Raw genomic sequence first — 57671 nt, 5'->3', positions numbered from 1 at the left:
TTATTAAACTTAAAGTCAAGTTTATTCAGGGATTTAATTACCTAATTTACCAAACGATATATTTTATAAATTTTTATAAATTAGAAAAATGGATCAAATTTTCAGACACATGCGTTTAACACATTGTTTTATATATCATTAAATAAAAATTTTTAATATTTTGTTTTTATTTGAAAGACAAATAATCCAACTCAATCATAACTTTATTAATACACATCGAGCCATGATGAATCTAAATTTTGTGCATCATATTAGTTCAGTAAAATTAAATATCTTCGCTAAATGATGTAAAAGTGAACGACTGCGAGACTAAATCTTATAAATTATAAATTTACTGACTGCATTTTGTTTGTTTGTTTTTAAAACAAATCTTATTCATCAAACACAATGATTAAAAAACTTATGAATAACACGTATGAGCTTTTAGATTCAGATCAATATTTCATTTATTAGCGCTCTTCACCTAGAACCATTCATTCACACATTAATTTGATTTAAGTGATCAATATTGCTGATGTATTGAACCCCAAAATTTAACCTGCGCTGATAAAAGAATCTGCTATGATAACTGCCACTTAATCGCTTTGAGTTACTAGACAAGGATGCAGTCAACACTCTGTGATGCATCTTATCAACCTGAATAACAAAGCTAAATTAAGTTAAATTATAAATTTCAAGAGGTTAAGCTTAAAATGCTTCTGATGATCGACAACTATGACTCTTTTACCTACAACATCGTCCAATATTTTGGCGAGTTAAATCAGGAAGTAAAAGTGGTCCGTAATGATGCCGTGACTTTGGAGGATATTGAGCGATGGCAACCAAAATATCTCGTCATTGGACCTGGTCCCTGCTCTCCCTCTGAGGCAGGTATTTCAATCCCAGCGATTCAACACTTTTCAGGCAAGATTCCACTGCTTGGGGTGTGCTTAGGTCACCAAAGTATCGGGCAAGCATTTGGTGGAGATATTGTTCGTGCAAAAAAAGTCATGCACGGGCGTTTATCTGACATGTACCACTCTGATCAAGGGATCTTTAGCAATCTACCCTCTCCATTCTCAGCGACTCGCTATCATTCTTTAGTCATTGATCAAGCGACTTTGCCTGAATGTTTAGAGGTGACGTGTTGGACCAATGAAGAAGATGGTTCTATGGAAGAAATTATGGGTGTGAAACATAAAACCCTTCCCGTTGAAGGTGTTCAGTTCCATCCAGAATCGATACTCAGCCAACATGGCCACAAAATTTTCCAAAACTTCTTAGAAATTTATGCGTAAGAGCAAGACATGAATATTCAACAAGCATTAAACAACATTACGAAAAATATTGGATTAACACAGCCTCAAATGGAAGCTGTTATGCGCACCATTATGGATGGTGAAGCGACTGATGCACAAATCGGTGCATTAATGATGGGGTTGCGTTTAAAAGGCGAAAGTATTGACGAAATTACTGCTGCTGCACGTGTGATGCGTGAATATGCGATCAAGATTGATGTCAGTGATCTTCCATACTTAGTCGATATTGTTGGCACGGGTGGTGATGGACAAAACCTGTTTAATGTATCAACTGCATCAAGTTTTGTGATTGCAGCGGCAGGTGCAACGATTGCCAAACACGGTGGCCGAGGTGTGTCATCAAAATCAGGCTCGTCAGATCTATTAGAGCAAGCTGGTATTAATCTCGACCTAAATATGGCACAGACTGAACGCTGTATCCGCGATTTGGGTGTGGGTTTTCTCTTTGCTCCAAACCATCATAAAGCAATGAAGTATGCAGCAGGTCCTCGTAAAGAATTGGGCTTCAGAAGCATTTTCAACTTACTTGGCCCGCTTACGAATCCGGCTGGTGTAAAGCGCTTTGTAATTGGCGTGTTCTCAACAGAATTATGTCGACCTATTGCTGAAGTTCTTAAGCAACTTGGTGCTGAGCACGTCATGGTTGTTCACTCTAAAGATGGGCTAGATGAAATCAGTCTTGCTTCATCCACCTATGTTGCTGAGTTAAAAAATGGTGAAATTACTGAATGGGAAATCCTCCCTGAGGATGTAGAGATTGAGTCTCAAACATTGACGCATTTATCTGTTGATAGCTCTGCTGAAAGTTTGGCACTGATCAAAGATGCACTAGGTAAGAAAAAATCACCGAAAGGTGAAAAAGCGGCCAGTATGATTGCATTAAATGCTGGTGCTGGTATTTATGTCTCAGGTTTAACTTCGAGTTATAAACAAGGTGTGGCATTAGCACATGACATCATTTATGGTGGTCAGGCACTTGAAAAGATGGATGTGCTTTCTGAATTCACAAAAACAATAAAACATTATGAAGCTTAATTAAGTCAGGACATTCTTATGTTAGATATCGCGAATACTATTCTTGGCAAAATTGTTGACCGTAAACAAGAAGAGTTTGCTGCACGATTAAAACAACGTAGTTATAAGGACGTCGAAGAACTCGCTCAAGCCGCTAGCCCTGTTCGCGGTTTTGCTCAAGCACTACAGCACAAACGTCCTGCTGTCATTGCTGAAATCAAAAAAGCATCTCCATCTAAAGGCATTATTCGAGAAAACTTCAATCCTGCTGAAATAGCTGAACAGTATCAATCAGCAGGTGCGGCATGTTTATCAGTACTTACAGATATTGATTTCTTCCAAGGTGCCGATGAGAACATTCATATTGCTCGTTCTCACTGTGATTTGCCTGCACTAAGAAAAGATTTCTTAATCGATCCTTATGGTGTGATTGAAGCTCGCGCATTGCATGCAGACTGTATCCTTCTCATTGTTGCATGTCTTTCAGATCAACAACTTGAGGAAATGTCGAAAACTGCATTTGAACATCATTTAGATGTACTGGTTGAAGTGCATGATGAATATGAACTAGAACGTGCTCTCAAATTATCAGATCGTTGTTTATTAGGCGTTAATAATCGTAATTTAAAAACTTTCGATGTTGATTTGAACACATCAATTCGTCTAAAAAAACAACTTGCACCATCTCGTTTATTAGTGACGGAAAGCGGCATTGCAACCTCAGCGGATGTCACCATGATGCAAGAAAATGACATTCACACTTTCCTTGTGGGTGAAAGTTTTATGAAACAGCCTCGTCCTGATCATGCCTTTACCGCATTGTTTGGCGAACCTCAGAATATTTGACTCTAATATTCTGCGGTAAATTGTTCGACTAAAAATAATTCAATCTCATAAGAATGGATTTCCGAATCCATTCTTGCCTCCATTAATGCCAACAACAATATCTAGAACAAATTCAAAATAAATTAGATTAATAATCAATCTCTTTTTTTTGCTTTATCCCTTAAGTTATCTCCAATTCATCCAACACCTTAAAATCAACTTAAATACTTCTCACTACAAAGTTGAGGGATTTTCGGATTATAATCTCATTCATTCCTCTTCCACTTTAAAGTCACAAGCACGTTATGAGTAAACATGATTCTTCTTTATCAAAAGATCAATTTAATTTACTGAAACAGTTTAAGAAACAAATCAGTAATCCTGCTCCTCGTGTTGAAGCTCCTAAACCTATTGAAAAGACGGTTGAACAAGAGCATGAGGAAGATTTAGAACTCTTTCGTCAGCAGATGCAAGGCGTTCAAAAAATTGATCATGGCAATATTGCAAAAATTGAGAAACCAGTAAAAAAGAAATTGGATGCTCAAACCTTAGCAAAACGTGCTGCTGCTGAAGGTCCAATGCATACTGATGAAACAGTGATGTCTGATACTCAAGCCATGCTCAATCCAGTTGGCAGTCAGGCTAGTCTGAGTTATCGAATTGCGACCTTACAACATAAAGTATTTGAAGATCTGAAAGCTGGAAATTTACGTTGGTTTGAAGCAGTTGATTTGCATGGCTGTACCGTAGAAGAAGCACGTTCAGCTGTATTGCAAATTATTCAGATGGCGAAAGAGCAAAATCAAAACGTCATTAAAATTGTTCATGGTAAAGGCCCTGAAGCTGTTTTAAAAACCTATGTTAATAGTTGGCTCAGACAACATCGTGATGTTTTAGCTTTTGTCAGTGCGCCTGAAAAACAAGGTGGCACTGGCGCGGTCTTAGTTCTGCTTAAACGTGCAGAAAAGAATCCAAAATTTACTCAATAATCGGAATTTTTTCTGAATATACGGCATTGTAATCGTTTTCTGATACAATGCCGTCCTTGTTCAACATCTGTGTAAGTGAACACGTCTTATGTCTATGCAGCAATCCTACGCCAACATTTTAACTGCCGTTGGCGAAGATCTTACTCGTCCTGGTCTTAAAGATACACCAATGCGTGCTGCTAAAGCTTTTTCGTATTTGACGTCAGGTTATAGCCAAACGCTTGAAGAAGTGACCAACAATGCGGTCTTCCCTTCAGACAACCGTGAAATGGTTTTGGTCAAGAACATCGAATTCTATTCGCTTTGTGAACATCATTTACTGCCATTCTATGGACGTGTGCATATTGCCTACTTACCAGAAGGTCAAGTTTTAGGTTTATCTAAATTTGCACGTATTACTGAAATGTTTGCCCGTCGTCTACAGATTCAAGAAAATCTAACTCAACAGATTGCTGAAGCTGTGGCTCAAGTGACTGGTGCTAGAGGCGTAGCTGTTGTCATTGATTCAGCACATATGTGTATGATGATGCGTGGTGTAGGCAAACAAGAGTCAACCACTCGTACAGTATCATTTGTTGGTGACTTTAAAACTAACAAAGATGAACGTCGCGAGTTTCTGAGCGCTGTTCCAGAAAGTTATTAATTCATAAAACCTCAACCTTGTTGAGGTTTTTTTTAGACCGTATTCCAAGGCTCAATTTCTTAAGGTGAATATATGACATCTCTTCATGTTGCAGGTCAAGGTCAACAACACGCAGAAAAGTCAGTCGACTTCCCGCGTCCTGATCGTCTCGTCCAAGGCAATCCCGAACGTCACACTTACAGTCTTTATGAACACGAGCATATGGAATGTGGGATTTGGGAATGTGAAGTTGGTGCTTGGAATATTCAATTTGCCGACAATAAACAAGAATTCTTTCAAATTATAGAAGGAAAAGTTCGCATCCACACTCAAAGTAAAAATCACTTTATCGAAGTTTCGGCAGGTCAAGCAGGTGTAATACCACCAGGATTCATTGGAACATTCGAAGTCGTTGAGAAAGTGAAAAAGTACTATGTGAATGTAATCGTTTAAAAACAAGCTTCACCTTTCAACACAGTACTTCCTAGTACTGTGTATTTACCAATAGCGTGTAAATCCTAAACTGGTTTGATGCCAATCATGCTGTTCTTGTAATTGATAATTCCAGTGAATAGAGATAGCACTTTGCGAGTTAAGTGCATACTGAACTGAGGATCGTAGTCCGAGCTGCCAAGCCTGCTGATCTTCCCAAAAAGGGATTTCAATTTGCACTAAGCTATTCACTCGATCTGACCATAAACTTTGGCAACCTACAGTTGGCCCTAGCCCCAATCTCCAGCCCTTTTCTAAAATTTTTCCAGCTTGAATATGATTCTGCATCTGCGCATAACACAGGTGTTCACGATCTGCATCTGCCCAACTATATCCAAACTGTGTTGATAGATTCAAAACACCATGTTGCTCGGTATCACTGAAATTTCCAGAATCATCAATTGAGATTTGCTTCCAACCGAATCCAAATCTCCAGCTCAACGGCGTCTTAAAAGGCGTAATTGGATTATAAGAATTCACTTCTAAAAGATCCAAATCAGCCAACTTGAGTTGATCATTCCGAAGCTCAAGACTTCCCTCAAGAAATTTCAACTGTGTTCCAAGTCGGTATCCCCCCTGAGGATCAGATAAATCATGATAAGCTTGTCGATGGTTGATTTGCACAAACGTATCGTCCTGCACTTGTCCAAATTCAATCGATGTTTTTCGAGCATGATGCCCATCCACAGGGTCAATTCGTGGTCTTGCCACTTCAGTACGTTGTTTTTCAACAGGGAGTTGGCTTCTTAAACTCAAAATTTGTCGTATTTTAGGTTGCGCAATACTCGCTTCGATTTTTTGAGAAATAAGCTGTAGATACAAATGATCATATGCCATCTCAAGAATACGCGCCTGATCCTTGGCCGTAAATTGAGCTAAAAATTCACGCATTTGTGCTGGTTGCACCAGCGTTAATTGATGTGCCGAATGTGCTAAGTCATTACCATGTTGTTTGGCTTGATGAAGTAACTGCGTTTCAAGTGCTGGGCGATAAACAGTATCTTTAATGAGGCCTTGCTGCTGCACCGCTTTGATGGTTTCGACTGGAATTGCAGTATGACTAAACTGTACTTGTAGATTGGCATCGGGTTTTACCAAATCAATGAGTCCCAATAAGCGGTAGGCACAATTATCACTTATAAAATAATAGGGAAATTGGACATGCTTTAACTCCCAGATATGTTGTACTAAACGTGTTGTTTCTTCTGGGTTTAATGCTAATTCGTATTCCCACAAATCACGGCTTTCGAAATCACCATACTCTTTTACTTTTCGATAGTAGGGCATTAACGAGTATTCACCTGGATATTGACCCGTTAAACCTTTCCAAGCAAAAGAAAAACTATCACTATTTTCGACCGTCGCGGCGTAGTTGACTGCATAAGAAATAAGATTAAGCTCTTTTTGATCTTTAGGATCAAGACGTAGCAAGGTATGACCAAACATCGAACTTGGATTTCCCATGAAATCTGTCGCATAAATCAACGTTGCTTGATACGGTTTGATCTGTCCAATCCATTCCTCTAGAGCAGGACAATCTGCTTTAGGAAGCTCTTCCTGTTTTATTTTCAGTTGTTCTATTAACCATGCAGAGCGAGCTGGGAAACGACATAAAATGGATTGATCTTGTCCTCGATCTATAAATAATTCACGAATATTTGCATTCAGCTCCTCTTCTAAATTATCTGCACCATTTGCACTAAAAAAAAATCCTGAATAGCTGACTTCACTCTTCGCTTGATGTGCATACATTAATCTTTGCCAAGTTTTATTTTTATCAAGCTGATGGTGTTGTGCTTGAGCAATATATTGTTCAACTGGAGAAGTATATGCATGTGTCAGAAAGCTACTGACAATCAAGGCAGAAAAAAAAGCAAATTTCATAAAATGAACTTAATAATGATGAAACAAAAAAACCCTGCCATAAGACAGGGTTTTCGCAATTAAACGTAAGCTTTTAATACTTCGTCTTGAGACATAACAGTTTGAAGAGATGCAAGGACTTGGAATGCATCTTGATTGTCCGCTGAATAAATTTCAGAGAAATTTTCTTTTGATACTGCAAAGAAACGTGCTTTATCTTCAGATTTAATATTCAGAAGCTCTGCAAGGACGTTAAGACTTTCCCCCTCACCTACCGCCATATCACGTGCAAGAGCTTCGGCATTTTCATTTGTAAATGTTACTGCTTGTGCTGTTACTGTACCTGTACCACTACAGCCTAACGTCCCGAAAGTAATACCGAATAATTGGTTAGCAAATAAACCGTTGGTCGTACCTGCTAAGATTTTTGCAACTTTACCAGACTGACCTGCCCAAACTTGTGAACCGATACCACAACCCACATCACGGTCAGCAAATGCAGCTGTTGATCCTACTGCCAATACCGCAGCTAAAGCTAATTTTTTATACATAACATCACTCCAAACTTGATGTGCTCAAGTGTTCTTTATTGTTCCAATTTTGTTCTTTTACGAACTTCTTTAACATAGCGATATCAAGCCAAGAACGCAAAACAAATCTTACCAATGCCATCAAGTATCGAGTTTTTTTGATGAATTAACTTATTCGCCCTTCAATCGCCACAAACCCTGTGAATTCCGTTCACCTAAGATTTTTAAAACCAATACTAAACTCAGCATTAATAGGAGATACCAAGAACCAAGTTTCCCCCATCCCACCATATGCCACTGTTCCACTTGCGTTGGATACAACCAAATTTGATAAAAAGTACTGATATTTTCAGCAATCCAAATAATAAATGCCAGCAACAATAGTACAGGAAGCATTGGCAAGGTCATTTCATGATATTTAAGCTTGAACGTTATTTTAGTTTTCCAAAATATCAACACGCTCCATGCAAACAGTAAATATCGTATATCTGGGATAAAGAACTTCGTCATAAAGTTTAAATAGGACAAGATCGCTAAACTCAGCATATTAAAAAAAATAGGTAAGTTCTCAATTTCTACACGATAAAACCTGAGTGAACGAGCAAAAAAACTGCCCACGGCAGAATACATAAATCCCGCAAAAAGTGGCACGGTCATAATCTTAAATACCGCAGGTTGCGGATATTGCCATGATGCAATCTGTGGATGTGTCAGGAAAATCTCCATGACCATTGCCACCATATGAAAAATTGCAATAACTTTGGCTTCAGCCCAAGACTCTAACTTTAAAAGCAGTAAACAGACCTGAATAACCACTGCATAAATCAAGAGGTAGTCGTATCGGTACAATCCATAATATTCTTGATACCCCATCGAAGCCGTCAAAGCAAAGGCAAGCAGTAATAAAATACCAAATAAGGCAGCGGATGCTGCCTTATAATGAAACTCAAACAATGATTTTAAAAAGCTCACACATTCATCCTAAATGTTTAGCCTAAATATTTTGCGCTGTACTCATGTACCGTATCAATGAAAACTTTAGGATTCGCAGGATCTACCCATTGGGTGATACCGTGTCCAAGGTTTGCAACATAACCCGTTTTTTCACCAGCAGCATATGCATCATCGAGCATTAGTTTTACTGACTTTTCGATACTCGCAGGAGAGCCATATAATGTTGCAGGGTCTAAATTACCTTGTAGGGCAGCGCGACCAGCAACAGTTTGACGTGCAACATTTAAAGGGGTTGTCCAATCCAGTCCAAACGCATCTGCGCCAGTTGCGATCATAGGTTCTAACCATTGACCACCACCTTTGGTAAATAAAATTACTGGTACTTTGCGGCCTTCATTTTCACGCTTTAAACCCTTCACGATTTTGTGCATATAATTGAGTGAAAATTCTTGATATTCTCGATGTGCAAGTGCACCACCCCAACTGTCAAAAATTTGAATCGCCTGCGCACCTGCCTCAATCTGTGCGTTCAAATAATCTATGACTGAATCAGCCAAATGATCTAACAAGGCATGTAAAACTTCAGGTTGTGCATACATCATTTGCTTGGTGTAACGGAAATCTTTACTCGACCCACCCTCGATCATATAAGTCGCGAGTGTCCATGGACTCCCAGAAAACCCGATTAGCGGTACCTGGCCACCTAATGCTGATCGGATTGTCGACACTGCATTCATGACATAGTCTAAGTCCGATTTAGCATCAATTTTTGGTAATTGGGCTACATCCTGCTCAGTACGGACTGTTTTCTTAAATTTTGGTCCTTCCCCAGCTTCAAAATAAAGTCCTAAGCCCAAAGCATCAGGAACAGTCAAAATATCTGAAAATAAAATGGCTGCATCTAAGTCATAGCGACGAAGCGGCTGTAAAGTCACTTCACAAGCAAAGTCATTATTTTTGCATAAAGAAAGAAAATCTCCCGCAGTTGCGCGTGTCGCACGATATTCAGGTAAATATCGACCAGCCTGACGCATCATCCAAACTGGCGTGCAGTCCACAGGTTCACGTAATAAGGCACGCAGAAAACGATCATTTTTTAAGGTCGTCATTTACTTTCTCGATGCAAAATTGAAATTCCATTCATCATACCAAAAAGCTGCACTTTAAAGTATTTAGTTAGAATGAAAATAAAGATTGAGACTATCGGAATTTATTTGATTTAAACAAAACAAATACTGCATATCCGTGTTTTTTCTGCAATACTTTATCCGTGTTTTTATAAATCAATATGAATAATTCTTAAGGTTGAATTACATGTTCGTTCGCTCAATTCTTGCTTTGAGTTTAAGTTGTATTATGTCTGGAACTGCATTGGCTGCTTCTGGTACTGCTGAACAACCGCTTTCTCCAATTACAAAAACGAGTTTAGATACTATTCAAGATCCAATTGATCCTCTCGCGGTAGAATCTAGCTCTGAAGCCCAAATTAGCCAGCAAGAGCAAAATGATCTAAATCAAGCTGCAGATACGCTTCAAAACCTAGAAAGAACTGAGGATAGCACTGCGGACATTGGCAGTGCACCTGCATCTTCAGCAGTGACAAATTCAGCTCCATCTACATCAGCACCTGCTACAGCAAATTCATGGACGCTAGACAGTCTGAATAATGCTGAATGGTATGAAAATATTGGCAAAGGTCAATTCCCTGTATATGCCCGTGCACATGTAATGTTAAATAATTCACATGCTTCACCAGGTGCTATTGACGGTACAAGTGGAAAAAATACACTTAAAGCAATTGCTTCATTCCAGCAAATGAATGGTTTAAAGGCTACAGGTGTTTTGACGAAAGAAACTTGGGATGCTCTAGTTGCACGCCAAGCTGGTAAACCTGCTTATGTTGAATATACGATTACCGAAGCAGACCTAAAAGGTCCTTATGCAGCCTCAATTCCTCATGACTATGCTTTACAAGCGAAAATGAAAGGTCTGTATTACACTCGTGTAAGTGAAATGCTGGCTGAAAAATTCCATATGGATGAAGAGTTTCTCAAGAAACTAAATCCTAAAGCGACATTTAAGAAAGCGGGTGAAAAGCTTATTGTGACCAACATTCGCAATGAACTTCCAGAAAATATTCATTTAATCGTGGCTCATAAAGGCGCTAAACAACTTTATTTGTTTAACCAACAAAACCAAATGGTTGGCTCATTCCCAGCAACCATCGGTAGTGCTGACACTCCTTCTCCGACTGGAACATACAAAATTACTGGTGTAGCGAAAAACCCTTGGTATAGCTATTCACCAAGTAACTTTGTACAAGGTAAAAATTTGAAGCCACTTTCATTACCACCTGGTCCTAATGGTCCTGTAGGTAATATCTGGATCGGTTTAAGCAAAAAATCGTTCGGTATTCACGGTACACCTAATCCATCAAGCATTTCAAAGACAGCTTCACACGGTTGTATCCGCTTAACAAACTGGGATGCGAATGATCTGGGTAACAAAGTTCGTTCTGGCGTTACAGTAAAATTCTTAGAATAATCTAATTTTAAAAAGCCTGCTTCAAGCAGGCTTTTTTATCCTTTTTATGTTTCAAAATTAGAACGATACGTTGTCCTAACCTACTATCTTATTCATTTTAAACTATTAAAATAACATCATCTTTAAGAATAATGAAAGGAGCATCATCATGAATGCTTATTTACATCGCAGTGAATCACGTGGTCATGTAAAAATGGGTTGGTTAGAATCCAAACACAGCTTCTCATTTGGGAACTGGTATGACCCTAACCACATGGGCATCAGTGCTCTCCGTGTCATTAATGATGATCTCATTGCTGGTCATCAAGGTTTCGGTACACATCCACACGACAATATGGAAATTCTCACCTGTGTATTACAGGGAGCGATTACACATAAAGATAGTATGGGTAACCACGGTGATATCAAAGCTGGTGAATGGCAACTGATGAGTGCAGGTACAGGCATTCAACACAGTGAAATAAACCAAGGTGATGAAACAGTTCATTTACTGCAAATCTGGATTATTCCAAATCAGCGCGATGCAGAGCCGAATTACCAACAAATTCAACTCGATCCTGCTGAACAACCAAACCAATGGCATCTGATTTGTGGACCGACAGAACAAGCACCCATGCATATTCGCCAAAATGCGGAGGTTAAAACAGCTGTTTTGGAGAAAGGTCATTCACTTGAAGTTGTTGCAACACAACATGTCAGCTATCTACATGTGATTAGTGGTTCAATTCAAGTCGCTGAACACATTGTGAATGCTGGAGATGCTATTGCATTTATTGATCCAGCGCAGATTAAAGCATCGGAAGATGCTCGTGTGATTTGGTTCGATCTTCCAGAAAAAGTGGCTTAAACGCTGTAGAAAAACCACCTTAGGGTGGTTTTTTTATAATATGCTCAAAAAATTAAATAAAACAGTAAATATCTGTCTTAGTATCGCACCAACATGAAGAAAATAAAAAAGCCACTAATAATTAGTGGCTTTTTAAAAATTTGGCGGAAGCGGTGAGATTCGAACTCACGGAGGACTCACACCCTCGTCGGTTTTCAAGACCGGTGCATTAAACCGCTCTGCCACGCTTCCAATGGCGGCTATCATATAAATATTTTTTAAAATTGGCAAACACTTTTCTAAGAAATTTTGCTCGCCTGCCTATTTTTAAATCAAAAAGCACTATTTTGCTGAATTTTCGAGCTTTTCATAGCGAATTGAATTAATAAACCATGTTTTTTTCCCCAAGGGGGTATGTACTTCAAATTCATCATCTACTTCCTTACCTAACATTGCACGTGCCATAGGTGAATCTATTGAAATATGTTGAGGATGATGATCATAAATTTCATCTACACCGACAATCCGAATCGTCTTTAATTGTCCTTCCTCGTTCTCGATGTCTACCCAAGCGCCAAAATATACTTTGCCCTCTTGTTCAGGAGAAAAATCGATAATTCGCAACTCTTCAAGTCGTTTACCGAGGTAACGAACACGACGGTCTATTTTTCGTAAAATTTGTTTATTGTATTGATAATCTGCGTTTTCAGAACGATCACCTAAACTGGCAGCCCAATTCACTTTTTTGGTGATTTCAGGTCGTTCCTCATGCCATAAATACTGTAGTTCTGCGACCAATTTGTCATGCCCACTTCGGGTAATTAAATTCGATTTCATAGGCGATAAAATGAGTATTTTGCTTACGTTATAGCGACACATTGCAACATTTTATACCGCATTTCTACATGGAAAAATTTTATAAAGTTTTTTCTTTTTATTTATCAATATCTTAAAACCATGTTTTTTATTTTTTTTTGTACAAAATTTGACATGAGTAAAATTGACCATTAATATGCGCCCATGTTTTATCTTGATTACTTTTTGTACGAAGATCTTTTCTTCAATATTTTATCCACCCACACATGTCATTTTGAATGACGTTCATGACGCCCACCCTAATTGAATTTATCAACTTTAAATAAAAGTTTAAGGCGGTACTGCTTTTGCTTTTTTTGGGCATAAATTACTTGTAGCGGAGACAACATGCGCAGTAGTTCAAACACTGGATCGAGGCTTTGCCTTAATTCACTAACTTCTTCTCTCTCGTTTAAAGCGATGGTCCTCGCTACAGCATTTATCCCATTTCATGCATTAAATGCAACAAAGACCGACAACCAATACAACTCCATTGTAAATTCGAACAAGCTTACAGTGGTGGCCGTGTCAAATCCCACCGTGGTTTTTAAAGACGGTAACTTCAAACATGGCTTTGGCTATGACTTGGTGAGCAGTTACGCTCAAAACTTAAATGTAAAACTCGATTTTAAAACGGTTCAAAGTAATGAAGCCGCTTTGAAAATGGTGCAGCAAGGTAAAGCTCATTTCGCGGTGACCACAGCATCGATCATGACCATTGAGCAAAAGAATCTTTCAGGTTTTTCCGCATCATGTGGTGACCTTGAAAGCTTACGCAAAAATGGGCTTAATCCAGAAATCAATTGGGTTTTTAAAAATGCTGCTGATCCTTTAACAGATACTGCCAGCGGTTTTGTTTGTCAAAGCAAGCAAAATGGTGCTATCCGTCAAATGGCATCTTTCTACAACCGCAACGTGGTTAAACAAGATGATTGGGATACTATTCAGCGCAATCTGAAAACACGTATGCCAATTTATAAAGCTAGCTTTAAAAAGTCAGCCCAAACATACGACTTAGATTGGCACTTCCTCGCTGCGATAGGTTATCAAGAGTCTTTCTTAAAACCGAATTCTGTGTCTCCCACAGGTGTGCGTGGCATCATGATGCTCACCAACAACACAGCAAAAGCAATGGGTGTGTCGAATCGTGTTGATCCTGCTCAAAGTATTGCAGGTGGTGCGAAGTATTTTGATCTGATGATGTCGAAATATGATTATATTCCTAAACATGATCGTTATTGGTATGCCCTCGTGGCTTACAATATGGGGCCAGGTGCCACAGATGCGATTATGAAGCGCCTAAAAGCCCAAGGAAAAAATCCGAATGATTGGATACAGGTATATGATTTTCTTTACCGTAATCAATCGCACAATACACGTTATAAGCAAGCGATCCAATACGTCACTCGTATTCGTGCTTATTTAGAACATATTAAAACGACACCAAGTTTGGTGAGTATTTAACAAAAAAAAGCTTACCTAAAGGTAAGCTTTTTTTTGTTTAAAAAGTCTTAAGTCGTTTGCTCTAAAACTTTTTTGAACAAATCTTTTTGTTCTTGGCTTGGCTTCGCTGTTTGTAAAGCCATCAATTGAGACATATCGCCTTGAACTTTGATTTTACCAGTCATAAATGCTTGCATAGCAGCAGCCATGTCAAACTCTAAGAATACTTTGCGTAAAGTATCCGCATCTAAGTTTAAAGTTGTTTTAGCATTCGCAGAAGCGCCTTTTTGGATCTTACCGCTATCAAGCGCTAATTCAGTCGTTCCTTCGCTACCTGTTACTACAAGATTCAATGCTAGATTTGCTAATGATGGTGGTAAGTTCAAATCACCAGCTTCAGCTGTAAGTTTCTCAACGTTTGCAAACCAATCATCAGTTAAAAATGCAGGCATGTTCTTTCCTCGATGTATTTATTCAATTTATTGCGTTACCTATCCAAGATAACAACATGTAGAAGCTTTACGCTTGAGAGAGTTATAGCATGATATTTTCCAAATGCGATACGTTTTTTTGTACTCTGCGTTCGATTTTTTTTGTAAATAAAACTAATCGTCTAAATATCATCAAATCTTTATTTTTTCACAAGTTTGTCAATGATTTTTTGTATCGGTACTACGACCTAAAGTGACAAAAAACATCATTTTGTAAATCGACTCAACGCCTTCATTAAATTGTAAAAATCTAAGAAATAAAAAAAAGCACTTCGAAAAGTGCTTTTTAAATTAAGACGAATTACTCAGCAGCAAAACCGAGATTGACCATGCTAATACGCTTATTTGGTGTGTCCCCTTCGGCTGTTGAGCAAGTCACATCAAAATCAACTTCACGTTGTCCATCTAAGGCTTCAAAATCGAAAAGATCTCGGTCGGCCAATTGCGATGGCGAGACATTCTGTAACGCGCCAAAAATGCTGTGTAAACGTTTTGGATGAGCTTTATCCCATTCACGCAACATATCATTGATGATTGCACGCTGTAAGTTTTCCTGCGAACCACACAAGTTACATGGAATAATTGGGAATTTGCGCATTTCAGCGTATTTGATGATGTCTTTCTCTTCAACATACGCCAAAGGACGAATCAAAATATTCTTTTTATCCGATGAAAGTAGTTTTGGTGGCATCGCCTTTAAACTACCGCCATGGAATAGGTTCAAGAAGAACGTTGCCATAATATCATCACGATGATGACCTAAAGCAACTTTGGTCGCGCCAATTTCTTGAGCAAAACCATATAAAGAACCACGGCGCAAGCGTGAGCACACTGCACAATAGGTTTTACCTTCAGGTGTAAGCTTTTTGGTAATGCTATATGTATCTTTTTCTAAGATGTAGTACGGAATGTTATTTTCTTCTAAATAACGGGGTAATACATCCTCAGGGAACCCTGGTTGTTTCTGATCAAGATTCACAGCCACAACATCAAAATTGATTGGTGCTATGCGTTTAAACTGCAGGAGAATGTCCAGCATGGTATAGCTATCTTTACCACCTGAAATACATACCATGACCTTATCGCCATCCTCAATCATTTTGTAGTCACGGATTGCATGACCTACTTGACGACGAAGTTTTTTTAATAAACGATAATATGCAGAACTTGTAGGTGGCTCTGGCTTAAAATTAAATCCTTGGTTGGATTCAACTGGCGAGTACATAGACGACATTAACCATAAAAAAAAATACTGCGCAATTTTAGCCGATTCAGTGCTTAATCGCATCTAAAGAATCTGTTTTTTACATCTAATTTTTATTTTTTCATAACACTGTCTTATTCACACATCTAAAATGGACGCTTGGGTTCATTTTTTAGTCGAATTGCTTATCTTTTGGACTTTTCCACAGTTTTCCACAAAACCTGTGGATAAAATTGTGGACTTTTTAGGGGTTGACAAAGTTTTGGCAAGATAAGATGGTGCTTTCCCTTAGATTGATCATTTTTTAACCACTATTCTATATCCTTAAAATTCAATGACTTATATGTGTCAAGCAGTTGTTTATAAATAAAAATAAATAATTTTTTTGGATATTAAGCCAACAATTAAGACTTGATTTTTTTACAACGAATTGTTAAAAAACATTACATAGTTGAGAGACATCTCCATTGCAGAAAATCACCCACATATCATTTAGGGACAAAAATAGTGTTCGAATGATGAAAACTACAAATAAAATAAAAGTCATAGCGTTATTTGGGTGTGTGAATTTTCTAATATTCTCGCCACAGGCTTCTGCAGGTCAAACAATCTATCAGCTGAAAGATTCAAACGGCACTACCGTACTGACCAACCGCAAAAACAAATACAACCATCTTAAAGTTGAAAAGAAAACCTACTATCCAGATAGCAATATTCATAGTTACAGCAATTGGGGAAGCAACGAAGCATCTGTTCTCCCAAGCCATAGTAAAAATCGAAATGCCTTTGATGGCTATATTCGCCAAGCAGCTCAACGACACGGCATTTCTGAAGGACTCATTAAAGCGGTGATGCACACAGAGTCTGGTTTTAATATACATGCACGTTCCCCTGTTGGTGCTCAGGGTCTTATGCAATTGATGCCTGCGACTGCACAACGATTTAATGTCAATAATGCATATGATCCTGAACAAAATATTTTCGCTGGTGCAAAATATTTGGCTTGGTTATTGAAACGCTTTAATGGCAATACGCAATTGGCATTAGCGGGTTATAATGCTGGCGAAGGAAATGTTGCTAAATATGGTGGAATTCCGCCCTTTCGCGAAACTCAAGACTATGTCAGACGTGTACTCAGTCGTTACAATAATTTATACGCCAATGGTGTAGGCTCAAATCCAACCAATAGTTATTCAGCATCGGTATCTTCTAAGTTAAGTTCACCGAGCTATAACAATCAGAATTTATCAGTTCAAGTGACTGCACCAGCTAAACCAAAGTCACCTCCTCGCCAAATTATTGTGGCCGCTGATGGCAGTTTTACTGACGCACCAGCTGGTTCATATTCTACAAATAATGCCACAGCATCAGCGAAAATCTATATTTCGAATTAATATCAATTTTTTCGTTATATTTTTTATTTTTTTCTTGAAATTTTCCCTATTCGAAAGCATATTTGACGTAGGTTTTTTAATTCAAAAAGCTTATTAAATTTTATTTATAAGAGGATTTTCTCGATGATGCGGATTGGTTTGTTTTTGCTGACCAACCTCGCGGTACTGGTGGTAGCTGGCATAATCTTGTCACTCTTCGGTGTCGGTAGTTACCATGGCGCGGGTGGCTTGAATCTTGGCAATTTACTTGTGATCTGTTTTGTCTTTGGTATGGTGGGTTCTTTAATCTCCCTATTCATGTCAAAGTGGATTGCAAAGAAAACCACAGGTACAGAGTTAATTGATCCCAATGCTCCACGCAACCAAGCGGAAGCATGGTTACTCAATGAAGTGGCACAACTTTCTCAACGTGCTGGTATTAAAATGCCAGAAGTTGGTATTTTCCCATCTTATCAATCAAATGCTTTCGCAACTGGTTGGAACAAAAACGATGCTTTAGTCGCTGTTTCAACAGGCTTATTGGAACGCATGAATAAAGATGAATTACGTGCAGTGTTGGCGCATGAAATTGGTCACGTTGCAAATGGTGACATGGTCACCCTTGCTTTAGTGCAAGGTGTAGTCAACGCGTTTGTGATGTTCTTCGCGCGTATCGTCGGCGACTTTGTAGATCGCAACGTATTTGGTCGAGAAGAAGGTGAAGCACCGGGCTGGAGCTATTTCCTCATTACAATCGTGTTAGATATCGTATTCGGTATTCTTGCTTCGGCAATTGTCATGTGGTTCTCTCGCTATCGTGAATATCGTGCTGATGAGGCTGGCGCGCGTTTAGCAGGTAAACAAGCCATGATCAGTGCATTACTTCGCTTGCAAGCAGAAACTGAAATGCCAGATCAAATGCCTAAAGAAATGAAAGCGTTCTCAATTTCATCAGGTCGTGAAGAAGGATTCAGCCTTGCTGCACTCTTCCAAACACACCCAACAATTGAGCAACGTGTAGCAGCATTACAACAACTTGATTGTCCTTAATCGGCATCTAAAAAAAGCCTCCATACGGAGGCTTTTTTAATGGACTCAATCTATAAGACTTTAAATAGATTGAAACCATTGCCATAAGAACGTGACACCAAACCATAAGGCAACACCAAAAATAATTAAAAACAGAAGACCCAGTAAATCAGGAATATGAATCCAAATCCATGCCACGACAGGATTTCGCCAGAAGGCAGAGTTCTGCTGTTTACGCTCTAAGTTTTCATGTAAAAATGGGTGTACCACATGATGGTCTGAATGAATCTGATACTCTTCACGAATATGATCATGAACCACATCTAAAGCCTTGCGACTCGGTCGAATAAACACATCAAAGAGTGTACCTGCAACAGGGATTAAACCTACTACACCATCCATCACAGCAAGTTTAAGCACGCCATTCAATTTAGATTGGGGCACACCGATTTTTCGAGCTTGTAATACTGCATAACACGTAAGTACAAATCCAGCTACGTCACCCGCCACAGGAATCGTACTCAATGCTGCATCAGCCCCTACCCCTTGTTTAGTGAATGGAATTCTTACGACGGAATCCATCATGTTTGCGAACTTGGCAAGATCGCGTTCCATTTTGATGACTTCAGCTTGGGTTAATTTATTTTTATTTGTCATTTAAGCAACATCCTGCAAAGATACTCCATCAGTCATAGCCTTAGAATAAGAGTTGTGAAGCAATAAATAAATAGACCAATACACCAGTTGCATCACATATTGAAGTGACCAAGGGTGCAGATGCGCTTGCGGGATCGAGTCCTAGTTTATTGAGTACAAATGGTAAACTCATCCCGATCAGACAGCCCATCATGACAATACCCATCATACTGATCGCAAGCACTAAAGCGACCATCATATCTCCACGGATATAGCCAAGAATTGAAACAGCTGCAGCCATCGTTGTACCCAAACATAGAGCAACCATCGCTTCACGACCAAGCAACACAAACCAATCCTTGGCTTTTACATCGCCAGTTGCGATTGCTCGAACCATCAAGGTTGCAGATTGGGAGCCTGCGTTACCACCACTCCCAACCAATAGCGGTAAAAAGAAAACCAAAACAATATGCGCAGCAATGATGTCTTCATAATGGGCGATCCCAATACTCGAAAGTAGGCTGCCAAAGACCAGAAACACTAGCCAAAAAACACGTTGTCTAAATAACAATAATATTGGTGCTGAACGAATACTGATATTTTCTTTAAGCTCTACCGCCCCACTTTTCAAAAAGTCCTCGGTAAATTCTTCTTGGAATACATCCATAGCATCATCATAAGTGACGATACCGAGTAGATGATCATCATGATCTAAAATGGGTAAGGCGATAAAATCATAGTGGCTTAATTTTTTTGCCACTGATTCCTGATCCTCATCTACCCGTCCGTAAATGACCTCAGTGGTCATGACTTCTTGGACTGTTTTATCCAAAGGTGCTTGCACAATTTCTCGAAGAGAAATTACACCCTCAAGTTTCTGAAATTGATTGGTAATATAGATCAGATATAAGGTTTCAGTATCTTTGGCGGAATGACGCAAAATCTCTAAAGCTTGTTGCATTGAGATGTCTGATGGCAAAGTGACATAATCAGATGTCATGATCGCACCAGCCGTTTCCTCAGCATACAGTGCCAAAGATTGAACTTGCTGCTTTGTTTCTCGATCTAAATTCGCAAAAACAAATGTTTTTATTTGATCCGGTAAAGCTTTGTACAAATCAGTTCGAGCATCTGAATGCATTGAACGAATTAACTGGACTGTACTTTTACCGTCCATTTTTTTAACCAACTGTACTTGATGATTGAGTGGCAAAAACTCAAATACATATGCTGCGTTTTCTAAATGGTGGATAAGTTGTATTTGTTGATCAATTTCTAATTGCTGTAAATACAAAGCCAAATCTGCAGGATTAATCGTATCCGCAATATGATCAATCTGAGCGACATCAGAATTGATCAATGCTTGTTGTAATGCTTCAATTTTATGATCTTGTTTAATTTGATCCATAATCGCTTCATTTATTATCGTTTAGAATTACGCAAGGCATGCTAACACTAATTGAAAATGTTAGTGCGTATTGATCTTGTCAAAAACTGATATTTAAAAATGGATTAAATCAACCGCAGTACCATACTCTTTATACTGCGGATACCACATTAAGTTTCAGATGCTGATTTTGATTTATATTTAAAAATATTCCGAACGATAACAAACATAAAGGGAATAAAGGCTAGAACTAAAATTGTGCCGAAAATTACCCCACCAAGGACACTGACACCAATTTCTTGACGACTGGCAGCACCCGCACCTGAAGCAAATACCAAAGGTATAACCCCTGCACCAAAAGCAAGCGAGGTCATTAAAATTGGACGTAAGCGCAAACTTGCACCTTGTAAAGCAGCAGCAATCGCGTTAGCTCCACGCTCCTGAGCCATTGCCGCAAATTCAACAATTAAGATGGCATTTTTACATGACAACCCAATCGTCGTAAGTAACGCAATTTGGAAGTAAATATCGTTTGGAAATCCGACCAACCAACTAAAAATAATATTACCGCCAATACCCAATGGAATAGCAGCAATCACAACAGAAGGTATCGACCAACTTTCATATAAGGCAGCTAAACATAGAAAGATAAAGCCAACAGAGATGAGATAAAGCCAAATGGCTTGTGTACTCGATTGTTGCTCTTGAAACGATAATCCACTCCACGCTAGCCCAACCCCGTCCAATTGATCAACCATAGACTTGATATCACGCATTGCAGCACCACTGCTCACATTTTTTGCAGTGTCTGCTTCCATTTGTAGCGCGGAATAACCTTGGAAACGAGTCACCACATCAGGGCCTCCATCCCAATCCACAGTGGCAAAATTACCAAATGAAATCATTTGATTTTGATTATTTCGTACAGACCACAAATTGAGATCTTCAGGCTTTGAACGATACTCGGCATCCCCCTGCATCATGACGCGTTTAATACGTCCGCGATCAATAAAGTCGTTCACATAAGAACCACCCCAAGCTGCAGCCAAAGTGCTATTAATCGCAGATTGTGAAAGACCATTCGCCATCACTAATTTTTGATTGATATTCACTTTCAATTTGGCTTTATCTGGATTAGAGCGTTTGCCCAAATTTTCAAAAGTCGTGAAGTTGATTGCCTGTCGTTCTAGCGCTTGAAATTGATCTTCTAAATACTGTCGTCCTTGTCCATTTAAATCTTGCAGCCAAAACTCGATGCCGTTTGTATCGCCAAGACCACTTACAGAACCTGGCAAACTCACCATAATCCGAGCGCGACTGTCTTTTCTAAAGAACTCCATCGCTCGTTCACGAATGGATTGTGCAGAGTTTGCCTCACCTGGACGATCATCCCAATGATGTAATGCTACAAATCCTGTTCCTAAATTTTGACCCGTTCCTGAAAAATTTCGTCCATAACGAATTTGAACCAACCTAACATTCTGTTTTTCTTGTTCAAGAAAATACTCTCGAATACTTTCACCAACAAGCTGACTTTCTGTCATAGGTGCGCCTTCAGGTAAACTGAATTGGACACTGATAAAACCTTGATCTTCACTTGGAATAAAGCTGGTTGGAAGCGACTTATAAAACAAAGCAAAAATCACAATTAACCCAGAAAAACTGGTTAAAACGATCCATTTTAGTGACAGGCTTTTTTCAATCCACTTTAGATAATGCAATCGTAATGATTCCATTTTTGTATTAAACCATGTCGCCCATTTTGCTTCTTGTTGTTTAGGTTTAAGAATAATCGCACACAATGCTGGTGTGAGAATTAACGCGACCAACAATGACAGTGACATGGCTGCAATCAAGGTAATTGAAAACTGACGGTATATAACTCCTGTCGATCCTGTAAAAAAAGCCATCGGAATAAATACTGCAGTTAGCACCACTGTAATTCCAATTAAAGCCCCCGTCATCTCTTGCATAGATAAGATAGACGCTTGCTTTGCAGATAGCCCCTTTTCATGCATCAAACGTTCGACATTTTCGACCACCACAATTGCATCATCTACAAGTAATCCAATCGCAAGAACTAATGCAAAAAGTGTCAATGTATTGATGGTCATTCCGAGCGCAAATAAGACGGCGAAAGTGCCCAAAATAACAATTGGAACCGTGACCGTTGGAATAAGTGTTGCGCGCCAGCTTTGTAAAAAGATAAACATGACCAACACGACCAAGATAATGGCTTCAACTAAGGTCTTTACAACTTCTTTAATGGACTCTTGAACAAACGGCGTGTTATCTCGTGGGTAGACAATTTGATAGCCTTCAGGAAGTTTTTTCTTAATGTCCTCAAGTACTTCTTTAATTTTAGCTGAGGTTGCAAGAGCATTTGCACCAGATGACATTGAAACAGCCAAGCCTGCTGAAGGTGATCCATTAATGGTATTAAAAGCTTGATAATTTTCAGCACCTAACTCAATGCGTGCTACATCTTTTAAATAAATAAAACTTCCATCAGGGGTCGCTTTGACAATGATATTTTTAAATTCATCGACTGTTCTTAGTCGTGATCCAGCGGTAACTTTTGCATTAAGATACTGGTCTGCTACTGTCGGTAAATCTCCGATTCCACCTGCAGCAACTTGTGTATTTTGTGCTTCAATTGCGGCACGAATATCACTAGGCATCAACTGATATTGTTTCAATAAGTTCGGATCTAGCCAAATACGCATGGCATATTGAGAACCAAAGACATCAACCTCACCAACACCTTCTACACGCGCAATTTCTGGTTCAATGTGATCAGCCAAATAATCTGACAACGCAATATTATTACTTTGGTTCGTAGTGTCATATAACCCCACCACCATAAAGGTGTCACCTAAGGATTTATAGACATTGACCCCTTGACGCTGCACGTCTTCAGGCAAACGATTGATCACCCCATTAATGCTATTTTGAACTTGGACTTGTGCTGTGTCTGGATCAGTTCCGTTTTCAAAACTTAAACTAATTCGACTATTCCCAGATGCATTACTGGTAGAGCTAAAATAAAGTAAGTTATCAATTCCTTTAATTTGTTGTTCTATGACCTGTGTGACACTTTCCTCAACTGTTTCGGCATCAGCTCCTGTGTAAGTTGCTGATACAGTAATTCTTGGCGGAGCAATATCAGGATAGCGTTCTACCGGTAAGCTCATCACCGCAAATATACCAATTGCCATGACAATAATCGCAAGTACGCCAGCAAAAATAGGTCGTTCAATAAAGAACTTAGATAACATAGTCGTTAAGCCGTCAAAAGAATTCTAGAAAGTGTTTTCATTAAAATATATAAAAATTTAATTGATATTCAGTGACTATGAATAAAAAAACAAGAACTAATAACAGAAACGATCAACATTGATCGAATTAAGAAGAAAATATGAAGCCCTCACCTATGAACCGCTTATCTGATCTTTCAAAAAAAAATATGCGCAATTTCTCAAAAGTAAAAAATTTCTAAAATTACGCAGCATTAATGCCATCACCCCCTCCCAATTTGAGGATAGTCATATTCAATTTTTTAAAACTATATTCGAGGTACAAAAATACGAATGATTTGGGGGAAATGATGAAAAAAGCTCTTATAACACTGGCGCTCAGTACCTGTTTAGCAGCTTGTGGTGGTTCGGATAAATCCGCAAAAAATGATGATCAGATTAAAATAGGAATACTGACTGACAGCCCAGTAGCAGGTGCGACATATATCGTGAATGGCAATAATGACAATGCGAAGAAGACCAATGCAAATGGGGAGTTTGAATATCGAGATGGAGATGTCATTACATTTAAAATTGGTGATATCGAAATTGGTACCGTACAAGGTTTAGCTCGTGTGACACCAAATGAACTCGTGAATGAAGATTTAAATGCAGATGAACGTAACAAGAGAATTATCAATCTACTGATTTTTTTACAATCATTGGATATCGATGAGGATAAAGAGACCATACAAATCCCAGATGATGTTTCAAATTTCTCGCCAACATCGATTGATTTCAGCAATGCGACAAGTGATTTTAGAGAGCGACTTCAAGGTCAAATTATCAATATTCCTGAAATTGCCTCCAATATAGTAGTCAGTGAAGAGCAAGCTAAAGAACATTTTAGCAGCTCACTGCTCAAAGATATTCAAGGCGTATGGTATGCAAAAAATGATGAGTCTGAAATTGTGTTATTTATTGGAGAGAATGGCGAATATATGCTCGGTGAACCAATCCCGAACGAGCCTAATAGTTCTTCAAATGGCATGGAATACGCCAAAATAAATCTAGATGCCCTAAGTGGAAGTTTATACGCTTCTTCAATAAATATTACTACGCCTGTGATTGATACCAATGAAGATTGGGGACTTCTCGATCATGGGGAATCGCGTTCAATGAAACTATCTTTTGATGGTTCTATACTTAAGATTTCTGAAGCTGAAAATCCTGATGAAAGTGCAGAGTTTACGCGAGTTCCTCGAAATAATAGTGGAATTGTAGGCGCATGGCAGTCCTCAAGTGGTAAACAAATTTTCGTATTTAATTCTAATAACACTTTTATTATGGTTGATGCTGTTGGCGATGATCAACCAGATCCATATGACGGACCTTGTGGTGGCCCTGGTATTGAGTATGGTCGTTATCAATTACGCGACAACAAGCTCTTTGTTACCACGCCCCTCAGCATTGATACAAATGGTTGTGCTGGATTATCCAATACAGACGCGCATTTAGGCTTACCATTACAAATTTCTACTCAAAGTTTAAGCTTTACCGTAGCAGATGAAGGCACATTTACACTGACCAGAATGAATTAATTTTATCCCCCCTTCAACATCTTCGTTAAAGGGGGATTATTCAATATGCTGAAAAGCATCAATAAATTCGATCAAAATCCGCATCATTTCAGCTTGTGAGGAGCATCCTAACTTCTGATAAATCGTTTTCAGATATGTCCGCAGTGAACTCAGCGTAATCCCACATTTCAAAGCAATATTTTCAAGATGCTGATCGTCCATAAAATGCTGACAAATTTCAATTTCTCGAGCTGTCAGTTGGAATGTTGACTTCAGTAATATTTTAGACAAGCGTTTTCGATCCTGCATTTTTGATAAGAATAATGCAACTTGATTATTGTCTAAGATCATTGAATCTGACAGCACCTTAAGTGGTGAGACTGTGATTAAGTAAGCAGATTGATGTCGATCGCTATATAACTGCATTGCACCCCCAACTTCTTCTTGATCATGCCTCTCTAATGAATAACGCTCATTCTTTTTGAATGTGCTCTGCACCAATTTTTTTAATTGAGCATTATAAGGCTCGATTATTTTTAATCTGTTATGCAAATCTATTTCAATCATACTCGTATCATTCAAACAATCCTTCGCATACTGATTCACAAATCTCACTTCTAGATTAGATTGAACGACGAGCACACCCACATTCAACTTATCTAAAATTTCGGTGTAATTACTTCTATCATTTTGAAGAAGCTTAATTTGTCGATGAATTTGAATCGCTCTTCTAAAGTGTTTTGCGAGTCTTTCTAAACTTTGTAATTCAGCAGTATCATAAGCAGCTTCATCTGATGGTCGATGTACCGCAAGCACGCCCCATTTATATTTTCCATACTCTAACAATACCCCACTGAGATAACAGATGTTTGAAGGAACTAAACAATATTCATAAAAGTTCTTCAAATCCTCATTATCTGTTTCAGCATATGATCGACAATCAATTTGATAGGCATGCTCTAATCCATAGGTATTCATTAACTGACCGTGAATACGCATGTCTACGACATCTAAGTTATACGTTTGATAATTTTGAATTCCATCAATCGGGATATTAATGGTGTAAATAAAATTTTGTTCGGGCCGAAGCTGATCAAAGTAAGTAAAGATCGCCGTTGAACTCTGTGTAAATTCCACGACCTGTTTTAAAACATTTTCCCAGTGATGTGGCTTTAAGGCAGCCTCATAAATTTCTTCTATGATTTGATTTTCTTGAACAGTTAACATCATCACCCCCAATCATGGTGTTAATGTTCCATTAGATTAGCGCTCTACTAGGCTTTTATTCAATATTTACAATAGTATTCAAATATTTATCAGACAGATGACAAAAAAATCCCCGCTTAAAGCGGGGATTTTTTAGGCTGTGGGATGAATTACATCATACCGCCCATACCACCCATACCGCCCATGTCAGGCATAGCTGGTTTATCTTCTGGGATCTCTGTAATCATGCACTCAGTTGTTAACATTAAGCCCGCAACAGACGCAGCATGCTCAAGTGCAGAACGAGTAACTTTCGCTGGATCAAGGATACCCATCTCTAGCATATCGCCGTATTCACCAGTCGCAGCGTTATAACCGAAGTTGCCTTCGCCATTTTTAACTGCATTAATCACTACAGATGGTTCATCACCTGCGTTAGATACGATTTGACGAAGTGGCGCTTCAATCGCACGACGAAGGATGTTGATACCTACGTTTTGATCATCGTTAATACCCGTTACACCGTCAAGTGCTTTAGCTGCACGTACTAATGCAACACCACCACCCGCAACAACACCTTCTTCAACAGCAGCACGAGTTGCATGAAGAGCATCGTCTACACGATCTTTCTTCTCTTTCATTTCAACTTCAGTTGCAGCACCGATTTTGATCACTGCTACACCGCCTGCTAATTTAGCAACACGCTCTTGAAGTTTTTCTTTGTCGTATTCTGAAGTTGATTCCTCAATTTGCGCACGAATTTGTTGAACACGCTCAGCAATTTGATTCGCATCGCCTGCACCATCAACAATCACTGTGTTTTCTTTAGATACAGTTACTTTGTGTGCAGTACCTAAATGTTCAAGTGTTGTTTGATCTAACTGCATACCGATTTCTTCAGAAATCACAGTACCACCAGTTAAGATCGCGATATCTTGAAGCATTGCTTTACGACGATCACCGAAGCCTGGTGCTTTAACAGCACATACTTTGATGATGCCACGCATGTTGTTTACAACAAGCGTTGCAAGTGCTTCACCTTCAACATCTTCAGCGATGATTAGAAGTGGTTTACCTGTTTTCGCAACTGCCTCAAGAACAGTAATCAACTCACGGATGTTGCTTACTTTCTTATCAACAAGAAGGATAAATGGGTTTTCCAATTCAGCAGTCAATGTATCTTGTTTGTTTGCGAAGTATGGAGAAATATAACCACGGTCAAACTGCATACCCTCTACAACATCTAGAGAATCTTCAAAGCCTGAACCTTCTTCAACAGTGATTACACCTTCTTTACCCACTTTTTCCATCGCTTGAGCGATCAGTGAACCAACGGTCGTATCAGAGTTCGCAGAAATCGAACCAACTTGTTCAATCGCTTTCGAATCAGATGCTGGTTTAGCCGTTGCTTTAATATCTGCAACAACAGCTTTAACTGCAATATCAATACCGCGTTTCAAGTCCATTGGGTTCATACCCGCAGTTACTGACTTGATCCCTTCGTTCAAAATTGCTTGAGCCAAAACAGTTGCCGTTGTAGTACCGTCACCTGCGATGTCATTTGTTTTAGAAGAAACTTCACGAACAAGTTGAGCACCCATGTTTTCAAACTTGTCTTTTAATGTGATTTCTTTCGCTACAGAAACACCATCTTTAGTGATGTGTGGCGCACCGAATGAACGATCGATAACAACGTTACGGCCTTTAGGACCAAGTGTAACTTTAACCGCATCTGCAAGGATATTCACACCTGCGATCATTTTTGTGCGAGCTGAATCACCAAACTTAACGTCTTTAGCTGACATATTTGACTCCGAATATTATTAAAATTACTAAATCTGATTGATTAAATGAGTAGTATTAAAAAGAATCAATTAGCCTTCTAAAACAGCTAAAATATCTGACTCTTTCATGATTAATAGTTCTTCGCCATCTACTTTCACAGTTGTTCCTGCATAAGTACCAAACAATACCTTGTCACCTACTTTTACATCTAAAGCGCGAACGCCATTGTCAGTGATCTGACCATTACCAACTGCAATAATTTCACCTTGAGCAGGCTTTTCTGCAGCAGAACCTGGCAATAAAATGCCGCCAGCTGTTTTTGTTTCTTCTTCAACACGACGAATTACTACACGGTCATGTAATGGACGAATGTTGCTCATAAAAATACTCCATCAGACTAAGTCTTTTGATTAATAGTCGTGATCTTAATTTCCTTAGATCACCACCAAAATTATTTGATGTCACTTTTGTGGGGATGGAAAAAATTGCTTCAAGGGGAAAATGAAAAAAAATTTAATTTTTTGTATTTTTTTTAGGCATTTCGATAATTTAGCCTTCATTCCGATTTGCAACTAAATAAAATTTCTTGAATCTCGAATCAAAGCGATATTCACGCACCTTCAGTTTTTCATCAATTAGATTAAAACTATTAGAAAAGTCATGATGTAAACGATGTGACGTAGCGGTACCTGCATGAATATCCAATATTGGATGCTGAGCATTAAGTTGGAAAATCTTATTCAGATCATAAACAGCAGATACATGTAAATGACCATGTAGAATTGCATTCAACCCTGAGCTTGCCCATGTCTTTAGGGCTTTTTCAGTATTTTTAGGACGATCTTTAGACATATTTATACCGTGATCACCACTATAGAAAGGTTGATGCGTAAGCAGAATTTTTAATTTATCTTGAGGAGCCAATTTCATTTTTTGATCAATTTCCTGAATTTGAAACTCAGTAATACGACCTTTCGTATGGTACTTAGGATGAATTGTATTGATTCCTATAATATAAAAATGCTCAGTTTCTAAGGTCTGTTCCATTTCACCAAAAAACAACTTATACCGATGAAACGGACTTAAAAATCTGCGCCATAAATGAAACAAAGGAATATCGTGATTACCCGGAATCACAATATAAGGAACATTAAGTTCTTCTAGAAATTTTTTGCAGTGATAAAACTGTGAAAATCTTGCCCTTTGAGTGAGATCACCACTGACCACAACAGCTTCGATCAAATGTTCTGCAACAAAGTGAGCAATTGCATCTAAACAGTCTTGTTGCTCAGTTCCAAAATGCAAATCAGACAAATGTAAAATCATTGTGGCACCATTAAGGTCAGTGCATTTCTTTCAACATGAATATCTAATGGTGAATCCAGTTGAATAATTTCTCCATCGATTGCTACTGTCATTTTTTTTTGATGAGAACGTATTCGCACATGATCCGCACTAAAACTATATACGTCTGCTGCCTGATCTAATTTTCCACGAATGAGTTGGATGAGTGTTTTAAAAATACTCAGCTTATCCGTGCGAGCAAGTACAACTCCCGCAACCCGACCCTCTTCTGCCGTTTTAGCGATATTGAGGTTCATTTCTTTTAATTGAAGTTGGTTATTGCCTAAAAATAATAAAGGAGTTTTAACTGCATAATTCACACCATCCACCTCAATTTCTAACTTTAATTCTTTACGATCACGAATCAACACATCTAAGCCAGAAGTATAGGCATGTAATGGTAGACGCCCTAGTTTTTGGTTATATAACTCTCTTTTTTTAATAAACAATGGATAAAGACCCAAACTCGCATTATTTAGATAAATGGCATCATTAATTTTTGCCACATGTACCGCTTTAGGCTTACCTTCAACCACCAGTTTTGCAGCTTCGAGAATATCTAAAGGAATATTCAAAACTCGTGCAACATAATTGAATGTCCCTAAAGGTAAAATTACCAAAGGGATGGTTTGATGTAATAAATAATTAGCCACAGAATTTAACGTTCCATCCCCGCCAGCAACCACAATCACCCCCTGATTATCGTGATTTAAATGTCGAAGATGAACTTTTTCAATGAGTGCTTGAACACTCATTTCTGATGCAATATCAAAAACTTGTATTTCAAAACCTAGATCTGTCCAGTAATGCATGAGTTGCTCATAAATTTGATCATTATTGGTGGCATGGAATCCAGATTTTTCATTAAAAATCATAGACAAAGGCTTAAGCATTGAATTCATTTTATGGCTTTAAAAATTGAATTACTTTAAAATTTCGTCTATTTACTACTCAATTAAAAGCCAATTTATGTAATTTTTAAATGATGTTCATTTAATTTTTCGATGATGAGAATTGATCTCATAATTTAATTAAGTTTTTATTTTAAATAAATATTTTAACTACAAATACCAAACATAAAATTTAAAAATGAATAAGAAATTACTCATTTTTTAAAAAAATATCAAATAATTACATAAACTTAACACCAAACAAGTCTTAAGCACTATTTAAGCCTTTGGTCTTATTTTTTTTAAGAAAATATGCTTTAATACAGCCACTTTTTTTTCATACTGAATCTAGAGTCTGCAAACCAGCATCTAGATATTATTTGTACACCACATTGTACACTTTTGATATAGGCCTCACCATGACCCAAGTGAACGCACCAGAATTCGTTCGTCACCCTAAGCTTATTGCTTGGGTGGAAGAGATTGCTAAACTAACAAAACCAGCAAAAATTGAATGGTGTGACGGTAGCGCAGAAGAATATCAACGTTATATCGACTTGATGATCGCTAACGGCACAATGCAAGCGCTTAACCAAGAAAAGCACCCTGGTTCATATCTTGCAAACTCTGATCCTTCTGACGTTGCTCGTGTTGAAGACCGTACTTTTATCTGCTCTGAAAACAAAGAAGATGCTGGCGCAACTAACAACTGGGAAGCTCCAGCGGTTATGCGTGAAAAATTAAACGGTTTATTTGACGGTTCTATGAAAGGTCGTACTTTGTACGTTGTACCTTTCTCTATGGGACCTTTAGGTTCTCATATTGCTCACATTGGTATCGAACTTACTGACTCTCCTTATGTTGCAGTCAGCATGTCTAAAATGGCTCGCATGGGTAAAGCTGTTTATGACGTTCTAGGCACTGATGGCGAATTTGTTCCATGTGTACACACTGTAGGTGCACCATTGGAAGAAGGTCAAAAAGACGTTGCTTGGCCTTGCAACAAAGAAAAATACATCGTTCATTATCCAGAAACTCGTGAAATTTGGTCATTTGGTTCTGGTTATGGTGGTAACGCATTGCTTGGTAAAAAATGCTTAGCATTACGTATCGCATCATTCATGGGTCGTCAGCAAGGCTGGTTAGCTGAACACATGCTCATCCTTGGTGTGACAAATCCACAAGGTGAAAAACACTACATCGCAGCTGCATTCCCATCTGCTTGTGGTAAAACAAACTTTGCAATGTTAATTCCACCAACAGGTTATGAAGGTTGGAAGATTGAAACTGTAGGTGACGATATTGCTTGGATCAAACCAGGTGAAGATGGTCGCTTATATGCAATCAATCCTGAAGCAGGTTTCTTCGGTGTAGCTCCTGGCACAAATACAAAGACGAACCCGAACTGTATGGCTACGCTTCATAAAGACGTGATCTATACAAACGTTGCCGTGACTGACAACGGTGAAGTATGGTGGGAAGGTCTTTCTAAAGAAGCACCTGCCAACCTAACGAACTGGAAAGGTCAACCACATACTGGTGAAGAAAAAGCAGCTCATCCAAATGCGCGTTTCACAGTTTCAGCTGGTCAATGCCCTTCTATTGATGCTGACTGGGAAAATCCAGCAGGTGTTCCAATCTCTGCGTTCATCTTTGGTGGTCGCCGTGCGGACACAGTGCCTCTAATTTCAGAAGCATTTGACTGGGTTGACGGTGTTTATAAAGCTGCAACGATGGGTTCTGAAACAACTGCTGCTGCTGTTGGTCAACAAGGTATTGTTCGTCGCGATCCATTTGCGATGCTTCCATTTGCTGGCTACAACATGGCTGACTACTTCACACATTGGTTAGAAATGGGTGAGAAAGTTGGCGAGAAAGCTGCAGCTGCTGGTAACAAGCTTCCTGGTATTTACAACGTGAACTGGTTCCGTCGTGATGCTGAAGGCAACTTTGTATGGCCTGGTTTCGGTCAAAACATGCGTGTTCTTGAGTGGATTATCGATCGCTGTGAAGGTCGTGCTGACGCTGTTGAAACTCCAATTGGTCGTGTTCCAACTTACGAACAGTTGAACTGGACTGGTTCAGACTTTACGAAAGAGCAATTTGACCTTGTGACTTCTCAAGACAAAGAGCAATGGATCAAAGAACTCGAAAGCCACACTGAATTATTCAACAAACTTGGTGATCGTTTACCAGAAGCGTTGAAAAAACGTCAAGCTGAGCTTTTAGAAGCGGTTAAATCTGCTTAAATATGATGAGAAAAAAGGTCACTTCGGTGACCTTTTTTTTACTTCAAACAAACTGAATAAAGTGTATTTAGTAACGTTTATTAGTACCAATAAGTTGTCACACTTATGGCATACTGATTTAAACAGCTTATTAGGATCAAATAATGAAAAAAATAGAAATGATTGGCTCTTGTTTAATCGTACTTATGCTTACAGCCTGTCAATCTGTTCCGCGACAGCACAATGGAGCTACAGGATATCAAATTGAAAACAAATCAGAAAATTTTGCCACTATTTCGTATACCCTCTCTGCACGTGCCAACCAAAATATTGATGAACACAAATTGCAACGCACTTGCCAACAAGTTTTAGGACATACTCAACAGTATAAAACCACCATTTTGAGTGTAAATGAAATTGCTAATCCCAATTATAAAACTCAAGAAACTCAACAGGTTCAAATTGGTCAATCACGAACATCATTCGGACTCTCAAACACTCAAAGCCTATACAGCAATGAAGACTACAATACACGTCTTTCTTTAGAAACTAAGCCTAGCCTCTTACAAGTCGTTCGCTTTAACTGCACACTCTAAACTTAGGACACTCAATGTACTTCATTGAGTGTCTTATAAAAACTGACATTTCTAAATTCAGGTGATTCATCCAAGTCTGGCCATGTCGTTGCACTGCGTTCATCAAGCTTTTCATACTTCGGATGACTAAAGTTTTTTACACGACTATCCGCCACCCACACCTCAGGTGCAAATTTTAAAAACTCATCTAAGAAGAAACGATTGCACTGGTCATACAACACATCAGCCGCCAACAAGATATCAACCTGCTCAGCTTTATATAAGTCATCCAAATATTCAAGCTCAACATCATTCAATTCAGCATTGGCACGACACGCATCCAAACTAACTTGGTCGATATCACAGCAAATGACACGCTTTGCCCCTGCCATTTTCGCTGCAATCGCGACTACGCCTGAACCTGCGCCAAAGTCTAAAACCACTTTGTCTTTCACATGATGCGGTTCAGCCAATAACCATTGTGCCATTGCTAAACCTGATGCCCAACAGAAAATCCAATATGGCGTATCATTCCAAATACGGCGAGTAACTTCATCATCTAGCTTATCGGTTGGAAAAACGGGTGGAATGAGCCAAAGTGAAATTGGTGTATCAGGCAATTGCTGTGCATGAAGTTCACAATGTGGAATCACATCATGTAAGGCTTTGAGTAAATGTTCAGGCGCTTTAGGAAATTGGAAAGTACAGCTCATTGGATTTTATTTTTAAATATGCAAAATTTGAGTTTCAAATACGAAACCTAAATTAATAAAGAGAGTTCCCCCTCCTTTTTTAAAGGAGAGGGTTAGGGAGAGGATTTATCTAACTCAATACCCTCACCCCGAACCTCTCCCTGAGCCGTATACGGCGCAAGAGAGGGAGATAATATTAACCTAAAGCTTTTTCAGCTGCTTCAACTGTTTGACGAATCAACGTTGTGATTGTCATTGGACCTACACCACCCGGTACTGGTGTGTAAGCTGAAGCAATATCTTCAATACCAACAAGTTGAATATCGCCCACACCACCGCCATCACGTGGATGGAAACCAGCATCAACAACTACTGCACCAGGTTTAATCCAATCTTTTTGAATCAATTCAGCTTTACCCACTGCACCCACAATGATATCCGCTTGCTTCACAAAGCTAGCAAGGTCTTGTGTTCGAGAGTGACAAATCGTTACAGTAGCATTCGCCTCGAGAAGCATAGCTGCCATTGGTTTACCCAAAATTGCAGAACGACCTACAACAACCGCATGCTTACCTGCGATTTCGATGTTGTTTTCTTTCAGAATCGTCATAATACCTGCAGGTGTCGCAGAACCGTAAGCCGCTTCACCCATTGCCATACGACCATAACCAAGGCAAGTAACACCATCCACATCTTTTTCAAGTGAGATCGCATCAAAACACGCTCGCTCATCAATTTGCGCTGGTACTGGATGTTGTAAAAGAATACCGTGAACATCAGGATTTGCATTGAGTTTTTCAATTTCAGCAAGCAATTGTTCTGTCGTCGTTTCTTTTGGTAGTTCAACTTTAAGTGAATCCATACCAACACGGCGGCATGCATTACCCTTCATACGCACATAAGTTGCAGATGCACCATCGTCACCTACTAAAATCGTCGCAAGAATTGGAGTACGTCCTGATTTTGCTTTTAACGCTTCTACGCGAGTTAACAAATCAGCCTCAATTTGTTTTGCCAATGCACGACCATCTAAAACTAATGCCACGGCACATCTCCCAAGTGTTGATATGAATCAATTTCGCACATTCTACATGAATATTTTAAATAATTTCCGTTATATGCTGTTTTTCTGCACATACGAATAAAAGCACTATTGTTTTTTTTTCAGAGCTTGTTAATATACGCATCAACAAGACATGGCGGGGTGGCAGAGTGGTCATGCAGCGGACTGCAACTCCGTGTACGCCGGTTCGATTCCGACCTCCGCCTCCATCTTGTTAAGCCCGAGTGGTGAAATCGGTAGACACAGGGGATTTAAAATCCCCCGCCCACAAAGCGTGCCAGTTCGAGTCTGGCCTCGGGCACCATTCTTCCAATACAGAATAATGGTGTAAATAAAGAACCCAGCGTAAGCTGGTTTTTTTATGTCTGCATTTTCTTTAAACTCATCTGCTATAATCACTCATCTTCAGAATTTCATATTCAAATGAATCAAAATAAGCAAGTTGCTCAATATCTTCAAGAACTAAAACAACAATATCCTCAAGCGTTTAAAAAAAACTTCTTGCTCTATAGTCAGTTAAAGACCAAAGGGATTCTAGATGAGCGTAAAGAACTGATCCCGCTTGCACTTGCATTAATGATTTTCCTTCCTTGCTCATATTTGTTAACCCTTTTGCTTAAACAACACCTTGTTTTTTTAGAAGGCTTTCAATCTGGTGGGAGTGCTGTTTTGTGTATCATGTTATTTTTTATGCTGATTACGCCAATCATCCTCAAACAGATCAAGCACAGTAGTATCTCAACTTACCAGCAACTTAAAAATACCCCATTCAAACTGACCATCCTCATTCTTTTACAAAGTTTAAATATCGCTTTTATGGAAAGTTGGTTCTTACAGGGAATTTTGTTTTATTTCGCTATGAATTTTGGTTTCGTTAAATTTTATAAAGAGAATTTATTCCGAGAAAACACTTCTAAAGAAAACTATTACTATATTCAAGAAATTCGCAGAGTGGCTTTCTGGAGTTATAAACAAAATTTCAAGCTTTACTTAAAACTAATCTTTTCATCCAAAAACTCAAAGCAGCATCAATTATTGATTGAACAAAAACAAAAAAATGCGCAACTTTATGTTCATTTGATGAACTATGAAAACAAATTGTGTATGCGCTACAAGCATACCGATATTGAAAAATATATCGATAGCATCATGTAGCGCTACGATCAACTTGCTTGCTGCATTACTTTAATTATATTCAAATTGGTATCATACGTTGTCGAGTGCAATCTTAATTGATCAACTTGATACTCCTGTGAATGAATATCTGTTAAAAACAGCCAATCTGCACTCAATTGCGTAGAATCAAAGCTCAATTTTAAATAGCCTCGTTGATTCAAATTACAAAAGCTTAATTCATCAATCAATTGGATAAACACTTGTTCAAATTGTTGCATTAAGTTCTCAGGTAAATTGAGATATTTCTCCATACCTGGTGAAGAAACTGAACTTGTTGCTAATTCAATCCCCACCTTCTCACCATTTTGTTGATGTAATGCAGACTCCCACCCATTATGGGTATCTCCAGCCAACACAACAACTTTCTTCTGGTACTGCTCATATAAAGCATAAACACGCTCACGCTCAGCATAGTAACCATCCCAAGCGTCTAAATTATAAGGAATCACGGTTAGTATTCTTGATAATTCAGCGTCAGTTAAGCTTGGATCATTATTTTTATAACGCAACTTAATTGCAACCAACTCCATGAGACGTTTTTGAGCTTCAATTAAAAAGTTGCCATCTACCATTCCACTTTTGGCGACATTTAATATTTGTAATACCTCAGCAGGTACCAACATTTTCGCCATCAATACTTGCTGACCCAATACATTCCATATTGCGCGAGAGCTATGCAGACTATTCGCCAACCAATTTAACTGATCTATCCCTATTAGCTGTCGCTGCTCATTCAATAATGCCGCTCTAAATTGCTCAACACTTAGATTTTCACCATCCATAAATGAAGCAAAAGTCAGTTGCTCATCTCGTGCCAACATACGTGTATCTAGCATATTAAGTTGAACTAAATCACCAAAATTAAACTGACGATAAATATGAAGAATATCGTTATTGCTTTTTTCGCGAATTGGCATCCATTCAAAATAAGCTGATAAGGCTGCTGTTCTTCGTGCTACGAAATCCCCCTCTAGATCAGGTTGATGATTCTGCGCACCAGCTCGCCATGCATCATTTGTCAGCTCATGATCATCCCAAATCAGAATAAATGGATGACGTTGATGAACCGCTTGTAAATCAGGGTCTGTTCGATATTTTGCATAACGTTTTCGATAATCTTCTAAGCGATAAATCTCGTTTTGATTATCCACATCGAGTGTTCTACCAAGCTTTTCGGCTTGTTCAGTTGCATACCCATCTTTGCCATATTCGTAAATATAGTCGCCCAGATGCAGCACAACATCCACGTCCTGCTTCGCAATTTCACGGTACACATAAAAATAACCAGCAGGATAATTTGAGCATGAGCATACGGCAAAGTTAACCGCATTGGTCTTGGTTGCTAAGGTCTTCGTACGACCAATTGGAGAATGTATCTGCCCATATTTAAATCGGTAATAATAACGAGTATCGGCACTCAAATTAAGTACATCGACTTTCAAGCAAAAGTCTTTAGCAGCAGAAGTCTTGATTTCCCCCATCTGAACAATATTTGAAAAATTCTCATCAAGTGCAATTTCCCAATCTAACTCATATGTTGCCGTCATATCTGTAGGTGTTATTCTCGACCAAAGAATTATTCGATCCTGTAATGGATCTCCACTCGCCACTCCATGCAAAAATTCAACTTTATGCTCATTGCTGGTTTGACCATCGCCATTACATGCTGTAATCGAAACAGGCAGTGAAATCGCACCTAATCCAGCCAATGAATTTTTAATTAATGCGCGTCTTGAGATTTTATTTTTCATTTTATTTACGAATTGGCGAGTTATTTTAACTTCGAACTTAAACCGTATTTATGAAGCTAAAATTGCAATCAGATGACAATTTAATGTCCAAATATCATAAACCATCACCCCCAAAGTTATAATTTTTAATCTAATCAATGCAAGTTGATTGAAAAGAAAGCAAATAATACGATTTTCTCTTGCCAAGCTTAAAAGTGTCCTCTATTATTGCGCACATGCCCGAGTGGTGAAATCGGTAGACACAGGGGATTTAAAATCCCCCGCCCTCAAAGCGTGCCAGTTCGAGTCTGGCCTCGGGCACCATTCTTCTGATAGAGAATAATGGTGTAAATAAAGAACCCAGCGTAAGCTGGTTTTTTTATGCCTAGCGTTTAGCCACAACAATAACAACACAAAAAAATAGAGAGCGATTTACCACTCTCTATTTGAGACAAGTTCTTCCATTTCGATATCCAAAAATCCCTCTTCCTGAACGACCATCATCATTGCCTCAGCAATATAGTCTGCTGCTGCATCATCAAGAGAAGAGTCAAGATCTTCGAACTGAGGTTTCATCTCATTAATTTCCGCCACAATATCATTGGCGATTTGATAAATCTCAGCATCGGAATTCACCTTAGATACCTTCTTTGAGAATTTTTCAATGAGTTGCTGAATTTCAGCCACGAGAATATCAGGATAATATTCATCGTCGAACATCGGGAGAAGTACATCATTCAACATATTAAAGCTCAAGTAATAGCATTAACAAAAACCGAGCTTATATAACACAAGCTAGACATTAAACCAACAATAAAAACGAGGAGTAAATCTCACTTTTAATCAAAGTATAACTAAGCCAATATTTTCATTGATGATTTTCACTGTCTTAAATCAACCTTTAATTTAACCAACACTATTCATTGCTGCCCAAATTTGAATAGCTTGCACCATTTCTTTTACATCATGTGCTCTGACCATACATGCTCCTTGCTGTATGCTTAACAGATGCCCCGTCACCGAACCCACTGCACGTTCATGGACAGGTACACCACCTAAAGCTTCACCAATAAATCGCTTACGAGATAATGCAGAAAGTATTGGATATCCCAACTCATTTAATTTATACAACTCTTTTAATAATTTCAGGTTTTGATGTGCATTTTTTGCAAATCCGAAACCCGGATCAATCATGATATTTTCAGGTTTAATTCCCGCATTTAATGCTGCATCTAATCGAGTTTGCAATTCTGAAATCACATCTAAAGTAATATCATCATATTGATCCAACTGGTTCATTGTGGTTGGCTCACCACGCATATGCATGATAATGACTGGAATATCTAATTCCGCAGCTGTTTCTAAAGCATGTGGCTTTGTTAATGCTCTGACATCATTCCAAATATGCGCTCCAGCTTTAACCGCCTTTTTAATCACTTCTGGTTGTGAGGTGTCGATTGAGATCACAACATTCAATTTAACCAACGCTTCAACGACTGGAACTACACGATCTATTTCATCCTGAACATTAACAACAGATGCGCCAGGGCGAGTTGACTCACCACCTACATCAATAACACTCGCCCCTTCAGCAATCATTTGCTTTGCTCTCTCTAGTGCCGCCTCTACACTATTATGTTTACCACCATCACTAAACGAATCTGGCGTTACATTTAACACACCCATTACATGAGGCTTTGACAAATCAAGTTCCAATGCACCACATTTAAGAATCTGATTAGGTAAAGAGATAAGTTGCATATTGATGTTCCTAGAAAATCTATTTACATGATATCAAGTAAAATTTAAACATGAGGGATAATTTCAACACAAAAAAAAGAGCCTCATAAGAGACTCCTTCATTTTAGCTTGCTGGTAAAGGTGGAGGCGTTGAAGGACCATCTGTAGGGGTTACATCTACAATTGGATTCTCAGCCACATATACCTTAGGTGGTTGAGGTTCGCGACCTTCCATAATGTCACGGATTTGATCACGATCAATCGTTTCCCACTCAAGCAAAGCTTTTACCATCGCATGGGCAATATCTTTATTATTTTCTAAGATATCACGTGCAACTTTGTACTGCTCATCTAGGATACGGCGAATTTCACGATCAACTTCAAGTTGAGTCGTTTCAGAAATAGTACGACCACCTAGACTACCCATAAATGACTGTTGAGCATCTTCTTCATAAACCATGACACCCATCTTGTCAGACATACCGTACTTAGTCACCATTGCACGCGCCATTTTTGTTGCACGTTCAAAGTCATTAGAAGCCCCAGTCGACATCTGATTAATGAAAATTTCTTCTGCAATACGACCACCAAACAGAATAGAAAGCTCATTCAACATTTTGTCTTTGTAATGACTGGTTTGATCAAACTCTGGAAGCTGCCAAGTTACACCTAATGCCCAACCACGTGGCATGATCGTGACTTTATGTACTGGGTCTGTGCCTGGAAGCATTTCAGCTACAATCGCATGACCTGCTTCATGATAAGCCGTTGCGCGACGCTCTTCTTCACGTAGAACCATTGATTTACGCTCTGGCCCCATATAAAGCTTATCTTTTGCATCTTCAAAATCATGCATATCGACCGTATTTTTATTACGACGTGCAGCAAATAATGCAGCTTCATTAACTAAGTTTGCCAATTGCGCACCAGAGAACCCTGGAGTACCACGTGCCAATACTTTGACATCCACACCAGTCACTGAAGGTAATTTTTTCAAATGCACATTCAGGATTTGCTCACGACCTTTAATATCTGGAAGTCCAACCATCACTTGACGGTCGAAACGCCCTGGACGAAGTAAAGCTTTATCTAGCACGTCAGCACGGTTAGTCGCAGCAATAACAATGATACCTTCATTGCCTTCGAAACCATCCATTTCTACCAACATCTGGTTCAAGGTTTGTTCGCGCTCATCGTGACCACCACCAGTACCTGAACCACGGTGACGACCCACCGCATCAATCTCATCAATGAAAATGATACACGGCGCATGGCGTTTCGCTTGCTCAAACATATCACGTACACGTGATGCACCAACACCAACGAACATTTCTACGAAGTCTGAACCTGAGATACTAAAGAATGGAACCTTAGCCTCTCCAGCAATCGCTTTCGCAAGTAAAGTTTTACCTGTACCCGGTGGACCTACCATCAGGACACCGCGAGGAATGCTAGCACCAAGACGCTTAAACTTTGTTGGATCTTTCAAGAAATCAACAATTTCAACGACTTCTTGTTTCGCTTCGTCACAACCCGCAACATCTGTGAAAGTGACTTTGATTTGGTCTTCTGAAAGCATTTTTGCTTTTGACTTACCAAAACTCATCGGGCCGTTTTTACCACCAGCACCGCCACCCATGTTGCGCATAAAGAACATGAATAACAAAATGATTAAAAGTACTGGAAAGCTTGCGATCAAAAGCTGCATCAATAAACCTTGACGTTGCGGAGCAGTGCCCTCAACAACGACATTATTTTTGATGAGATTCGGCATTAACTCAGGATCTTGAACCGCAGGACGAATACTCTCAAATGGAGAACCATTTACTTTTTCGCCACTAATTCGTTCACCGTCAATGGTAACTTGTTTAATTTGACCAGCATTAACCGCTGCAACAAATTCTGAATAGTTCAATGCAGCAGGCTTATCACGGTCACTAATGTTGCTGAAAATTAATATCAGCACACCAAGTATAACAAGCCATAAAACGGCATTCTTAAAGAGATCGCTCAAAGCTTTATTCCCATATCAATCTAATTTGATCATGCCCAAAATTGGGTGACCTTTAACAAAAAGCGAGTAAATCAATTTCGCAATAAAATATTCAAAAGGTACAAAATGCACATTTTTTAGCGACTTGGCAAGTCACTTTATTGCGAATTCTTTTTACGGCCCTGTCCAATTAAAAAAACTTCCTTCGAACGAGCACGCGAGGCAGCAGGCTTTGCAGTTTTTAATACTTCAAAACTGTCTACAACTTCCTTACGGAATTCGTCAAAACCAGTTCCTTGGAAAACTTTGACAACAAACTGTCCTTTCGGACCTAAAACTTTATTGGCAAAGTCTAATGCAAGTTCACACAAATAAATTTGTCGAGGTTGATCAACGGCCTTATTACCTGATGTATTGGGGGCCATATCTGAAATTACAACGTCTACAGTTCGTCCATTTAAAATATTTAACAATTTTTCGAAAACTTCCTCTTCTCGAAAGTCTCCTTGCAGGAACGTCACATCTGGAAGTGCATCCATTTCCAAAATATCTGATGCAATCACTAAACCTTTATCACCCACTAATTTTCCAGCGATTTGGGACCAACTACCAGGTGCAGCACCAAGGTCTACAACAGTCATACCAGGTTTAATGATTTTGTATTTCTCTTGGATTTCAAGCAATTTATATGCAGCACGCGCACGATAACCTTCCTTTTGTGCTTTTTTCACAAACGGGTCATCTAAATGCTCTCTCATCCACGCACGACTACTTTTGGATAACTTCTGATTGGTAATGCGTGTTGCCATAACTCTTTAAATACACGTAATCTTCTAACTTTTTATTGTACGTGAATTTTATCCCCCTTGCAGTATTCATCTGTATCTAATTCAAGATTATCGTTTATGTTTTTTTGATTTAAGTTGATCGATTATTTCTGAGAAACATAAGCGTTTGATCTCCTGATTTGCTATACTAAGTCGTTTTTAAAATTAGGTTATCTTTATGGCGGCTTTATCAATTCAGGAACGCAAACGTTTGCGTCAAATCGGACATGCACTTAACCCAGTGGTAATGTTAGGTGGTCAAGGTTTAACTGAAAATGTCATTGAAGAAACTCAACGTGCTTTAAATGATCATGAGTTAATTAAAGTAAAAATTGGCGGTGAAGATCGTGATGCTCGTGCAGCAGTCATTACTGAAATCGCCAAAGTTACTGGTGCAGAAGTTGTTCAAACCATTGGAAAAATTGCACTTTTATACAAGAAAGCGGCAAAACAAAATCCTAAACTTTCGAATCTTGTTCGCCACGCACATCTTTCTAATTAATTTGAGTTGCATTGAATGGCAAGTTACGAACTAAATTCTTTTGACCGTTACTTTGATATCTCCTTGGTTGGTGCAATTGAACAAGTGAGTCCATATACACTAAATGTGGGCTATTGGTTACGTGACCCAAATCAATACTTAGTCTATCCGGAAATTGTAGCTGGACATCCACGACGAGATTTTCTTTGGGAAGAAACCTGCTTTGAAATTTTCATTGGGGTGAAAGATCAGGACTTTTATCGTGAAGTCAATCTCTCCCCTTCTCAAGCTTGGCAAGCGTATCAATTTGAAGAGTATCGTTACCCTGAAGATATGCCACCGCAAGCAGCTTATGACATAGAACTGAATTCACTCAAAAAGACGCACTATGGTTTAAATGTGAGCCTTGATCTAACGGAGTTTATGTTAAAACATAAATTGAAATGGCAGGATATTTTTATTGGCTTATCCGCTGTATTAAACACATCGCAAGCTAAACATTATTATGCGATGCAGCATAGTAGTCCTGAGGCTGACTTCCATAACAAGCGCGATTGGTTGCATCAGTTTTAAAAAAAATAGTGAGATTTAATCTCACTATTTTTTTTACCCCAATATTTAAGTTCTATAGTTGTAGACTCTTCCCACCTCTTTTAGAGTTAAGTTTTATACAACTGATCTCAACGTGTTATATCTAGTTATATTTGTAATTCCTGTTATTCATTTTTAATTTTCAAAATTGTCCTTAATCACTTGAACAGCCAAATCTGCTTTTAAATATTTCTTCACAGACACCGAAGTAGCCTCAAATCTCTTTAAATTCGATCTCGGTTTAATTTTTAAATCCCAACATGCTAACTACCAATTTCATCTTTGAATAATTGAACCTACGCTTTTAACAAGCAATTCAATATTTACCTCTATTTTCCATATTTAATCAGTCCTTTCTAAAATACTGGTAAATTGACCTAATCAGTACTTTTTTCGAACTTTTAGGAAGCATTTGGAGCAACTTCAACATTTGTTCTATTTAACAAATCAGCTTTTTAGAAGCTTTGTTATTCTGTTTCAGAAACTTAGCTTATTAATTGTAAGTCTACATAAATTTTGATACATCGTGATAAAACTTAACTTTTGAATTATTAAACAATTCTTACATTCTTAGACTTTTGTCCAAAGTTTAAAAAGCAGACTTTTAAACAAATTACAAGGTATATATCTGACGAATTCAGGTTTATTTACGTGGACTTTATCAAGGTGTTTGCGTATAATGCCGTGTTAAGTTCAAGCGAGCAGATGTAAGGAGGGTGGGTTTTAAAGTAGCCTTCCTTTTTTTTCGTCTACTCGCTTTTTTACAGCCTAAATTTCAGGAGCTTTGGTTTGAGCACCCCAGCAATTTTAGCCCTTGCCGATGGTACGATCTTTAAAGGAACGTCAATCGGTGCATCGGGTAGTACGACTGGTGAAGTCGTTTTCAACACTGCCATGACTGGCTATCAAGAAATTTTGACTGACCCAAGTTATGCACAACAGCTTGTTACGCTTACCTATCCACACATTGGTAACACAGGTTGTAATGATGAAGACGCTGAGTCAGGTCGAATTCATAAAGTATGGGCAAACGGATTGATCATTCGTGACCTACCTTTATTGCACAGCAACTTCCGATCTACGCAATCTTTAGGCGAATACTTAAAATCTCACAATGTTGTCGCTATCGCTGACATTGATACACGTAAACTGACCCGTATTTTACGTGCTAAAGGTGCACAAAACGGTTGTATCTTAGCTGGTGAAAATATTACAGAAGAAGAAGCTTTAGAAAAAGCTCGTGCATTCGGCGGTCTGAATGGTTTAGACCTTGCGAAAGAATGCTGTGATCCAAACGGTTTCGAATGGACTGAAGGTTCTTGGAAATTAGGTCAAGGTTTCTCCCAACCAGAAGCAAAATTTCATGTTGTTGCATATGATTACGGTGTCAAAACCAACATCTTACGTATGCTCGCAGACCGCGGTTGTAAATTAACTGTCGTGCCTGCACAAACTCCTGCTGAAAAAGTTCTTGCTCTAAATCCAGATGGCGTATTCTTATCGAATGGTCCTGGCGATCCTGCAGCATGTGACTATGCAATTGAAGCTGTAAAAACAATTGTTGAAGACGCTCGTAACGTACCTGTATTTGGTATTTGCTTGGGTCACCAAATTCTTGCTCTCGCTTCTGGCGCTAAAACGGTGAAAATGCCTCATGGTCATCATGGTGCTAACCATCCTGTACAAAACATCGAAGATGGTACAGTGATGATTACTTCTCAAAACCATGGCTTCGCAGTGGATGCAGAAACATTACCTGCAAACCTTAAAGCGACGCACAAATCATTGTTCGATCAAACTCTTCAAGGGATTCATCGTACAGATAAGCCTGCGTTTAGTTTCCAAGGTCACCCAGAAGCAAGCCCAGGTCCACATGACTGCGCACCATTGTTCGATCATTTCATCGAACTTATTGAAGCATCTAAGAAGTAATTGAGGAGCAAATAATGCCAAAGCGTACGGATATTAAAAGCATCTTAATTATTGGTGCTGGTCCAATTGTTATCGGTCAGGCGTGTGAGTTTGACTACTCAGGTGCACAAGCATGTAAAGCATTACGTGAAGAAGGTTACCGTGTAATTCTGGTAAACTCTAACCCTGCAACGATCATGACTGACCCTGCAATGGCAGATGCAACGTATATCGAGCCAATCACTTGGCAAACTGTTGCAGCGATCATTGAGAAAGAACGCCCAGACGCAGTTCTTCCAACAATGGGTGGTCAGACTGCATTGAACTGTGCCCTTGCCCTTGATGAGCATGGCATTTTAGAAAAATTCAATGTTGAATTGATTGGTGCAACGAAAGAAGCGATCGAAAAAGCGGAAGACCGTAAACTTTTCGACCAAGCAATGCGTAAAATTGGTCTTGAATGTCCAAAAGCAGCAATCGCTGAATCAATGGAAGAAGCATTAGAAATTCAAGCACGTTTCGGCTTCCCAGTGATTATCCGTCCATCATTCACCATGGGTGGTTCAGGCGGTGGTATCGCATACAACAAAGAAGAATTCCTTGAAATCTGTGAACGCGGTTTCGATCTTTCTCCGACCAAACAATTATTGATCGATGAATCTTTAATTGGTTGGAAAGAATATGAGATGGAAGTTGTTCGTGACAAAAACGACAACTGTATCATCGTATGTTCGATTGAAAACTTTGACCCAATGGGCGTACACACAGGTGACTCAATCACTGTTGCACCTGCACAAACATTAACAGATAAAGAATATCAGTTAATGCGTAATGCATCTTTAGCAGTGTTGCGTGAGATTGGTGTAGAAACAGGTGGTTCTAACGTACAGTTTGGTATTTGTCCAAATACTGGCCGTATGGTTGTGATCGAGATGAACCCACGTGTATCTCGTTCTTCTGCATTGGCTTCAAAAGCAACTGGTTTCCCTATTGCGAAAATCGCTGCAAAATTAGCGGTTGGTTATACCCTTGATGAGCTTAAAAACGACATCACTGGCGGTACAACTCCAGCATCTTTCGAACCTGCGATTGACTACGTTGTAACTAAAGTTCCACGTTTCAACTTTGAGAAATTCCCACAAGCTGACGCAACTTTAACTACACAGATGAAATCTGTTGGTGAAGTGATGGCGATTGGTCGTAACTTCCAAGAGTCTATGAACAAAGCACTTCGTGGTCTTGAAGTGGGTGCAACTGGCTTTGATGAAAAAATCGAAGTGGGTGCTGAAGGCGCGCGTGAGAAAATCTTACAAGAACTTCGTGTTCCGGGTCCTGAGCGTATTTGGTATGTTGCTGATGCATTCCGTCACGGCTTTACATTAGAAGATGTATTCCAAGCGACTAAGATCGACAAATGGTTCTTGATCCAAATCGAAGACATCATCAAAACAGAAAACCAAATCAAAACTTTAGGTTTTGGCGATCTAAATGCGGACAACATCCGTTCATTTAAACGTAAAGGTTTATCTGACCTTCGCATTGCGAACTTGATGGGTATTTCACAAAAACAATTCCGTAAACATCGTTGGAACTTGGGCGTAACCCCAGTTTACAAACGTGTAGATACTTGTGCTGCTGAATTTGAATCAGACACAGCGTATATGTATTCAACTTACGATGACGAATGTGAATCAAACCCGTCCAGCAAAGACAAGATCATGGTGATCGGTGGTGGTCCTAACCGTATTGGTCAAGGTATCGAATTCGATTACTGCTGTGTACACGCGGCGCTTGCAATGCGTGAAGACGGTTATGAAACCATCATGGTGAACTGTAACCCTGAAACGGTTTCTACTGACTATGACACATCTGATCGTTTGTACTTCGAACCAATTACACTTGAAGACGTATTAGAAATCATACGTATTGAGAAGCCTAAAGGCATCATCGTACAGTACGGTGGTCAAACACCACTTAAATTGGCTCGTGCTTTAGAAGAAGCTGGTGCACCAATTATTGGTACATCGCCTGATGCGATTGACCGTGCAGAAGACCGTGAACGTTTCCAACAAATGATTCAACGTCTGCAACTTCGTCAACCAAACAACAGCATTGTAAAATCTGCTGAAGAAGGTATGGCTGAAGCAGCGAAAGTTGGCTATCCACTTGTAGTACGTCCATCATATGTACTTGGTGGTCGCGCGATGGAAATCGTATACAACGATGAAGAGTTACGTCGCTACTTACGTGATGCTGTTCAAGCTTCTAACGATGCCCCTGTTCTTCTTGACCGCTTCCTAGACGACGCGATCGAAGTTGACGTAGACTGCGTATCTGACGGTAAAGACGTTGTGATTGGCGGTATCATGCAACACATTGAACAAGCAGGTATTCACTCAGGTGACTCAGCATGTTCGATCCCTCCTTACTCTCTTTCTAAAGAGATTCAGGACGAAATGCGTCGTCAAACAGTTGCAATGGCAAAAGAACTTGGCGTTGTTGGTTTGATGAACGTACAGTTTGCGGTTAAAGGCGAAGACGTTTACATCTTAGAAGTGAACCCACGTGCATCACGTACAGTGCCATTCGTTTCTAAATGTATCGGTGAGTCTTTAGCGAAAGTAGCTGCGCGTTGTATGGCGGGTCAATCTTTAGAATCTCAAGGATTCACTACAGAGATTATCCCTGAGCACTTCTCTGTTAAAGAAGCAGTGTTCCCATTCAACAAGTTCCCTGGTGTTGATCCAATCCTTGGGCCTGAGATGAAATCTACAGGTGAAGTGATGGGCGTTGGTAAAACATTTGGCGAAGCGTTCTATAAAGCTGTATTAGGTGCAAATGAGCGTTTACCAGGTCTTCCAACAGAAGGCGAAGTTAAACATGCATTCATCTCTGTACGTGATTCTGATAAACCACGTGCAGCAGGTATTGCAAAACAACTTGCTGACTTTGGCTTCAAAATCCTTGCTACTGGTGGTACATACGATGTCATCAAAGCGGCTGGTATTGAATGTGAACGTGTAAATAAAGTGACTGAAGGTCGTCCAAATATTGTGGACCGCTTGAAAAATGGCGAAATACACCTCATTATCAATACAACAGAAGGTAAACAAGCTCAGCAGGATTCGTTCTCAATCCGCCGTTCTGCACTTCAAGGTAAGGTCTATCATACGACTACCCTTAACGGTGCAGATGCAGTTTGCCAAGCTTTAGCAATCAAATTGCCAATGGATGTATATCGTTTGCAAGACTTACAAACAGTAGGTTAATACACTACCAAGAAGTCCCGTCACCTCTTGGTGGCGGGCTTTTTTTCATTTATAGACTTAGTATTTTTTTCATACTTACTTTTTTGAGGGACAACTATGCAACGTTATCCTATGACACCTCAAGGCAAAGAAGCGCTTGAGAAAGAATTACACCAACTTAAAACTGTAGATCGTCCTCGTATTACAGCAGCGATTGCTGAAGCACGTGAACACGGAGATCTTAAAGAAAACGCGGAATACCACGCTGCACGTGAGCAACAAGGTTTCTGTGAAGGCCGTATCCAAGATATCGAAGGAAAATTGGGTGCTGCACAAGTGATTGACGTTAAAGAACTTGAGCAAAATGGACGCGTAGTTTTTGGCGTGACTGTCACAATTGAGAATTTGGATACTGAAGAACGTAAAACGTATCAAATTGTTGGTGACGACGAAGCAGATTTTAAAATTAACAAAATATCTGTGAATTCCCCTATCGCTCGTGGTCTTTTAGGTAAAAATGAAGGTGATGAAGTTAAAATTACGACACCTCAAGGTGAAGTTGAATACGAAATTGTGAGCGTAGAATATCTTTAATTCTTGATATTTTAGGCTGTAAACCCCTCTGATGAGGGGTTTTTTATTGGATTAAAAATTTACATTAATTTATTTTCAAGAAGCCCGACGCAAATATTTCGAAGGCTTGTAAAGCCTGTGGTAATAGCTTTTTAGGATGTTCACTAGACGCCACCCACAATGCTGCATTCATGGCTGCCCCATTAAGCAAGACTGCAGCAGCAAGTGCATCGATTTGTTTTAATCTATTTTCAGCTAGCAATTGCTCTACGCATTCACGTGTCTTCTGCAAGCATCTATTTTGACTTGGCCAATGTGCTGGATCTCCCAATACTGCTGGCCCATCACGCAGTACAATACGCTGAAATTCTGCGTTTAATGCATGTTCGATATACGTACGCCCTTCCAGCATCAACCCTTCCCATAGGTCATCAGGCTGTTTCAAATGTTGTTGGGCAGATGCAGCCATCTCTGAATCAATTTGATCAACCACCGCAGCAAATAAGCCTTTCTTATCACCAAAATGATGATAGAGCGCCCCACGCGTCAACCCCACCTCTGCTGTGAGTTTATCCATGGATGTATCAGCATATCCATACATCGCAAAGGCACGACGTGCAACTTCAATCAATTTTTTGCGGGTTTCCACCATTTTTTGTTCACGTACAGACATAACTTGCATCCCTTCCATGACAAAAATTCTAATTGACATACACTACGTATGTCAATTAAGTTATTCACATACGATTCGTATGTTAAATTTTTAATTCACATCTCAATGGAGATAATTTCATGACAAGAACAGCTATTTTTCCGAAAAAACGCCATGCATTGTATGAACAACATGGTTATTCTGCCGCCATTCGATCGCAAGATTTACTCTTTGTTTCAGGACAAGTTGGTAGTCGTGAAGATGGTTCGCCTGAACCAGATTTTGAAAAACAAGTTGCGCAGGCTTTTCAAAACTTAGCTGACACTTTGGCTGGGGCTGGTTGTAATTTTGATGATATTGTCGATGTCATGACTTTTCATACCGATCCAGAACATCAATTTGAAACCATTATGAAAGTCAAAAATCAGGTTTTCACGCAAAAACCTTATCCCAACTGGACAGCTTTAGGTGTGAATTGGTTAGCAGGGTTTGATTTTGAAATTAAAGTGATCGCACGTATTCCTAATAACGCTAGTCTTACTGAGTTTAAATAAGGGTTTTGAAGATTAATATGCCAGTCCAACAGCCTATTCGATATAATACACTCTCCGTGTGTGTCATCTAATTGATATGTCTGAAAAGCTGATCAACTCCCCTGTTAAGCATTGGTGCGAATTCGAATTTATTTCGAAAACAGTCCAAAATCCGAATATTCATATCAAAGGCAATTACAGCTATTACTCAGCATATTGGGATCAAGGTTTTGAGCGTTGTGTGGTGCGTTATCTACATGACAAAGCTTCGACACCAGAAAAACCCATCGATCAGCTTTATATTGGTAATTTTGTCTGTTTTGGTGCTGAGTGCGTCATCATGATGGGCGGAAATCAGTTGCACCGTACAGATTGGATTTCGGCTTTTCCTTTTGATACGCGTAGTTTTGTGCCTGCTGGCGATACTGTCATTGGTGATGGTTGTTGGATTGGTTCCCGTGCCATGATTATGCAAGGGGTAAAACTTGGTGAAGGCGCAGTGGTGGCAACTGGTGCTGTCGTCACCAAAGACGTGCCACCTTATGTTGTCGTAGGTGGTGTACCTGCGAAAATTATTAAATATCGCTTTTCTGAACAAGATATTAAAAAACTGCTTTCTCTAAAACTTTATGATTTAGACGAAAAGCAGTTTTTAAAAATGCGTGAACAGTTGCAGACCGATAATATTGAAAATTTAGTGAAGTACATTACATCATCTACGTAAAATTATATTAAGATTGTAGTGCTTCTTCTCTTGCAACCAAATTAATTTCTTCATGTAAATAAATATTGTCATCATCATGGAAAGTAATTGGGTTGACAGTACACTTAATGTATTTATCGTAAGATTTACCATATATATCTTGGTATTGAACTTTGAACATCCTTACCAAATTGTGTTTTCCCTCACTTAATTCTTGCGCGAACTTACCATCAACTTCAAAAACTATAATAAAGTTTTCTGAATTCTCAAGTTTATACTGTTTTCTTTGAATATAGGGTTGTCCTTTACGAGATCTAATTATCAAATTTCTTGCCCTATCACCAAAGTTCTTAATTGTTAAAGTAAACTCGATTCTTCTTTCCTCATAAATATCAATGACATTATCATCTACATCAAATATAGGCTCATCAATTAAATAATTCTTCGTCACTTTAAAAGCATATTCAAAATAAGGTTGCACTTGAAAATGCTTTTGCTGAAGTTCTTCTTCGTACACCTTAGTCAAACGTGACTGCTGCTCTACAGAAGCCTGCATTTCTTTTACTTGCAATTCCAATGCTTGAGTCGTTTTTCCTAACTCAGTTGCTTGAAGTTTTAAAGCTTCTGAATTTTGCTTAAGGCCTTTGCCCTGTTGATAAAAACCTCTAACCAACCAAAAAAATGCTAATGGAGCAAAAGCTCCCGCAATAAAATCACCAAATTCATTTAAATCTTTAGGTATTGCACCGTTGTGAATTTTTAAATAGATAAAAATTAACCAACCAAAAGTTATCGCCCATGATAAACAACTTCCAATATTTACTTTAATCCATTCAAAAAACTTCTTATTCATTAAATATAGAATTCAGTTGCTTATTTTCCAAATATCTTATCATTATCACTCTTAAAGACATAAAAAAACCCACTCAAACGGAGTGGGTTTTCAAAATATAGTCGCTAAAGTAAGGCTAATACTTTTTTAATTCTAAATATCAACTCTAGAGTTTATAGAGATCTGAAACACCCATAATTACATCTCTACTCATTACAATACTTTCAAATTGATCTTTTTATGATTCAGTTAATCAAATTTCATTCTTCATAGTTCGTTACTATCTTATATCTCTAAAATTTAAGATAATAAATCAAAAACAATAACTTAATATAAAAAACCATAGTTTTACACTTGGTTTTATTTTGAACAATTAAGGTCTATGATGAACTTATACACTTTTAATTAAAACGGTTAAAAAAGGAGAACAACATGAGTTATCAACATATCCTCGTTCCAGTGGATGGTTCAGAAGTAGCACTCAACGTCGTTCAGCATGCTGTTGAATTGGCTAAAGCATTTAATAGCAAAATTACTGTAGTTCAAGTGATGACACTCGATCCCTATATCGCAGCCGAATATCTCTCAGATGGGCAGTCAAATCTTTTAATTGAACGAGCACGAAAATTTATTGAAGATAACCTAGCTCAAGCTAAAGCAAAGTTTAATGAATATGGAGTAGACGTAGAGACAAAAATACTCGAAGGAGAAAGTATTCACCGTACAATAATGAAAGCGATTGATGAGCTTAATATTGATCTTATTGTTATCAGCTCGCACGGTCGCACAGGATTCAAGAAATTAATTATGGGCAGTGTCGCACAAAGCCTCATCACCGAAGTCAATGTACCTGTTTTTGTCGTAAAGCAATAATAACTGATAGCTCCGTATACCATCATACGGAGCTACTCGAACCATCCAAAAACCTTAAAATCTATTTTGCCATTGTTAAACACAATCCCCTCTTCAAGTAATCTAGCTTGCTGGCAATTAAAACCTTGATCATCCAAACGCAGATGACTAATTTTACCTTGTGCATTAATGACACGATGCCAAGGCAAATCGCTACTCACATCTAATTGATTCAACACACGACCAACCAAACGTGCATGTTTAGGCAGTCCGGACATCGCAGCAATTTGACCATAACTGGCTACTTTCCCATAAGGAATTTGTGATACTGTGGCTAAGAACATCTGTGCCATTTCCGCTGATGCTGATCGATTCATCAATAATTGACCTATAGTTTATCGAATGATTGATTTGAGCAAATGCATTTCATAACAGACTCACTTAATCTAAATTTGCACAATAACAATACACAGAGAAATACAATGAAAAGGATATTTTCACACTTACTTGCTGCTTCAATTGCAGTCGGTACAATCTCTATTACATCGACAACTCAAGCCGCGCCAAGCAGTATAAATATACAAAATATTTTACAACAAGAACGTGCTTGGGCTGGACTGAATACCAAGCGTATTAAAGTTTCCGACATCGATTGGGCTTACAGCGAAGGTGGAACAAAAGGCAAACCCGTACTTATGCTTGTGCATGGTCTAGCAGGCAGTCGGGATAATTGGAACCGAGTCGCTCGCTATCTGACACCACATTATCACGTCATTATCCCTGATTTACCTGGACAAGGTGATAGTAAAGTAGCTGCAGATTTTGATTATTCAATTCCAAATCTAACCGAAAAATTACGTCGCTTTGCAGAAGCCATTCATGTTGATCAAAATCTAAATGTTGCCGGTCACTCCATGGGCGGTGCTGTAGCATTACTTTATGCAGCTCAGTATCCAATTGATACTAAATCATTACTACTCATTAACAGTGCAGGTGTATTTAAATCTGCCAATACCCCTTACTTAAAAGACCTAAACTTACTCAAAAATTTTATCGTTTCTAAACCTGGAGATTTTGATCGGTTATTTAAAATTGCTACGCAGCAACCTCCATTTATACCGAACGAACTGAAAGTCGAACAAGAAAAGCTCATGATATCCAATGTTACGAATAACACGAAACTCGTTGAGCAACTTATTCTCATGTCCAAATCATTTACACCTGAAACATTTGCGCTAGCGGCTCGTTCAATCGATCAACCAACACTCATCATTTGGGGAGATCGTGATCAAATTATTAATGTAGAAGCTGCATCTGAACTGAAAGGATTACTGAAAAATGCTCAAGAGCCTATCATCTTAAAAGGTGTAGGTCATACACCAATATTGGAACAAGAACAAATCCTCGTACAACATTATTTAAATTTTCTTAATCTACTCAAATAAGTTATAGACAATGAATGGGACATTTTAAATGTCCCATTTTTTTTTATTCAAGAATAAAAAAAGAGGAACCGAAGTTCCTCTTTTTCACATTAGTCTATTAGAACAACAAGTGGTTTTTGTTCAACAAGTCTTGAAGTGAAACATCTGTATTGTTGAAAGTAATGAGGTCAACCTTGTTATAAGTTGTACCTGCGCCATCACGATCAATACTTAACTTCGTATTGTTTCCGTCTTTCTCGACAAAGATGAATTTATCAATGTTTTGAGCAGTTGCACTATCAGATAACAACTCAGAAACATCAATCTTCACATTGCTGCCTAATTGGAAGGCATTGATTGTGTCAACGCCGTTACCACCGTTATGGCTGTTGTCATTTAACACATTAAAGATCAACTTATCCAAACCTTTAGCAGAAACTGTTTCATTCAAGTAAGTAGAATTAAACTTACCTGCTGTTTCATTCGCCAATGCATCAGCATCATTCGCGTTTGCTTCTGGTGTGAATTTGCTCCAAGCCAATGGTGAACCTGATTTAGAATCAATTTGAAGTACTAATTGAGCTGTATCAGACTTACCAGTTACAGGATCAGTAATCGTGTATTTAAATACATCCGTTTTACCAATCGCGTTAAGGTTTGCATTTGGCTTATAAGCATATGTACCGTTTGCATCAATAGTTAATGTACCAAACTCGCCTTTAATTGTTGTTGCACCATTAATCGCAACACCATTTACAGCTTTCACAACAGCACCGGCAACTACAAGATCTTTACCATGTACAGGATCAAGATCAGTAATAACATTACCCTTCGCCTCAGTGATTGACTTCACAACAGGCGTTGTACTTGTATCAGTTTCTTTAATTACTAAATTAGTCTGTACATAACCTGGTAAAGAAGCAAGGTTACCATTACTCATTTCAATACGATATTTACCTGCAGGTAAATCATCTAAATTGATATGAGCAACCTCTCCAAATAAGCCAATGAAATCAAATAATCCTGCAGATTTATTATTGGCAATTGGTACCCACTTACCAGAACTATTTTGCTGGTAAAGAACAATTGATACTGAATCTAATAATGTTCCCCATGATGCTGATTTTACTTGAAGCTGTACATCTGCAGTTTTGTTTGCACCAATTGTAAACTCTGTAGCACCACTCGTTTTACCAAGCGTAATTCCGAAGAAGCCAATCAACCAGTTATATGAAATCGCATCTTTAATGAATTTCTCTGTAACAGGATACTCGTACTCGATACCAGCTTTAGCAACATTATCAATGGCATCCAACGGAATGTTTGGAGCAGTCACTTGACGTGGTGCAGATTCACCCGCTACATCAGAAGCGGTCACAGATACATTTTGTCCATCGTTCAAACTTGGTATCAACTTAATTGAGTAGTTTCCATTGCTATCCGCAGTGGTTGTACCAATCACGATGTTGTTTGCATCTTTTACTTTAACAGTTGATAAAGCTTGTGCAGTACCTGTTACTAATGAACCATCTGCATTAAATGTTGCCGTTGGCGAATCTGGAGGAGTCACATCCAAATCGAAGCCGATGCTTGACGAAGGACCAACATTTCCAGCTTCATCAATCGCTTTAGCTTCAACGATAATTGTACCTTCTGGTAAATTATTGTTGATTGGATATGTCCAATTACCATTTTGATCAGCAGGAACAAGTGCGGAATCAATAATTCGACCTGTAGAGTCCTTAATCACTAATTCGACAGTAGTATTCGCTTCAGCTTTACCTGTTAATACTGGTTTCAAGTCACTTGGATCTGTAATTGGATTAATAATCACAGCATCAGGAGCTTGGGTATCAACTGTTAATTGCTGAGTTTCAGTTTTTTTGTTCTTAGCTAAATCAGTAGATGTTACTTCAACTGTGTAATTTCCATCCGCTAAATCTCTTGGCGGTGTAAATGTCCAATTGCCTGAGCTATCTACAGAAGCTGGTGCATCTACAACAGTATTTCCATTCTTATCTTTGATCACGACTTGAACTTTAGAATATTGTTCAGTTGAACCAGAAATTGCTGGAGTAGTATCGTTTGTAGGATATAACTCTTCAACTGACAAATCAGGTGAAAGTGTATCTACACCAAATTTTAACGAAACTGTACGGCTAGTATTACCTGCAGCATCACGTGCAGTGGCTACAAGTGTATATATACCATCTGCTAAAGGTTCTGCTGGTTTATAACTCCAACGGCCTGCAGACAACACTGCTAAACCACTAGATACCACAGCACCGTTAGCATCTTTAATCTCTACAGCAACCTCTTTAGGATTATTTACTGTATTACCACTAATCGTACGTTGTGGATCATTCGTATAATTAATACTTGGATCAACCGCCGTTACTTGAGATGCTGTTACTACTGGTTCAGCAATAAATAATGAGCGTGCAGCGAAAGCAGAGAATGCAGCAATTTGAGGCTCAGCAGCTAATGATACTGCCTGTACAGATGCAGCTTCACTCACATCCCATGCAGCTTCTTCATCATCCCAAGGATCGATATCTAACCAAGGATCATTATCATCTTCCCACGGATCAATATCGATATCTGGTGGTGTCAAGTCGATTACAAAATCTTGTTCCGTTGGATTACCTACGTTTCCAGCTTCATCTTTAGGAGTAGCTTCGATTTTGTAATCACCTTCTTCCAACTCAGCTTCTGGTTTATACGACCATTTACCATCTTCTCCAACTTCAACAGTGGCCTTCTCTTCGAAGCCATCTGGACCAGTGATCACGATATCCACTAGCGAACCGTTCTCACCTGTTCCTGTAATTTCAGGTTGAGGATCATTCGATTCAAAATCATCACCACCAATTGGATCAATAGTAATGTCAGAAGGAGGTGTTGTATCAACTTCTAACTGCTCTTTAGAAGTATCACCTTTGTTACCCGCTTTATCAGTAGGAGTTACTTCTATATCGTAATGACCTTCTGGTAATTCTTCAGTCGGTGTATACGTCCAGTTACCTTCTGGATCAACTTCTGCTTTACCTTCAGAGACAATTTCACCGTCTTTGTCTTTGATCACAACATCAACTATCGCTCCCGGTTCTGTTTTACCAGTAATTTCAGGAGTGGTATCGTTTGTCGGCTTAAGCTCATCGATAGTTAATTCCGGTGCTACTGTGTCAACCTCGAAGCTCTCTGGCTGAGATTCACCTGTGTTACCTGCTTGATCTGTTGCTTTTGCAACTACGTCATATTCGCCATCTGCCAATTCAACTGATGGTGTATATGTCCACGTGTCACCTGTAACTGTTGCTGGACCTTCTGCAACAACTTTACCGTCTTTGTCTTTAACAACGACATTTACTGTTGTTCCTGGTTCAGTTGTACCTGTGATTTCTGGCGTTGTATCGTTTGTATCCGCAATT

At 38.9% G+C, this 57671-nt stretch carries 50 protein-coding genes and 4 tRNA genes; 27 read left to right on the top strand and 27 right to left on the bottom strand.

What is annotated here, in order from left to right; all coding sequences use genetic code 11:
* The first annotated feature begins 692 nt into the window (after positions 1 to 692).
* The 6 genes from AC1M84_RS00270 to AC1M84_RS00245 all read left to right on the top strand — a co-directional run bounded on the left by AC1M84_RS00270 (position 693) and on the right by AC1M84_RS00245 (position 5201).
* Positions 693 to 1277, top strand: a complete 585-nt coding sequence (locus AC1M84_RS00270; RefSeq protein ID WP_092765952.1) for an anthranilate synthase component II — start codon at positions 693 to 695, stop codon at positions 1275 to 1277.
* A 9-nt stretch (positions 1278 to 1286) separates the two neighbouring features.
* Complete coding sequence (gene trpD, locus AC1M84_RS00265; RefSeq protein WP_481594150.1) at positions 1287 to 2333, top strand: anthranilate phosphoribosyltransferase; 1047 nt, start codon at positions 1287 to 1289, stop codon at positions 2331 to 2333.
* A gap of 18 nt (positions 2334 to 2351) precedes the next feature.
* Positions 2352 to 3158, top strand: a complete 807-nt coding sequence (gene trpC, locus AC1M84_RS00260) for an indole-3-glycerol phosphate synthase TrpC (RefSeq protein WP_481586573.1) — start codon at positions 2352 to 2354, stop codon at positions 3156 to 3158.
* Positions 3159 to 3442: 284 nt separating this feature from the next.
* A complete protein-coding gene (locus tag AC1M84_RS00255; protein ID WP_092765950.1) occupies positions 3443 to 4126 on the top strand; it encodes a Smr/MutS family protein in 684 nt (227 codons plus the stop codon).
* Between the two features lie 94 nt (positions 4127 to 4220).
* The gene (gene folE / locus AC1M84_RS00250) at positions 4221 to 4769 is read left to right on the top strand and encodes a GTP cyclohydrolase I FolE (protein ID WP_171076769.1); all 549 of its coding nucleotides are present in this window, start codon (positions 4221 to 4223) and stop codon (positions 4767 to 4769) included.
* Between the two features lie 72 nt (positions 4770 to 4841).
* A complete protein-coding gene (locus AC1M84_RS00245) occupies positions 4842 to 5201 on the top strand; it encodes a cupin domain-containing protein (protein ID WP_092765949.1) in 360 nt (119 codons plus the stop codon).
* A 45-nt stretch (positions 5202 to 5246) separates the two neighbouring features.
* Here AC1M84_RS00245 and AC1M84_RS00240 read toward each other — a convergent pair whose 3' ends face one another.
* The 4 genes from AC1M84_RS00240 to hemE form a co-directional block, all read right to left on the bottom strand.
* Positions 5247 to 7124 carry an Lnb N-terminal periplasmic domain-containing protein gene (locus AC1M84_RS00240; protein ID WP_481594149.1) on the bottom strand — a complete coding sequence of 626 codons (1878 nt, stop codon included), beginning with the start codon at positions 7122 to 7124 and terminating at the stop codon, positions 5247 to 5249.
* A gap of 59 nt (positions 7125 to 7183) precedes the next feature.
* Positions 7184 to 7654, bottom strand: coding sequence for a DUF3015 family protein (locus tag AC1M84_RS00235; protein ID WP_035266978.1), 471 nt, complete (start codon positions 7652 to 7654; stop codon positions 7184 to 7186).
* 150 nt (positions 7655 to 7804) lie between these two features.
* A complete protein-coding gene (locus AC1M84_RS00230) occupies positions 7805 to 8605 on the bottom strand; it encodes a DUF817 family protein (protein WP_481594148.1) in 801 nt (266 codons plus the stop codon).
* 17 nt (positions 8606 to 8622) lie between these two features.
* Positions 8623 to 9696 (bottom strand): uroporphyrinogen decarboxylase, encoded by a 1074-nt coding sequence (hemE, locus tag AC1M84_RS00225; protein WP_092765946.1) that lies wholly within the window; start codon positions 9694 to 9696, stop codon positions 8623 to 8625.
* Between the two features lie 205 nt (positions 9697 to 9901).
* On the opposite strand from hemE, the gene AC1M84_RS00220 reads away from it, so the two are divergent.
* Complete coding sequence (locus AC1M84_RS00220) at positions 9902 to 11131, top strand: L,D-transpeptidase family protein (protein WP_092765945.1); 1230 nt, start codon at positions 9902 to 9904, stop codon at positions 11129 to 11131.
* 148 nt (positions 11132 to 11279) lie between these two features.
* On the top strand, positions 11280 to 11978 hold the full coding sequence (locus tag AC1M84_RS00215) for a pirin family protein (RefSeq protein ID WP_481594147.1): 699 nt from the start codon (positions 11280 to 11282) through the stop codon (positions 11976 to 11978).
* A 141-nt stretch (positions 11979 to 12119) separates the two neighbouring features.
* On the opposite strand, the gene AC1M84_RS00210 is transcribed toward AC1M84_RS00215, so the two are convergent.
* A tRNA-Ser gene (locus AC1M84_RS00210) sits at positions 12120 to 12209 on the bottom strand.
* 90 nt (positions 12210 to 12299) lie between these two features.
* Positions 12300 to 12794, bottom strand: coding sequence for a transcription elongation factor GreB (gene greB / locus AC1M84_RS00205; RefSeq protein WP_481589685.1), 495 nt, complete (start codon positions 12792 to 12794; stop codon positions 12300 to 12302).
* A gap of 366 nt (positions 12795 to 13160) precedes the next feature.
* On the opposite strand from greB, the gene AC1M84_RS00200 reads away from it, so the two are divergent.
* Positions 13161 to 14276: a transglycosylase SLT domain-containing protein gene (locus tag AC1M84_RS00200; protein WP_035266964.1), complete on the top strand. Its 1116-nt coding sequence runs from the start codon at positions 13161 to 13163 to the stop codon at positions 14274 to 14276.
* Positions 14277 to 14323: 47 nt separating this feature from the next.
* Here the strand turns inward: AC1M84_RS00200 and AC1M84_RS00195 are convergent, their stop codons facing one another.
* Both AC1M84_RS00195 and ttcA read right to left on the bottom strand, forming a co-directional pair.
* Positions 14324 to 14707 (bottom strand): SCP2 sterol-binding domain-containing protein, encoded by a 384-nt coding sequence (locus AC1M84_RS00195; protein WP_092765941.1) that lies wholly within the window; start codon positions 14705 to 14707, stop codon positions 14324 to 14326.
* A gap of 340 nt (positions 14708 to 15047) precedes the next feature.
* Positions 15048 to 15971 (bottom strand): tRNA 2-thiocytidine(32) synthetase TtcA, encoded by a 924-nt coding sequence (gene ttcA, locus AC1M84_RS00190; RefSeq protein WP_035266955.1) that lies wholly within the window; start codon positions 15969 to 15971, stop codon positions 15048 to 15050.
* 515 nt (positions 15972 to 16486) lie between these two features.
* Between ttcA and AC1M84_RS00185 the strand changes: the two genes are divergently transcribed.
* Positions 16487 to 17344, top strand: coding sequence for a lytic transglycosylase domain-containing protein (locus AC1M84_RS00185; protein WP_481594343.1), 858 nt, complete (start codon positions 16487 to 16489; stop codon positions 17342 to 17344).
* A gap of 123 nt (positions 17345 to 17467) precedes the next feature.
* Positions 17468 to 18373 (top strand): protease HtpX, encoded by a 906-nt coding sequence (gene htpX / locus AC1M84_RS00180; RefSeq protein ID WP_035266954.1) that lies wholly within the window; start codon positions 17468 to 17470, stop codon positions 18371 to 18373.
* Between the two features lie 60 nt (positions 18374 to 18433).
* Here the strand turns inward: htpX and AC1M84_RS00175 are convergent, their stop codons facing one another.
* The 3 genes from AC1M84_RS00175 to AC1M84_RS00165 form a co-directional block, all read right to left on the bottom strand.
* Positions 18434 to 19009, bottom strand: coding sequence for a DUF4112 domain-containing protein (locus AC1M84_RS00175; protein WP_035266953.1), 576 nt, complete (start codon positions 19007 to 19009; stop codon positions 18434 to 18436).
* Between the two features lie 40 nt (positions 19010 to 19049).
* Positions 19050 to 20387 (bottom strand): magnesium transporter, encoded by a 1338-nt coding sequence (gene mgtE / locus AC1M84_RS00170; RefSeq protein WP_481593205.1) that lies wholly within the window; start codon positions 20385 to 20387, stop codon positions 19050 to 19052.
* Positions 20388 to 20545: 158 nt separating this feature from the next.
* Complete coding sequence (locus AC1M84_RS00165) at positions 20546 to 23653, bottom strand: multidrug efflux RND transporter permease subunit (protein WP_481594146.1); 3108 nt, start codon at positions 23651 to 23653, stop codon at positions 20546 to 20548.
* A gap of 329 nt (positions 23654 to 23982) precedes the next feature.
* Here AC1M84_RS00165 and AC1M84_RS00160 point away from each other — a divergent pair, with 329 nt between their 5' ends.
* Entirely contained in the window at positions 23983 to 25212 is a 1230-nt protein-coding gene (locus AC1M84_RS00160) for a hypothetical protein (protein ID WP_481588542.1), read from the top strand.
* 36 nt (positions 25213 to 25248) lie between these two features.
* On the opposite strand, the gene AC1M84_RS00155 is transcribed toward AC1M84_RS00160, so the two are convergent.
* The 5 genes from AC1M84_RS00155 to AC1M84_RS00135 form a co-directional block, all read right to left on the bottom strand.
* Positions 25249 to 26418 (bottom strand): LuxR C-terminal-related transcriptional regulator, encoded by a 1170-nt coding sequence (locus AC1M84_RS00155; RefSeq protein ID WP_481588543.1) that lies wholly within the window; start codon positions 26416 to 26418, stop codon positions 25249 to 25251.
* A 149-nt stretch (positions 26419 to 26567) separates the two neighbouring features.
* Complete coding sequence (gene groL, locus AC1M84_RS00150; RefSeq protein WP_035266940.1) at positions 26568 to 28202, bottom strand: chaperonin GroEL; 1635 nt, start codon at positions 28200 to 28202, stop codon at positions 26568 to 26570.
* Between the two features lie 69 nt (positions 28203 to 28271).
* Positions 28272 to 28562, bottom strand: a complete 291-nt coding sequence (locus tag AC1M84_RS00145) for a co-chaperone GroES (protein ID WP_004810787.1) — start codon at positions 28560 to 28562, stop codon at positions 28272 to 28274.
* 169 nt (positions 28563 to 28731) lie between these two features.
* On the bottom strand, positions 28732 to 29508 hold the full coding sequence (locus AC1M84_RS00140) for a metallophosphoesterase family protein (RefSeq protein ID WP_180028130.1): 777 nt from the start codon (positions 29506 to 29508) through the stop codon (positions 28732 to 28734).
* Complete coding sequence (locus AC1M84_RS00135; RefSeq protein ID WP_180028129.1) at positions 29505 to 30428, bottom strand: diacylglycerol/lipid kinase family protein; 924 nt, start codon at positions 30426 to 30428, stop codon at positions 29505 to 29507. Before AC1M84_RS00135 ends, AC1M84_RS00140 begins: the two co-directional genes overlap by 4 nt.
* Positions 30429 to 30835: 407 nt before the next feature.
* On the opposite strand from AC1M84_RS00135, the gene AC1M84_RS00130 reads away from it, so the two are divergent.
* Positions 30836 to 32665: a phosphoenolpyruvate carboxykinase (GTP) gene (locus AC1M84_RS00130; protein ID WP_092765934.1), complete on the top strand. Its 1830-nt coding sequence runs from the start codon at positions 30836 to 30838 to the stop codon at positions 32663 to 32665.
* Positions 32666 to 32808: 143 nt separating this feature from the next.
* Complete coding sequence (locus tag AC1M84_RS00125) at positions 32809 to 33240, top strand: hypothetical protein (RefSeq protein WP_481593189.1); 432 nt, start codon at positions 32809 to 32811, stop codon at positions 33238 to 33240.
* A gap of 11 nt (positions 33241 to 33251) precedes the next feature.
* Here AC1M84_RS00125 and AC1M84_RS00120 read toward each other — a convergent pair whose 3' ends face one another.
* Complete coding sequence (locus tag AC1M84_RS00120) at positions 33252 to 33932, bottom strand: class I SAM-dependent methyltransferase (protein WP_481593190.1); 681 nt, start codon at positions 33930 to 33932, stop codon at positions 33252 to 33254.
* A gap of 175 nt (positions 33933 to 34107) precedes the next feature.
* The gene (gene folD, locus AC1M84_RS00115) at positions 34108 to 34956 is read right to left on the bottom strand and encodes a bifunctional methylenetetrahydrofolate dehydrogenase/methenyltetrahydrofolate cyclohydrolase FolD (protein WP_092765931.1); all 849 of its coding nucleotides are present in this window, start codon (positions 34954 to 34956) and stop codon (positions 34108 to 34110) included.
* A 153-nt stretch (positions 34957 to 35109) separates the two neighbouring features.
* Between folD and AC1M84_RS00110 the strand changes: the two genes are divergently transcribed.
* The 3 genes from AC1M84_RS00110 (at position 35110) to AC1M84_RS00100 (ending at position 36129) form a co-directional block, all read left to right on the top strand.
* Positions 35110 to 35183 (top strand) — tRNA-Cys (locus tag AC1M84_RS00110).
* A gap of 9 nt (positions 35184 to 35192) precedes the next feature.
* A tRNA-Leu gene (locus tag AC1M84_RS00105) sits at positions 35193 to 35278 on the top strand.
* Between the two features lie 119 nt (positions 35279 to 35397).
* Entirely contained in the window at positions 35398 to 36129 is a 732-nt protein-coding gene (locus AC1M84_RS00100; RefSeq protein WP_481593191.1) for a hypothetical protein, read from the top strand.
* A gap of 8 nt (positions 36130 to 36137) precedes the next feature.
* Here the strand turns inward: AC1M84_RS00100 and AC1M84_RS00095 are convergent, their stop codons facing one another.
* On the bottom strand, positions 36138 to 37901 hold the full coding sequence (locus AC1M84_RS00095) for an alkaline phosphatase D family protein (RefSeq protein WP_481594145.1): 1764 nt from the start codon (positions 37899 to 37901) through the stop codon (positions 36138 to 36140).
* A 217-nt stretch (positions 37902 to 38118) separates the two neighbouring features.
* Here AC1M84_RS00095 and AC1M84_RS00090 point away from each other — a divergent pair.
* Positions 38119 to 38204, top strand: a tRNA-Leu gene (locus tag AC1M84_RS00090).
* Between the two features lie 108 nt (positions 38205 to 38312).
* Here AC1M84_RS00090 and AC1M84_RS00085 read toward each other — a convergent pair.
* The 4 genes from AC1M84_RS00085 to rlmE all read right to left on the bottom strand — a co-directional run bounded on the left by AC1M84_RS00085 (position 38313) and on the right by rlmE (position 42422).
* Positions 38313 to 38624 carry a DUF5713 family protein gene (locus AC1M84_RS00085; RefSeq protein ID WP_035266912.1) on the bottom strand — a complete coding sequence of 104 codons (312 nt, stop codon included), beginning with the start codon at positions 38622 to 38624 and terminating at the stop codon, positions 38313 to 38315.
* Positions 38625 to 38786: 162 nt separating this feature from the next.
* On the bottom strand, positions 38787 to 39641 hold the full coding sequence (gene folP / locus AC1M84_RS00080) for a dihydropteroate synthase (RefSeq protein ID WP_481593193.1): 855 nt from the start codon (positions 39639 to 39641) through the stop codon (positions 38787 to 38789).
* Between the two features lie 103 nt (positions 39642 to 39744).
* A complete protein-coding gene (gene ftsH / locus AC1M84_RS00075) occupies positions 39745 to 41634 on the bottom strand; it encodes an ATP-dependent zinc metalloprotease FtsH (protein WP_035266907.1) in 1890 nt (629 codons plus the stop codon).
* 137 nt (positions 41635 to 41771) lie between these two features.
* Entirely contained in the window at positions 41772 to 42422 is a 651-nt protein-coding gene (gene rlmE, locus AC1M84_RS00070) for a 23S rRNA (uridine(2552)-2'-O)-methyltransferase RlmE (RefSeq protein ID WP_179998526.1), read from the bottom strand.
* A gap of 196 nt (positions 42423 to 42618) precedes the next feature.
* On the opposite strand from rlmE, the gene yhbY reads away from it, so the two are divergent.
* From yhbY to greA, 5 genes are all read left to right on the top strand, one after another.
* Positions 42619 to 42942, top strand: coding sequence for a ribosome assembly RNA-binding protein YhbY (gene yhbY / locus AC1M84_RS00065; protein ID WP_481593194.1), 324 nt, complete (start codon positions 42619 to 42621; stop codon positions 42940 to 42942).
* A gap of 15 nt (positions 42943 to 42957) precedes the next feature.
* The gene (locus AC1M84_RS00060; RefSeq protein ID WP_092765927.1) at positions 42958 to 43494 is read left to right on the top strand and encodes a DOMON-like domain-containing protein; all 537 of its coding nucleotides are present in this window, start codon (positions 42958 to 42960) and stop codon (positions 43492 to 43494) included.
* An 807-nt stretch (positions 43495 to 44301) separates the two neighbouring features.
* Positions 44302 to 45444, top strand: coding sequence for a glutamine-hydrolyzing carbamoyl-phosphate synthase small subunit (carA, locus tag AC1M84_RS00055; RefSeq protein ID WP_035266900.1), 1143 nt, complete (start codon positions 44302 to 44304; stop codon positions 45442 to 45444).
* A gap of 14 nt (positions 45445 to 45458) precedes the next feature.
* Positions 45459 to 48692 (top strand): carbamoyl-phosphate synthase large subunit, encoded by a 3234-nt coding sequence (gene carB, locus AC1M84_RS00050; RefSeq protein WP_481593195.1) that lies wholly within the window; start codon positions 45459 to 45461, stop codon positions 48690 to 48692.
* A gap of 96 nt (positions 48693 to 48788) precedes the next feature.
* A complete protein-coding gene (greA, locus tag AC1M84_RS00045) occupies positions 48789 to 49265 on the top strand; it encodes a transcription elongation factor GreA (RefSeq protein ID WP_035266896.1) in 477 nt (158 codons plus the stop codon).
* A gap of 64 nt (positions 49266 to 49329) precedes the next feature.
* Here greA and AC1M84_RS00040 read toward each other — a convergent pair whose 3' ends face one another.
* Positions 49330 to 49917 (bottom strand): TetR/AcrR family transcriptional regulator, encoded by a 588-nt coding sequence (locus AC1M84_RS00040; protein ID WP_035266956.1) that lies wholly within the window; start codon positions 49915 to 49917, stop codon positions 49330 to 49332.
* Between the two features lie 119 nt (positions 49918 to 50036).
* Between AC1M84_RS00040 and AC1M84_RS00035 the strand changes: the two genes are divergently transcribed.
* Positions 50037 to 50450 (top strand): RidA family protein, encoded by a 414-nt coding sequence (locus tag AC1M84_RS00035; protein WP_481594144.1) that lies wholly within the window; start codon positions 50037 to 50039, stop codon positions 50448 to 50450.
* 76 nt (positions 50451 to 50526) lie between these two features.
* Complete coding sequence (locus AC1M84_RS00030; RefSeq protein WP_481594143.1) at positions 50527 to 51153, top strand: CatB-related O-acetyltransferase; 627 nt, start codon at positions 50527 to 50529, stop codon at positions 51151 to 51153.
* A 7-nt stretch (positions 51154 to 51160) separates the two neighbouring features.
* On the opposite strand, the gene AC1M84_RS00025 is transcribed toward AC1M84_RS00030, so the two are convergent.
* On the bottom strand, positions 51161 to 51985 hold the full coding sequence (locus AC1M84_RS00025; protein WP_481594142.1) for a hypothetical protein: 825 nt from the start codon (positions 51983 to 51985) through the stop codon (positions 51161 to 51163).
* A 411-nt stretch (positions 51986 to 52396) separates the two neighbouring features.
* On the opposite strand from AC1M84_RS00025, the gene AC1M84_RS00020 reads away from it, so the two are divergent.
* Entirely contained in the window at positions 52397 to 52837 is a 441-nt protein-coding gene (locus AC1M84_RS00020) for a universal stress protein (RefSeq protein WP_481594141.1), read from the top strand.
* Between the two features lie 32 nt (positions 52838 to 52869).
* Here the strand turns inward: AC1M84_RS00020 and AC1M84_RS00015 are convergent, their stop codons facing one another.
* Positions 52870 to 53193: an MGMT family protein gene (locus AC1M84_RS00015; RefSeq protein WP_481593200.1), complete on the bottom strand. Its 324-nt coding sequence runs from the start codon at positions 53191 to 53193 to the stop codon at positions 52870 to 52872.
* A 105-nt stretch (positions 53194 to 53298) separates the two neighbouring features.
* Here AC1M84_RS00015 and AC1M84_RS00010 point away from each other — a divergent pair, with 105 nt between their 5' ends.
* Positions 53299 to 54261 (top strand): alpha/beta fold hydrolase, encoded by a 963-nt coding sequence (locus tag AC1M84_RS00010; protein ID WP_481593201.1) that lies wholly within the window; start codon positions 53299 to 53301, stop codon positions 54259 to 54261.
* Positions 54262 to 54358: 97 nt separating this feature from the next.
* Here the strand turns inward: AC1M84_RS00010 and AC1M84_RS00005 are convergent.
* A partial coding sequence (locus AC1M84_RS00005) for a BapA/Bap/LapF family large adhesin (protein ID WP_481594140.1) occupies positions 54359 to 57671 on the bottom strand: 3313 nt, incomplete at its 5' end.

It is taken from the genome of Acinetobacter sp. 24-47-66, assembly GCF_056779755.1.
Note: the sequence above shows the minus strand (reverse complement) of the source record. Positions and strands in the feature narration are given on the sequence as shown.

Coding starts and splice junctions, on each gene's coding strand:
- AC1M84_RS00200 (WP_035266964.1), top strand. CDS start 13,161: ATGCGCAGTAGTTCAAACACTGGATCGAGGCTTTGCCTTAATTCACTA.
- AC1M84_RS00195 (WP_092765941.1), bottom strand. CDS start 14,707: ATGCCTGCATTTTTAACTGATGATTGGTTTGCAAACGTTGAGAAACTT.
- trpD (WP_481594150.1), top strand. CDS start 1,287: ATGAATATTCAACAAGCATTAAACAACATTACGAAAAATATTGGATTA.
- carB (WP_481593195.1), top strand. CDS start 45,459: ATGCCAAAGCGTACGGATATTAAAAGCATCTTAATTATTGGTGCTGGT.
- AC1M84_RS00030 (WP_481594143.1), top strand. CDS start 50,527: ATGTCTGAAAAGCTGATCAACTCCCCTGTTAAGCATTGGTGCGAATTC.
- AC1M84_RS00025 (WP_481594142.1), bottom strand. CDS start 51,985: ATGAATAAGAAGTTTTTTGAATGGATTAAAGTAAATATTGGAAGTTGT.
- hemE (WP_092765946.1), bottom strand. CDS start 9,696: ATGACGACCTTAAAAAATGATCGTTTTCTGCGTGCCTTATTACGTGAA.
- AC1M84_RS00125 (WP_481593189.1), top strand. CDS start 32,809: ATGAAAAAAATAGAAATGATTGGCTCTTGTTTAATCGTACTTATGCTT.
- folP (WP_481593193.1), bottom strand. CDS start 39,641: ATGCAACTTATCTCTTTACCTAATCAGATTCTTAAATGTGGTGCATTG.
- AC1M84_RS00270 (WP_092765952.1), top strand. CDS start 693: ATGCTTCTGATGATCGACAACTATGACTCTTTTACCTACAACATCGTC.
- AC1M84_RS00040 (WP_035266956.1), bottom strand. CDS start 49,917: ATGTCTGTACGTGAACAAAAAATGGTGGAAACCCGCAAAAAATTGATT.
- trpC (WP_481586573.1), top strand. CDS start 2,352: ATGTTAGATATCGCGAATACTATTCTTGGCAAAATTGTTGACCGTAAA.
- AC1M84_RS00240 (WP_481594149.1), bottom strand. CDS start 7,124: ATGAAATTTGCTTTTTTTTCTGCCTTGATTGTCAGTAGCTTTCTGACA.
- AC1M84_RS00035 (WP_481594144.1), top strand. CDS start 50,037: ATGACAAGAACAGCTATTTTTCCGAAAAAACGCCATGCATTGTATGAA.
- ttcA (WP_035266955.1), bottom strand. CDS start 15,971: ATGTACTCGCCAGTTGAATCCAACCAAGGATTTAATTTTAAGCCAGAG.
- AC1M84_RS00215 (WP_481594147.1), top strand. CDS start 11,280: ATGAATGCTTATTTACATCGCAGTGAATCACGTGGTCATGTAAAAATG.
- AC1M84_RS00245 (WP_092765949.1), top strand. CDS start 4,842: ATGACATCTCTTCATGTTGCAGGTCAAGGTCAACAACACGCAGAAAAG.
- AC1M84_RS00095 (WP_481594145.1), bottom strand. CDS start 37,901: ATGAAAAATAAAATCTCAAGACGCGCATTAATTAAAAATTCATTGGCT.
- AC1M84_RS00130 (WP_092765934.1), top strand. CDS start 30,836: ATGACCCAAGTGAACGCACCAGAATTCGTTCGTCACCCTAAGCTTATT.
- AC1M84_RS00235 (WP_035266978.1), bottom strand. CDS start 7,654: ATGTATAAAAAATTAGCTTTAGCTGCGGTATTGGCAGTAGGATCAACA.
- groL (WP_035266940.1), bottom strand. CDS start 28,202: ATGTCAGCTAAAGACGTTAAGTTTGGTGATTCAGCTCGCACAAAAATG.
- AC1M84_RS00120 (WP_481593190.1), bottom strand. CDS start 33,932: ATGAGCTGTACTTTCCAATTTCCTAAAGCGCCTGAACATTTACTCAAA.
- AC1M84_RS00015 (WP_481593200.1), bottom strand. CDS start 53,193: ATGAATCGATCAGCATCAGCGGAAATGGCACAGATGTTCTTAGCCACA.
- AC1M84_RS00145 (WP_004810787.1), bottom strand. CDS start 28,562: ATGAGCAACATTCGTCCATTACATGACCGTGTAGTAATTCGTCGTGTT.
- AC1M84_RS00165 (WP_481594146.1), bottom strand. CDS start 23,653: ATGTTATCTAAGTTCTTTATTGAACGACCTATTTTTGCTGGCGTACTT.
- AC1M84_RS00220 (WP_092765945.1), top strand. CDS start 9,902: ATGTTCGTTCGCTCAATTCTTGCTTTGAGTTTAAGTTGTATTATGTCT.
- AC1M84_RS00255 (WP_092765950.1), top strand. CDS start 3,443: ATGAGTAAACATGATTCTTCTTTATCAAAAGATCAATTTAATTTACTG.
- AC1M84_RS00140 (WP_180028130.1), bottom strand. CDS start 29,508: ATGATTTTACATTTGTCTGATTTGCATTTTGGAACTGAGCAACAAGAC.
- AC1M84_RS00100 (WP_481593191.1), top strand. CDS start 35,398: ATGAATCAAAATAAGCAAGTTGCTCAATATCTTCAAGAACTAAAACAA.
- AC1M84_RS00135 (WP_180028129.1), bottom strand. CDS start 30,428: ATGAATTCAATGCTTAAGCCTTTGTCTATGATTTTTAATGAAAAATCT.
- rlmE (WP_179998526.1), bottom strand. CDS start 42,422: ATGGCAACACGCATTACCAATCAGAAGTTATCCAAAAGTAGTCGTGCG.
- AC1M84_RS00010 (WP_481593201.1), top strand. CDS start 53,299: ATGAAAAGGATATTTTCACACTTACTTGCTGCTTCAATTGCAGTCGGT.
- AC1M84_RS00155 (WP_481588543.1), bottom strand. CDS start 26,418: ATGTTAACTGTTCAAGAAAATCAAATCATAGAAGAAATTTATGAGGCT.
- greB (WP_481589685.1), bottom strand. CDS start 12,794: ATGAAATCGAATTTAATTACCCGAAGTGGGCATGACAAATTGGTCGCA.
- AC1M84_RS00160 (WP_481588542.1), top strand. CDS start 23,983: ATGAAAAAAGCTCTTATAACACTGGCGCTCAGTACCTGTTTAGCAGCT.
- AC1M84_RS00085 (WP_035266912.1), bottom strand. CDS start 38,624: ATGTTGAATGATGTACTTCTCCCGATGTTCGACGATGAATATTATCCT.
- AC1M84_RS00020 (WP_481594141.1), top strand. CDS start 52,397: ATGAGTTATCAACATATCCTCGTTCCAGTGGATGGTTCAGAAGTAGCA.
- greA (WP_035266896.1), top strand. CDS start 48,789: ATGCAACGTTATCCTATGACACCTCAAGGCAAAGAAGCGCTTGAGAAA.
- folE (WP_171076769.1), top strand. CDS start 4,221: ATGCAGCAATCCTACGCCAACATTTTAACTGCCGTTGGCGAAGATCTT.
- AC1M84_RS00175 (WP_035266953.1), bottom strand. CDS start 19,009: ATGACAAATAAAAATAAATTAACCCAAGCTGAAGTCATCAAAATGGAA.
- yhbY (WP_481593194.1), top strand. CDS start 42,619: ATGGCGGCTTTATCAATTCAGGAACGCAAACGTTTGCGTCAAATCGGA.
- htpX (WP_035266954.1), top strand. CDS start 17,468: ATGATGCGGATTGGTTTGTTTTTGCTGACCAACCTCGCGGTACTGGTG.
- AC1M84_RS00060 (WP_092765927.1), top strand. CDS start 42,958: ATGGCAAGTTACGAACTAAATTCTTTTGACCGTTACTTTGATATCTCC.